Raw genomic sequence first — 55994 nt, forward strand, 5'->3', positions numbered from 1 at the left:
CGGCAAGTACCCCGACAGCCAGGTGTACTGGAGCTTCAACGGCCAGACGCACTCCATCGCCGAGCAGCCCTACCTCGACATGCCGGCCAACTCCGCGGGCCGCATGTACTTCTACCTCGGCTCGCCCACCGGCGCGTACTACGACTTCATCGAGTTCACCGTCGGGAACAACGTCTTCAACGGCAACACCACCCGGGTCGACGCCTTCGGCCTGAAACTGGCCATGCGGCTGCACTCCAAGGACGGTTACGACGTCGAGGTCGGCGAGAACCGGCAGACCTTCGCCGAGGACCGCGCCACCACGTTCCAGCGGTTCGTCGACGCGGTGCCGTCCCAGTTCGACGTGCTGGCCCAGACCCAGGCCCCGTACCGGATCATCGCGCCCGGCAGCGACCCGAGCTTCCGCGCGGGCGGCGCCAACGCGAACTACTTCACCTCGTACGCCCAGTCGGTGGGGGTGAACGCGGCCACCTCCGACATCTTCGGCTGCGCGGCCTCCCTGGCCTCCGACCCGAACACGTGCGCCGCCCTCAACCGGCACGTCGCGACCCTGCCGGCCTCCCAGCAGTCCGACCCGGCCCAGTTCTACACGGCGGCACCGGCGAACTACTACGCCAAGTTCTGGCACGACAACGCCATCAACCACCTCGCCTACGGCTTCCCCTACGACGACGTGGCGGGCCAGTCCTCCTTCATCTCCCACGCCAACCCGCAGTGGCTCCTGGTGGCCGTCGGCTGGTAGCCGATCCGGCCGGTCCCGACGAGCAGGGACAGACCGGTCCCGACGAGCAGGGCCGTGGCCCGGGGCAGCCGTCTCGGGCCTTGGCCTGAACTCGGCTGCTCTGGCCAGAACCAGTACCGTTTCCCCTGCGTCGTACGGCATGTGTGCCGATGGCCTGACCTGTGGGGGGACCACATGAGCGCCGAGATCTACTTCAGCAACAACTACCGGGACCTGTGCGAGCGGAACGGGACCGGTGCCGGGTTCCAGTTCGAGTTCTCCTGCTCGCGCTGCTACGACACCTGGCGCTCGCCGTTCGAGCCGTACACCGGGGAGCGGGCCGCCACCTGGGTCCGCAAGGGGGTCGACGTGGCGTGGGGGATGCTCGGCCGTACCGGGACCGGGCTGTCGTCGGCCGCCGAGGGGCTGGCGGGGGCCGGCTACGGGCGCGCCCGCGACGAGGCGTTCCAGCGGGCGATCGACAACGCGCAGGGGCACTTCAACCGCTGCGCGCGCTGCACCGACTACGTGTGCGGCCGCTGCTGGAACGCGGCCCAGGGCCTGTGTCTGCGGTGCGCCCCGGACACGGCCGCCGAGGCGATGGCGGCCCAGCAGCGCGGCCTCAACGACATGGCCTCGCAGCGGGCGTACGCGGCCGGGCAGCAGGCCGGGCAGGGCTACGACCCCAGCACGCCCCGCCAGTTGGTCTGCCCGCAGTGCCGGACCGAGACGCACGGCGCCGCCTTCTGCTCGGGCTGCGGCTACCACCTGGCCCAGTCGGAGCGGTGTTCCTCCTGTTCCGCGGTGGTGCCGGACGGGGCGGCCTTCTGCCCGGGGTGCGGTTCACGCAGGTAGCGGGGCGGCACCGGGGCAGCGGGTGAGCGGGGCGGTCACCGTGTGCCGGAGCCAGCGGGCGTCGACCTCACTGCCGTTCGGATGGGTGTGGCGTGGCGGTCCCTCGGCCGCCACGAAGCCGGCCTTCGCCAGGGCCCGGGCGCAGGCGGTGTTGGCGGGTTCGAGCCCCGCCAGCACCGTCGGCAGCCCCAGGTGGGCGTGGCCGAGGACCACGGCGGCCCGGAACATCTCCGTGCCGAGCCCGAGGCCGCGCGCCTCGGGTGCCGTCCATCCGTCGATCTCACCGGTGCCGGGGTGCATCATCACGACCCCGGCGTACGTGCCGGTGTCCGCGCGTACGCCGATCAGCAACACCGCCTCGTCCGGGTCGGGTTCATAGGGCCGGTTCAGCAGGTTCGTGAAGAGCCGGGACGCCCGCATGGTCTCCGCGTCACCGGGACGCAGCCGGAGCAGGCCCTCCCGGACGCCCGCGTCGGCGATGACCCTCTCGTCGTTCCAGGCGAGCCACCGCTGGGCCGCCGGGTCCGAGCCGGCGGCCACGGCGGCGGTGAGGTCCAGCCTCGTCTCCGGGGTGTACAGCAGGAGCCGCTCCGTGCGCAGGGTGTGCCGCCGGCGCCAGCACGGGCCCGGCAGCGGGAGCCTCGGAGCGGCCGTCCGCCCGCGGCGCAACCGTGACCAGACCATGCGGCTCCCCCCTCAGGACCCTCGTGACCGAGGCGGAGTCTACCGCCGCCGCGTCACCACCCGGATGCCGTGGCACCACTGGCCCGCATACCCTCCAGGGGTATATAAACGGAGCGTTCGGATGGTCGCGGTCAGCTCCGAAGGGCGGACACCATGCATGCGATCGGGCACGCGCTCTCCATCGCCGGGTCGATGACCTGGGAGATCACCTGGGCGCTGATCCTCGGCTTCACGCTCTCCGCGGTCGTGCAGGCCGTGGTGCGCCGGGAGACGGTCGTACGGCTGCTCGGCGACGACCGGCCCCGTACGCTCGCGCTGTCCGCGGGGTTCGGCGCCGCCTCCTCGTCCTGTTCCTATGCCGCCGTCGCGCTCGCCCGCTCCCTCTTCCGCAAGGGCGCGGACTTCACCGCGGCCATGGCGTTCGAGATCGCCTCCACCAACCTCGTGATCGAACTGGGCGTGATCCTGGCCCTGCTGATGGGGTGGCAGTTCACCGCCGCGGAGTTCGTCGGCGGCCCGATCATGATCGTCGTCCTCGCGGTGCTCTTCCGCGTGCTGCTGCGCGAGCGGCTGCTGCGCCGGGCGCGGGAGCAGGCCGACCGCGGGCTGGCGGGCTCCATGGAGGGGCATGCGGCGATGGACATGTCCGTGGGCGGCGAGGGCGGTTTCGCGCGCCGGCTGTTCTCCCGGAACGGGTTCACGTCCGTCTCCCACATCTTCGTCATGGAGTGGGCGGCGATCCTGCGCGACCTGGTGGCGGGGCTGCTGATCGCCGGGGCGATCGCCGCCTGGGTGCCGGACGACTTCTGGCAGAGCTTCTTCCTGGCCGGCCATCCGCTCGCGGCCAAGGTGACCGGGCCGCTGATCGGTCCTGTGGTGGCCATCGTGTCGTTCGTCTGCTCCATCGGCAACGTGCCGCTGGCCGTGGTGCTCTGGAAGGGCGGCATCAGTTTCGGCGGCGTCATCGCCTTCATCTACGCCGACCTGCTGATCCTGCCGATCCTCAACATCTACCGGAAGTACTACGGCCCGCGGATGGCCGCCTTCCTGCTGGGCACCTTCTACGTCTCGATGGTGGTGGCCGGCTATGCGGTGGAACTCGTCTTCGGGGGCCTCGGGCTGATCCCCGACCAGGCCGACGCGAAGATCCCCGACGAAGGGATCAGCTGGAACTACACCACGTACCTCAACATCGCCTTCCTGCTGCTGGCCGCCGCGCTGGTCGTACGGTTCCTGCGCACCGGCGGTCCGGCGATGCTGCGGATGATGGGGGGCTCGCCGGACGACGGCCATGAGCAGGAGGAGGAGCAGGGACACGGACACGAGCACGAGCACGGGCACGGGCACGGACACGGACATGAACACGGCTCCGGCTCCGGCTCCGGTCACGAGCACATGCACGGCGACCACCCTCGGTGAGGCGGACGCGGACTGCGGGGCCGGGGAAGTACGTCGTCACGGCGGACCACCCGGTGCTGCGCCCGCTCGGGTGGCTCTGGGGTATGTGCCGCGTGGCTGTGCGGGCGCGGCCGGGCCGACTTGATGATCATCGGTTCGTGACGACCTACGACGGCGCTCGCACCGCCGGCCGCCCACGCCGCACGGCGCCCGCCGTCGCCGCCGCCTCCCCGCGCCCCGCCCTCGCCCCCGCCCTCGCCGCGGCCCTGACCCTGCTCTGCTGCTGCCTGCTGACCGGCCTCTCGGCCGCACCACCCGCGACCGCGCTCCCCCAACCCCACGCCGCCCCACGCCCCTTGACGGACGCCGAGGCCCGCACGGACGCTTACCTGGCGGCCGCGGACCCCCGGGCCCTGCGCAGGTTCTTCGTGAGGCTGCCCAAGGGCGGTGACCTGCACAACCACCTCTTCGGTGCGGTCAGGACCGAGTACCTGATCGCGCTCGCCGCCGGGGACGGGCTGTGCATCGACACGGCGACCCTGACCGCCGTCGTACCGCCGTGCGGCCCCGGCACCCGGCCGGCCGCCGACGCCCGCGGCGACCGTGACTTCCGCGAGGCGATCCTGCGGGCCTGGTCGATGTACGGGTTCCCGCCGGACCGGATCGGCCACGACCACTTCTTCGCCACGTTCGACAAGTTCGGGCTGGTGCCGGCGCTGCACCCGGGCAAGGTGCTCGCCGAGGTCGCCGACTCGGTCGCGGCGCAGCACCAGTTCTATCTGGAGACCATGGTCAACCCGGCCTCCGACCGCGCCGAGCAGCTGGCCGACGAGGTCGGCTGGGACCCCGACCTCCCCGAGCTGTACGCGAAGCTGGTGGCGGGCGGCCGGCTCGACGCGGTGGTCGCCGAGGCGCGCAGGGCGACGGACGACGCCGAGGCCGGGTTCCGGGCCGCCGCGCGCTGCGGCACCGACCGGCCCCGCCCCGGCTGCCGGCTCACCGTGCGCTACGTCTACCAGGCCTTCCGCGGCGAGTCCCGCGCACGCGTCTTCACCGAGCTGGCCCTCGGCATGCGGCTCGCCGAGGCCGACCCCCGCTTCCTCGCCGTCAACCTCGTGCAGCCCGAGGACGGGCCCGTCGCGCTTGCCGACTACACCGTGCAGATGCGCATGGTGAGGTTCCTGCACACGGTCTACCCGGCCGCCCATGTCACCCTGCACGCGGGCGAATTGCGGCCCGGCCTGGTCGACCCCGAGGACCTGCGGTTCCACGTCCGGGAGGCCGTGGACATCGCCGGCGCCGAGCGCGTCGGCCACGGCGTCGACCTCCGCCACGAGGACGACTGGCAGCGGACGGCCCGGACGATGGCCGCCCGGCAGACCGCCGTCGAGGTGCCCTTCACCAGCAACGCCCAGATCCTCGGCGTGCGCGGCGCCGCCCATCCCTTCGACACCTACCGGGCGTACGGGGTGCCGGTCGTCCTCGCCACCGACGACCCCGGCGTCTCCCGCACCGACATCAGCCACGAGTACCAGTACGCCGCCGAGACCTACGGCCTGACGTACCCGGAGCTCAAGGACCTGGCGCGGGCCTCCCTCCAGTACGCCTTCCTGCCCGGCCAGAGCCTGTGGCTGGGCAACCCCACCCGGGACGGCTACCGTCCGGTCACCGCGTGCGCCGGGCAGCTGCCCGGGAGCGGGCGCCCGGAGGGCGCGGAGTGCCGGGCCCTGCTGGACGCGAGCCCGAAGGCCGCTGTCCAGTGGCGCGAGGAAGCGGCCTCCGTGTCCTTCGAGCGGACCTTCGGTCGGGCGGCCGCGCGGCCTTGAAAGCGGGCCGCGATGGGCCGTGTGTCGACTGCGGCACCGTCGTGGCCGGTCGCGCAGTTCCCCGCGCCCCTGACGGGGCGCTGCCGGGCCCCCTTAGTCTGCACGGGTGACCACCGACACCCCCGAGCTCACCCTCCTGCCCCGAGTCGCCTGTCGTGGGCGGGAGGTCACCGCGCCGCGGCTGCGCGGGCTGCTGGCGCTGCTCGCGGCGGAGCTGCGGACCGGCTGCAGTACCGGGCGGCTGGTGGAGGGGCTGTGGCCGGACGAGTTGCCGGAGCGGCCGGGCAAGGCGGTGCAGATCCTGGTGTCCCGGCTCAGGTCGCAGCTGGGCGCCGAGCTGATCCTGAGCACGCCGACGGGGTACCGGCTGGGGCTGGAGGAGATGGCGGTCGACAGTTCCGCCCTGCTGGTGCACGAGGCGGCGGCCGCCGAGCGGGCCCGGGCCGGGGACCACGAGGGCGCCCTGGCGCGGGCCGAGGCGGGGCTGGCGCTGTGGGACGGGAGCGTGGGCGCCGGCGCGGACGAGGAGCTGCACGACCCGGTGGCGGCGCTGCGGGCCGAGCGGCTGCGGGCGTACCGGGCGCTGGTGCGCTCGCACGCCCTCGCGCTCGCCCGGCTGGGACGGCGGGCGGAGGCCACCGCGCCGCTGGCCGGGCTGAACCGGGAGCTGCCCCGTGACGAGGAGGTGCTGGCGGAGCTGCTGCGCTGCGAGGCAGCCGGTGCCGGGCGGGCGGCGGCGCTGACCCGGTACGACGGCTACCGGCGCCGGCTGCGGGACGAGCTGGGCAGCGACCCGGGGCCGCAACTCAGGGCCGTACACCAGGAGTTGCTGAGCGCGGACGCGGCGCCGGTCCGGCACGGGGTGCCGCACGAGCCGAACCCGTTGCTGGGCCGGGACGCCGACGTCGCCGCGGTGGCCGGGCTGCTGCGCGGCGCCCGGGTGGTCACCGTCGTCGGCCCCGGCGGGCTCGGCAAGACCCGGCTCTCGCACGCGGTGAGCCGGGCGGCCGAACAGCCCGTGGTCCACTTCGTCGCCCTGGCCGGTGTCACCGACGAGGACGTGGCCGACGAGGTCGCCTCGGCCGTCGGCGGCGGCGACGGCCGCCAGCTGCCGGGCGGTGGGAAGGACGCGGTGAGCGGGATCGTCGCCGCGCTGGGGCCGGGCCCCGCGCTGCTGGTCCTCGACAACTGCGAGCACGTGATCGCCGGCGCCTCCGCTCTCGTACAGGCGCTGGTGTCCCGGTCGAAGGAGCTGCGGGTGCTGGCCACCAGCCGGGCTCCGCTCGGGCTGACCTCGGAGTCCGTGTACGCCCTGCCGGAGCTGTCCCTGGCGACCGCCGTCGAGCTCTTCGGGCAGCGGGCGCGGGCCGCCCGGCCCGGCGTGGAGCTGCCCGCGGACCGGGTCGCCGAGATCTGCCGGCACCTGGACGGGCTGCCGCTGGCCGTGGAGCTGGCGGCGGCCCGGGTCCGGGTGCTCTCCGTGGCCGACATCGCGCACCGGCTGCGGGACCGCTTCGCGCTGCTGCGCGGCGGCGCCCGGGACGCCCCCGAACGGCACCGCACGCTGCGGGCCGTGGTCGAGTGGAGCTGGAACCTGCTGGAGCCGGAGGGACGGGCGGCCCTGCGCGCGCTGTCGGTGTTCCCGGGAGGCTTCGACGCGGACGCGGCGGAGTACGTGCTCGGCGGACCCGGCGGCGACGGCGGCCCCGGTGGCGACGGCGGGGACGCGATGGAGCTGCTGGAGGCGCTGGCCGGGCAGTCCCTGGTCAAGGTGGGCGAGAGCGCCGCCGGGGTGCGTTTCCACATGCTGGAGACGCTGCGGGAGTTCGGCGCCGCCCGCCGCGCGGAGGCGGGCGAGGACGAGAACGTGACGGGCCGGTTCCTCGCCTGGGCCCGGGACTTCGGCCGGGCCCACCACGCCGGGATGTACGGCACCGACGCACCGGCCTGCTTCGAGCGCGTCCGCGCCGAGCAGGACAACCTGGTCCTCGCGCTGCGGTACGCCCTGGCCCGCGCCGACGGGCCGGCTGTCGCCGCCGTCACCGCCGTACTGGCCTCCCTGTGGTCGGTCGGCAACAGCTACACCCGGTTCGTCACCCTCGCCGCCGAGACCGGCGGCCCGCTGTCCCACTTCCGCCCGGGCCCCGGGCACCCCGAGGACGTGGAGACCGCCCGGAGCGCGGCGGCGGTGTGCGCGGCCGGCCTCTTCATGGGCTACGGCCCGCACGCCGTACGCCAGCTCGTCACGCTGCGCCGGCTGCCGCCCGCCCCGGCGGACACCGTGCCGCGGGCGCTGGCCGCCGTGCTGTGCGCCGTCCCGGACATGCGCCCGCCCGAGTACGCGCGGCTGGAGGAGCTGTGCGAGGCTCGCGAGCCGCTGCTGGCCGGCCTCGCGGCGGGCGTCGCCAGCTACCTGTGGGAGTCCGCGCACGAGACGGAACGCGCGCTGCGGTACGCCCGCCGGATGCTCGCCGCGGTGGGACCGCTCGGCAATCCGATCACGACGCTGCTCGCCCACGGGCGGATCGGCGAGCTGTGCCTCAAGACCGAGCGCGGCACGGAGGCGTACGACCATCTCCGGGCCGCCGACGCGCTCAGTGGGGCCGGTACCTGGTCGGACGCGATCGGCGTCCGCTACGGGCTGGTGTCCGCCTGTCTGCAGCGCGGGGAGATCGAGGAGGCGGAGTACTGGCTGGGCCGCGCCGCCCCGGACCGGCAGCCGGACTCCGCGCAGGCCTTCAGCCCCGAACTGCTGCAGGCCCGGGCGGAGATAGCGCTGGCCCGGGGGCTGACCGAGGTCGGCCTCGGCCTGTGGCGGCAGGCGGCGGCCGGGATCCGGGAGGCCGGTGCGCTGGCCCCGGACGACCCGTTCCTGGACTCCTGGTCGCTCCAGGTGCAGGCGGCCGCGCTCGCCGCGCACGCGCAGCACGGCCGGCTGGAGCCGGTGGCCGAGCTCGCCGGGCACCTGCGGGAACGGCTGCTCGGGATGGTGTCCGGCGCCGCTTCCGGTGCCGGGGACCTGCTGGAACTGCCGGTGTACGGCTCGGTGCTGCTGGCCCTCGGCCACGCCGGGCTGGCCCGGGGCGACACGGCGGCGGTCCGGCTGCTGGCGCTGGCGGAGGTGCTGCCGGTGATGCGGGACCTGCCCACGCTCTCCTCGGCCCGGTCCCGGGAGGCGGCCGAGAACGCGGACCGGGCCGCGTACGCCGACGCGAGGTCGGGGTACGCGGCCCTGGGGCGGGATCAGGTGCGGGCGGCGGCCCGGCAGGCGCTGCACGAGGTCACTGCCGGGGCTCACGGCTGAACCGGGCCTTGGACCACAGGTAGCCGAGCACGGTCAGCCCGAGGCCCCAGCCGAGGGCGAGCACCGCGTTCGTCGTGCCGATCCCGCTGCCCAGCAGCAGACCGCGCAGGGTCTCGATGAAGGGCGAGAAGGGCTGGTACTCGGCGAACCAGCGGAACCAGCCCGGCATGGCGTCCACCGGCACGAACGCGCTGGACAGGAAGGGCAGCATCACCAGCGGGGTGCCGATGTTGCTGGCGCCTTCGGGGTTGGGGCTGATCAGACCGATGCCGACCGCGAGCCAGGTGAGCGACAGGCTGACCAGGGCCAGCAGCCCGGCCGCCGCGATCCACTCCACCGGCGAGGCGTCGGTCCGGAACCCGATGGCGAATCCGATGCCCAGGACCACGACCAGAGCCATCATCGTCTGGATCACACTGCCGACCACGTGTCCGATCAGCACCGAGGCACGGGAGATCGCCATGGTGCGGAAGCGGGCCATGATGCCCTCGGTCATGTCGGTGCACACGGCCACCGCGGTGCCGAGCGAGGTCATGGCCACGGTCAGGAAGAGGATGCCGGGGACGAGGTAGGCGACGTACTCGGACCGGTCGGCGTGGCCGCCGGTGATGCCGGCGCTCATCACGTTGCCGAAGACGTAGACGAAGAGCAGCAGCAGGATGACCGGGGTGAGCAGGAGGTTCAGGGTGAGGGAGGGGTAGCGGCGGGCGTGCAGGAGGTTGCGCCGCAGCATGGTCAGGTTGTCGCGGAGGGCGTAGGAAGCGGTGCTCATCGGACGGTCTCCTTGGCGGTGTCGTCGGTCGGGGCTGCGGGGTTGCCGGTCGGGGCTGCGGGGTCGTCGGTCGAAGCCGCGGGGTTGCCGGTCAGGGCGAAGAACACGTCGTCCAGGTCCGGGGTGTGCACGGAGAGCTCGTCGGCCTCGATGCCGGCGGCGTCGAGCCAGTCGAGGATGGCGCGCAGCTCGCGCTGGCTGCCGCCGCTCGGGATCTGCAGGGTCAGGGCCTCGTCGTCGCGGGTGGCCTCGCGGAGCGCGGTCGCCGCCTGCTCGTACGCCACCGGGTCGGAGAACCGCAGCCGTACGTGACCGCCGGGCACCAGCCGCTTCAGCTCCTCGGCGCTGCCCTCGGCGACGATCCTGCCGCCGTCGAGCACCGCGATGCGGTCGGCGAGCTGGTCGGCCTCGTCCAGGTACTGGGTGGTGAGGAAGACGGTGGTGCCGCCGGAGACCAGCTCCCGGATGATCTGCCACATGGTGTGCCGGGAGCGCGGGTCGAGTCCGGTGGTCGGCTCGTCGAGGAAGATGATCCGCGGGCTGCCGACCAGGGTCATGGCGATGTCGAGGCGGCGCTTCATGCCGCCGGAGTAGGTGGAGGCGGGCTTCTGCGCGGCCTCGGTGAGGTCGAAGCGTTCCAGCAGTTCGGCGGTGACCCGCCGCCCCTCCTGCTTGGAGAGGTGGTGCAGGTCGGCCATGAGGAGCATGTTCTCCTCGCCGGTGATCAGTCCGTCCACGGCGGAGAACTGGCCGGTGACCCCGATGGCGGCCCGGACCCGCTGGGCCGCGGCGGTCAGGTCGTGCCCGGCGATCCGGGCCTCGCCGCCGTCGGCGGAGATCAGGGTGGACAGGATGTTGACCGCCGTGGTCTTGCCGGCGCCGTTCGGCCCGAGGAGGGAGAAGACCGTGCCGGCGGGCACCCGGATGTCGATGCCGTCGAGGACGGTCTTGTCCCCGTAGGCCTTGCGCAGCCCGGTGGCCGCGATCGCGAGTTCGCGTCCTTGCTCGTGTTCGTTCGTCGTCATGCCGCAGAGCGTGCGGCCGCGGCGGTTCAGCGCGGCTTCAGCCCGGTTTCAGCCGGGCCGAAACCGTGCGGGCCGGCCTCGGGGCACTGAAACCGGCGGCCTCCGCCGACCTTCCATACATTTCCCATAGGAATGGTGGTTAAGGTCCCCCACCATGGATTCCACCGTTCCGATCGTCATCGCGGGAGCCCTGGTCGGCTTCGCCGTAGGGCTCACCGGCATGGGCGGCGGAGCGCTCATGACGCCGATCATGGTGATGGTGTTCGGGGTGAATCCCACCGCGGCCATCGGCAGCGACCTGGCCGCGTCCGTGTTCATGAAGCCGTTCGGCGCGCTGGTCCACCAGCGGGCCGGGACCGTGCGCTGGGACATCGTGCGCTGGCTGCTGCCGACCGCCGTCCCGGCCGCCTTCGGCGGGGTGTTCCTGCTCCGGGCGCTCGGCGACGGCGACGACCTGGAGCAGCGCGTCAAGTACGTCGTCGGTACGGCGCTGATGCTCGCCGTCGTCGGCATGCTCGCCCGCATGTGGCTCGACCGCCGCCGCACCGCCGCGGCCGCCGCGGCCGGGGAGTCCGGGGCGTCCGGGGCGTCCGGGGCGTCCGGGGAGGACGCCCGGGTCCCCGTACGGCCGGTGGCCACGCTGCTCATCGGGCTGGTGGGCGGGGTGATCGTCGGGATGACCTCGGTCGGCTCGGGCTCCCTGATCATCGTGATGCTGATGCTGGCCCACCCGCGGCTCAGGGCGAACCACCTCGTCGGCACGGACCTGGTGCAGGCGATCCCCATGGTGGCCGCGGCCGCCCTGGGCCACCTGCTCGTCGGCGACGCCGACCTGGGGCTCGCGGCGACGCTGCTGATCGGTGCCGTCCCCGGCGTCGTCCTCGGCTCCCTCGTCTCCACCCGGGTCTCGGGCTCCGCGGTGCGCTGGGCGCTGGTCGTGCTGCTCACCGGCTCCGGGCTTTCGATGCTGAAGGCGTCGTCCACCGTCATCCTGTTCGGCTGCCTGGCCATGGCCCTGCTCGGCGCGGTCACCGCCGTACGCGACCGGCGCTCGGTACGCTCCGCCACGACGGACACGGCAAACGCGACAGACACGGCAGACGCGACAGACACGGCGGACGCGGCGGGCGCGGCGGAGATGGCGGGCGTCCCGGGCCGCAGGTGACCAGGGGCGGCTCCCGACTCGCGGGGGTCACCGCTCCCGCGCGACCATGGGCAGAAGTCGAGTCGCCCCCTTAAGGAGCGGGCATGAGACGGAACCGACTGCTCACCTCGGCCGCGGCACTGGGCGCGGCCGTCGCCCTGGGCCCGGCGCTGCCCCACACCGCGGCGGCCACCCCCGGCCAGAGCTGCTCGTACGTGACACCGGGCTACCAGCCGACGCTCGCGTACGGCGACACCGGAGCCGCGGTCAGCCAGGCGCAGTGCCTCAGCAACGCGTGGGGCGGGCAGCCGCCCAAAGTCACCCCGGACGGGGTCTACGGCACGGCCCTGCAGAGGAAGATCGAGTGGATCCAGACCTGCCACGGCCTGCCGGCGAGCGGCGTCGTCGAGGGCCGCACGTGGCACGTGCTCTACCACCCGGCCCTGGACTGCTACGTCCCCTACCCGACCTGAGCCGCCGCCCCCGCCCCCGCCCGCTCCCGCCACCGCCCCGCGTCTCTCCCCCTCTCCCGTAGGGTGTTGTTAAAGAACACGCAAAAAACCAGCGGGACGACACGACGAGACAGGGGAGACAGCCTTGGGGGCTCCACGCCTGAGCAGGACGCCGTTGCCGGGAATCGGGGTCCGTTACGACCTCACCACGCGGGAGCAGGACCGGGTGTCCGTGGTCGCGCACCGGGACGGTTCACGGATCCTGAGCGCCTACCACCGGGACGACCCCGACGCCTGCGCCCTGTCCCTGCGGCTGTCCTCGGGCGAGACCGCGGCGCTCATCGACGCGCTGATGCCGACGCACCACAGCCCGAACCTGCTGTCCACCACCGGCCTGGGGCTGGTGGCCGAGCGGATCGAGCTCTCCGCCACCTCGTACTGGAACGGCCGGCTGCTCGGCGAGACGCGGATGCGGACCGAGACGGGGGTGTCCATCGTCGCCGTGCTGCGCCGCGCCGAGGCGGTGCCCTCCCCCACGCCCGGTTTCCGCCTCGCGGGCGGCGACACGCTCATCGTCATCGGCACCCGTGAGGGCGTCGACGCGGCCGCCTCCATACTCGGGCGGGAGTGAGCCGTCGTGCACGACTCCTCCGTGTTCCTGATCGAGTTCGGTGCGATCATCCTCGGCCTCGGCCTGCTGGGCCGGCTCGCCGGACGCCTCCGCTTCTCGCCCATACCCCTCTACCTGCTGGCCGGGCTCGCCTTCGGCGAGGGCGGGCTCTACCCGCTCGGCACCAGCGAGGAGTTCGTCGCGATCGGCGCCGAGATCGGCGTCGTACTGCTGCTCCTCATGCTGGGCCTGGAGTACACCGCCAGCGACCTCGTCTCCAACCTCAAGACCCAGTACCCGGCGGGCCTGGTGGACGCCGCGCTGAACGCGCTGCCCGGCGCCGCGATGGCCCTGCTGCTGGGCTGGGGCCCGGTGGCGGCCGTGGTGCTGGCCGGCGTCACCTGGATCTCCTCCTCCGGGGTGATCGCGAAGGTCCTCGGCGACCTGGGGCGGCTCGGCAACCGGGAGACCCCGGTGATCCTGAGCATCCTGGTCCTCGAAGACCTCTCCATGGCCGTCTACCTGCCGATCATCACCGCGCTGCTGGCCGGCGTCGGCCTGGCGGCGGGCAGCCTCACCCTGGCGGTCGCCCTCGGGGTCGCCGGACTGGTCCTGCTGATCGCCGTCCGCTACGGCAGGCACATCTCCCGCTTCGTCTCCAGCGACGACTCGGAGAAGCTGCTCCTGGTGGTGCTGGGCCTGACCCTGCTGGTCGCGGGCATCGCGCAGAAACTCCAGGTCTCCGCGGCGGTGGGCGCGTTCCTGGTCGGCATAGCGCTCTCCGGCGAAGTGGCCGAGGGCGCCCACCACCTCCTCGCTCCCCTCCGGGACCTGTTCGCGGCCGTCTTCTTCGTCTTCTTCGGCCTGCACACCGACCCGTCGAGCATCCCGCCGGTGCTGCTGCCCGCGCTCGCCCTGGCGGTCGTCACCTCGTTCACGAAGATCGCCACCGGTTACTGGGCGGCGAAACGCGCCGGGATCTCCGCCAAGGGCCGCTGGCGGGCCGGCGGCACCCTGGTCGCCCGGGGCGAATTCTCCATCGTCATCGCGGGCCTCGCCGTCACGGCCGGCATCGAACCCTCCCTGGGCCCCCTGGCCACGGCCTACGTCCTGATCCTCGTCATCGTCGGCCCCCTCACCGCCCGCTACACCGAGCCACTGGCCCGCCGCCTCACCGCCCGCACCAGAACCGCACAGCCCCTCCCCATACCAGCCCCGGCCGCCCCGGTCGACGACCAGGACACGGTCGGCCGGACGTGACCCGGGACATGCGGTCTTCCGCCCCTGAACCGACTGAGACGACTAGGTCGACGCCCCGGCCACTACCCCCAGCAGGGTGAGCGTGAAGAAGGCCGTACCCCAGGCCAGCGCCAGGCGTATGCAGCGGTACTTGGTCCAGGTGATCCGGGACAGGGCCGCCAGTTGGGTCAGGTCCCGGGAGAGGGGGTCGGTGCGGCGGACGGTCAGTTCCAGGTGGGTCGCGGACCTCGCCAGCCGCACATCGCCGAAGTAGTGGGTACGGGCGTAGCGGGGACTTCCGAGCCGTGGGGCCACGGCCAGGCCCAGCAGCACGAGTGCCGGTACGCAGGCGGCGGAGCCCACCCAGATGAGCAGCTGGGGGACGACCGGGTAGAGGCGTGGGGCGATGATGCCGCTGCCGATCGCGCCCAGCAGAGCGGTCAGGGCCGCGCCCAGGGACGCCAGGAGCAGGCCTGCCTTGTTGTCGGCCCGTACGAGTTCCTCACGTGCCTCGGACAGCAGGACCCTGGCGAGTTGTGCCCCGCGGTCGGTGGTCACGGTGCCGGTGTCCGGGTCCGGGCCGGTGCTGCCGCCTGCGGATGTGGTCATGGTCCCCCTCCAGTTCAGTCTGTCCCGTTCTGTCTGTTCCACCGGCACCACGGCCACCCCGATGGGCGGGGCGGCCGTGGTGCCGGGTGCCTGATGCGGGTGCGTCAGACCGTCGACGAGCGGCGGATCTCGTCCTCCAGCGCGTTCACCGCCTGGCGGACCCTGATGTTCATCGCCGCCGTGTGTTCCCGGAGGGCCGCCTCCGACTCGGCGCGGTGACGACGGACCTCCTGTTCGATGGCGTCCTGGGCGATCTCCAGGTCCGCGAGTGCCCGGCGCTCGGCGAGCCGCACCTGTTCACCGTGGATCTTGACCGCGCTGTTGCTCTCGCCGGTGAGCATCCGGTCGTACGCGGTCTCGCCGGACAGGTACTTCACCAGCACGGGAAGCACGTCGAGGAGGACGAACAGCAGACGGACCAGCCAGATGCCCACGAACAGCACCGGGTTCCCGCTCGCGAGTTCGTCGAGCGCCCGGATGCGTTCGAGGACCCCGATCTCCTTCTGCTTGGCGCGCTCCTCGGCCAGCCGCTGCGCGATTGCGTCGGCCCGCGCCTTGAGGAATGCGCCCCGGGAAGAGGTCAGTTGGGTCTCGATCTTCGAGATGCGGGTGTTCATGCCGGCGAGCCGCTGTTCGTTCTGGGCAGTGCGGTGGGTGGTCCGGTAGTCCTGTGCTTTGGCGCGCAGCCGCAGGCATTCGGACGTCCGCTGGTACAAGCCGGTCGCGGCAATCCGGACCAGCCGTCGGCACTCGTCCCGTACCTCGGAGTCGATCGCCTCCAGCCTGGTGGTGTCCTGGTCCACCCGCTTCTGCAGGGTGGCGGCGTCCGAGCGCAGGGCGGTCAGTTCGTCGACCCGGTCGCCGGGCGTCGCCCGGAAGGAGAGGACGTACCTCGTGCCACAGCCCTCAGGAGCGCCCGTCCGCGTGGTGGACGGCACGGGGTTGCAGCGCACCAGGTTCGTACGCAACTCGTCGACGGTGTCGGTGCGTTCGTCCTGGACGCGTTCCTCAATGGCGGTCTGGAAGATGCGCAGCACCAGCGGCTCGGCGATCACCGCGCCGAGCATCAGCGCGACCAGCAGACGCATCAGGAGGGGGCCGAGCCGACGCCGTGCGTTCGGCTGCGGTGTGACCAGCCAGCGGTCCAGGTTGAGCACGAACAGCATCCAGATGACCGTCGGCAGCAGGGCCACTACGGAAATCCTGCCGAGCGCCTCCGTCGCGAAGTTCCACATGGAGAACGCCGCGATGACGGCGGTGCCGAGCACCACCCCGCCCAGTGCCGTGTACTTGCTCCGCTCGTACCGGACTCTGGACAGCAGTTCCTCGTCGACACCGGTCAGGGTACGCAGCCCGCGTGCGGCGTCGGAGCCGATGCGGTTCGTCGGAAAGTCAGTCAACGAGATCGTCCTCGTCCTTGACGAAACCCCCCTGCGGGTCGCGTTCCCGGCCCGCTGCCGGGCGGCCGGAGCGTGTCTGGCCCGACTCGACCATGCGGGTGGTGTCCGTGGCGGCTCCGACGCCGGGTGCGGCCTGGCCGCCCATCTCCCGCAGGACCTGGTCCAGCATCTGGTGGTAGTCGACGTACTCGCTGCCGGCCGACTGCCGCAGCAGGGTCAGCAGCATCTCGCGGCGGAGCTGCGCGTCCGTCGTCTCCAGCAACCGCGCGTGGGCCCGCTCCTCCGCCTCTGCCTGGTGACGGCGGGCCGACTCCTCCGCGGTGGCCCGGTGGATGCGGGCCGCCGCCTCCGTGACGTCGATCTCCTGACGAGCAATGCCGAAGGCGTCCACGTGGTCGGATCCCTGGGAGAGCAGTTCCGCGATCCGGCGGGCGTCCTGCGCCTCGAAGTCGCGCTGCCCCTTGCGTAGTTCCCAAGAACGCCGCTCGTCGCGGAGCTTCTGTTCCCAGTCCCGCAGCTCGTCCGAGGCGTACACCTCGGCGTTGACGAACTCGACGCTCATGCCCGCGACCCGCGGCGGCACGATGGCACTGTAGGCGGTCATCCGGTGGCCGGCCTCGGCGCGCACTGCGTTGATCTCCTCCACGCGGTGCCCGGCGCTCACTCTCGGGAGGTCGCTGTCCCCCATCAGATAGGCGCGCAGCGGGACGGTGACGTCGATGATGCCCTGCCGGGCGATGACGGTCGGGTCGGTCACCTGGCAGGTGAAGGAAGCCCGCATCGTGAAGTTGTCCGCCTCGCTGACCGAGGGCAGCGGGCGCTCAACGTCGACCAGGCGGGCCCGGGTGTCGACGATGCTGACGGAGGAGGCGTCGAGCACGTCCGGGTGGGACGGGTCGAAAACCATGCCCTCGGGGAAAGTGCGGTAGTTCCCGCCGACCCTGAAGACGTGAACCGCGCCCGGCGGCAGCGGTGGCACGTTGTCGCGGCGGCGGCGCCGAGACCACCAGGTGCCCTGGACCGTGGCCAGGATGTGCTCGGCTATGACCGGGTAGTTCACTTGCTTCGGCCTCCTTGAGCGTAAGAAAGGGGATCGGTTGACGTGAGGGGCGCGGTGGCGCGCCGGGAATCACCCGGGGTCCGGCCGCGCAGTGAGCCGATGAGCACCTGCGCCAGTTGGTGGGCACCCGGGATCGCATAGTCGGGGTGGCGCAACGCGATGGACAGGTGGCGGCCGAGTGCCGCCCACTGGCGCGCGGTCATGGTGTTGCGCATGGCTTCGCCGAGTTCGCGTACGGCACCGGTGACGGACGGGTCGTCCCTCAGCTGCACCAGAGTCCGGCACAGCGCGGTGACCGCCCGGCTCCGGTTGCTGCTGTGCAGAACGTCCGCCCACAGCGATCCGAGATGCCGGACGCTGTCCGGGACGGTACGCAGCAGTGCGGCGGTGACGGGCTCGGCAGCCTCCAGCCGACTCGCCTCCAGGAGCTGGACGGCGGCCCTGAGGGCGATCGAACGCTCCCGGGAGCCCGGCGCGGACCTCGCGATGACAGTGCGTACGAACCGGAGGATCAGCAGGGCCCGCTCGGGGTCGGCTTCCGCGGTCTGCAGCAGCAGGACCAGGGAGCGGCGGGCCGAGAACGCGACCCGTTCGCCGCGATTGGTGAGGAACCACAGCCAGTTGAGCGTCTCCAGGCGGTAGAGCGAGCCCAGCCTGCCGGTCAGCGCCATGGCCGCCGTCACCGCGCGCCCGGCACCCCGGTTGTCCACCCAGCTGACGACGGTGCTGAGGGCCTGCGGGGCGAGATGCTCGACGTCGCACATGAACTGGAGGGTCAACGCGGCGGTCACCCGTTGGCTGGTGATGCCGTCGGACCACACCGTCAGCAGGTTCTCGTCGACCTCGACCAGCGCGTACCGGGCCAGGAGCGCGACGCCCCGGGCGACCTCGGTCCGGGTGTCCAGGTCGCCCCGCAGCGCCAGGTCGCCCAGCCACTGACGTAGCGGGTACCAGAGTTCGTAGCCGTAGAGGTCGTACAGCTCCGCGATGACGAGCTCGCGGATCCGTGGCGAGGTGAAGACCAGGCATCGCTCGCTGCGACCGGCGCCCCGGCTCGGTCTGAGCCGGAACTCGGTCGTCACGAGCCCCACCGCGCGTTCCCGCCAGCGGGCCCGGGACTGCCGGGCCACCGCGCCGGTCGGCGGCGCCCCGGCCGGGCCGGCCGACTCTGCGGCCGGCGTCTCACCGCTCTGCTCCCAGTTGCGCACATGGCCGGCGAGCGCAGCGCACTCCTTCTCCAGCGTCCGCTCGGGGATGCCCTCCAGGAACGCCAGGGCCGCAAGCGCGAGCAGGTCGTCGGCGTCCGGCCGCCCGCGGAACCACTCCCGGACCTGCTCCCGGTGCCGGTCCCGCAGGATGTCCAGCGCCGCCTCGGCGCCCCCCTCGGACAGGGCCAGGGCGGCCGCGACGACGTCCGCCGGCCGGCGCTGTTCGCCGACCCGCTCCAGCAGTTCCTTCTCGGTGTCCGGCGCGAGGCCGACTTGCGGCAGCAGCGCCCTGCAGTGCTCGAACAGCTCCCCGGGGTCGGGGGCATGCCACGGCACGCAGTGGTCCCGTAGCGCCAGCCGCCGGCGGGCCGTGTCACCAGCCGTGATCACCAGGTACGACCCCTTGCGGGCGAGTTCCTCGCTCAGCCGCCCGATCTCGTACGTCTGCACGGCCTCGGGGCGCAGCTCGCCCACGTAGTCGAGGATGACGTACCCCTGCCCCGGCCTGAGTTCGCGTGAAGCGGCCAACTCGGCGAGGGCGTTTGCGGGCGACAGGCTGCGCAGCCCGGCCTCCGCGCCGAGGACCGTCCTGAGCAGGGCGAGGGCGCCCGCGCCGCGGCCGCAGTTGTCCTGACCGGTCAGCACCACGAGGGCGTTCTCGCGCAGTGTGCCGAGCGCGTCGTCGAAGCAGGGCTGCGGCGGGACGTAGAACCGCAGGGCGCGGTCCGTCTCCTCGGGCTCGACGGTGCCGGGTGCGAGGCCGGGGGCAGCTGCGGCACCGAAGCCGAACGCCGCCCCCGAGGCATCTACGACGCCGTAGAAGTTGTTGTTGACGAGCTGCTGGACGCGGCGCAGGTCGTCGTAACCGCGGTCATCCTCCTCCCGCTCGTCCTGCTCTCTGCGCCGCTCGGCAGCCGCGTCGTCCGCACCGGGGGCCGGGCGGAGCGGCTCCTGCGCCGCTTCCGGTGTACCGCCCGCGCCGTCATCGTCGACGGGCGGTCCGGCAAGAACGTCGTCCGGGTCGGACACGTCAGCCACCGGCGCTCCCGAAGCCGAAGACCGCGCCCCGGGCGTCCACGGAGCCGGCCACGTTGGTGACGTTGACCTGGTGCGCCCGGTATTCGTGCGTGATGCCCGCGCCTGCCGTGCCCGCGGCGGCCGGACGGGGCCGGTCCGCCGCGGGCTCCCCCGGCACCGGAGCCGCGGGCTTCCCCGTTCCCGCGGTTCCGGGTTCCTCCGAGGCACCGGCGGCCGTGGTGCCGAGCGTCGGCACGCGCAGCCAGGCCGAGGCCTCGTACTCCTTCACCCGGACGGTGACCTGGGTGAAGTCCTCGGTGGTCAGGGTGGTGTGGCCACCGGCCACCACGGACCGGTAGACGTCGTCGGACAGCAGCAGCGCGAGGTCCGCGTCCGGGTGCGCGACCAGGGCGTCGTAGAGCGGGCGCGCGGTCAGCAGACGGGCCGTGGCCACCACGGCCGAACCCGCGAAGCCGTTTTCGGCCAGTTCCACCAGCCCCTGGTGGATCACGGCGCGCAGCCGCATCCGGGCCTCAGGCACCCGCTGGGCGTTGTGGTGGCGCAGCTCGGCGGCGAGGTGGCGGACGTAGTCGTCGACCAGACGCGGCTCGCTGCCGTCCTGGGGGCGCACCGCGAGCTGTTCGTCACCGGTGCGCTGGATCTGCCACTCGGAGCGGTCCAGGCCCGCGCGCTGCCCGGCGCGGTCGAGCAGGCGCGGCAGGTCGTGCTGGAATTCGGACTGATTGCGATCGTTCTTGCTGCCGTAGGCCTGTGCGTCCACGGCTATGCATGTACAGGGATAGAACCCGGGCCACTCAGCCACCCGATCATTTCCTCTCTGGGCAGGACATGGGCGGACACTGCCCACGAAGTGCTGTCCGAGAGGCTAGGAGAGAGAGCGCGAGGTGATCCCGTACCACTACGGGTTGTCGGCAACGACTTTGGCGAATTCAAGCAGTTTCGGAACGTCACAGATGGTTATGTTGCGGTAACTGCGCTCCACCAATCCCATAGCCGTCAAAGTCGCCAGATTCTTTTCGGCCGTGGTGAGCCGGAGGCCGGCCAGTGACGCGAGTTCCGTCTGGGTGAGCGTCACCCCGAGATCGCACCGCTTTCCGTCGCCGTCCGGTGTGGGCTGCGCGTAGGCCCGGCTCAGCTCGGCCAGCACCCTGGCCAGCCGGGTCAGGGAGTCGTAGGCCTGGAAGTCGATCCGGCGCCCGTTGGCCCAGCGCAGCCGGGCGCAGAGCATGTGGAGGATCGCCCGCATGGCGTCAGGGTGCCGGCTGAGGAAGGTCTCCAGCGTGCGCACCTGGACGATGTGCGCGGTCACGTCACTGCAGGCGATGACGGTGCCGGAGCGGGGGCGCTCCTCGAAAGCCGCCATCTCACCGACCAGGTCACCCGCTATCCGGACGGCGAGCAGCATGTCGTAACCGCTCTCCGCGCTGGCCACGACCTTCACGACACCGCTCGTGATCAGCAGGACGTGGCGGCTCTCGTCGCCCTGTTGCAGCAGGACTCGGTGGGCCGGGTAGGTGATGGGAGTGCCCTGCGCGAGCAGTTCCGCACGTGTCGTGTCCCGTAACCGGCCGAGAAAAGTGGACGGCGCCCACGCGTGATTCACCAGCAACCCCCGACGATCCCACTCCGTGACGCGGCGCCCCGTTCAAGCGCCCGACCATGCTGCCGTCGAGGGGTGTTGCGGCCGACAGACATGACATCATGTGGCCTGTTTTTCTCGCTTCACAGCTGGAATTGACCGAATGGGCGTTACTTAAAGACGGGCCATGGCCGACCACTGGAGCAGGAAGCGCAAAGCCTCCTGGGACGCGGTGTCCGGGACCGGGGTGTAGGCGACGAGCTGCTGGTCGGGGTGGGTGTCGACCGAGAGCTGGTGGACGTCGAGGGTGAGCGGGCCGGCCAGGGGGTGGAGGTAGGTCTTGGTCAGCTGACGGGGGCCGCGCACCTGGTGGGTGGCCCACCAGGTGCGGAAGTCCCGGTCCCGGTCGGTCAGTTCGGCGATGAGGGCGGTCAGGGCCGGGTCGTCGGGGGCGCGGCCCGCCTCCATGCGCAGGACCGCCACGCATTCGCGGGCCGCCCGCGGCCAGTCCGCGTACCGGGCGCGGACGTCCGCGTCCAGGAAGGTGAGGCGGATGAGGTTGCGTTCGGGCTCGGGCAGCGCCGCGAAGTCGGTGAGGAGGGCGGCCGCGCCGGCGTTCCAGGCCAGTACGTCCATCCGGCGGTTCAGGATCATCGCCGGGACGTCGGGCATCGTCGCCAGCAGCTGCCGCAGGCCGGGGGCCACGTCGGTACGGCCTGGGCGGCGCTGGGGAGCGGCGGGGGCCACGTCGGCCAGGGTGAGGAGGTAGTCGCGTTCGTCCGGGGCGAGTTGGAGCGCGTCGGCCAGGGCGTCCAGGACCGGGCGGGAGACCCTGCGGGTGCGGCCCTGCTCCAGGCGGACCACGTAGTCGATGCTCACGTGGGCCAGCTGGGCCAGCTCCTCGCGGCGCAGGCCGGGTACGCGGCGCAGCCGGCCGTCGTCCGGCAGGCCCGCGCGCTCCGGGGTGAGGGCGGCGCGGCGGGCGCGCAGGAACTCGCCCAGTTCGTTGCCGGGGGCGGGAGCGGGAGTAGGACCGGGGGCGGGAGCGGGACCGGGACCGGGAGTGGGAGGGGCGGGGGTCATGGGTCCAGTGTCGGTCCCCTCGTCGTGCCGTGCCTGGTACTGGCTTGCACAGGCAAGGCCCTCCCTGGCACCCGGGTGCGGGCGGCGCGACGGTGGGGGCCATGAAGACTCACGTCACCTTCCCGAGCGCCGGAATGAAGATCGCCGGCCACCTGTACACGCCCGACGGCGACACCGCCGGACCGCTTCCCGCGGTCGTGGTCGGGCACCCCGGCTCCGGGGTGAAGGAGCAGGCCGCCGGCCTGTACGCGCGGCGCCTCGCCGAGCACGGGTTCGTCACCCTGGCCTTCGACGCCGCCCACCAGGGCGAGAGCGAGGGCGAGCCGCGGGGTCTGGAGGACCCGGCCCAGCGGGTCGAGGACCTCAAGGCCGCCGTCTCCTTCCTCACCACCCGGGAGGAGGCGGACCCCGGCCGGATCTCGGCGCTCGGGATCTGCGCCTCCGGCGGGTACGCCCTCGCCGCCGCCGCGACCGACCGGCGGATCGGGGCCGTCGCCACCGTCAGCGCCGTGGACATCGCCCGCCAGTTCCGGCACGGCGCCGACGGCGGCCAGGACCCCGCCGTCCTCCAGGGGATGCTGGCGGCGGCCGCGGCGGCGCGCACCGCGGAGGCCAACGGCGAAGGCGTCCGGACCTTCCCGCTCTTCCCCGCGACCGAGGACGAGGCACGCGCCGGCGGCCCGCACGCCCACGAGGGCTGGGAGTACTACCGCACGGCCCGCGCCCACCACCCGCGCGCGGCCGAGGAGTTCACCTGGGACAGCGTCGACCGCATCGCCGGCTTCGACGCCTTCCACGCCCTCGGACTGCTCGCCCCGCGACCGCTGTTGCTGATCGTCGGCCGGGAGGCGGTCACCTCGTGGATGAGCGTGGCCGCGTTCCAGCGGGTCACCGGCCCCAGGGAACTGTTCTGGATCGACGGCGCGAGCCACGTCGGCCTCTACGACCGGGACGAGTACGTCACCCCGGCCGTCACGAGACTGGCCGCGTTCTTCGGGGAGCGGTAGGCGATCAGCGGCGCACGGCGTAGTACTGCCAGGCGCCCCAGGTAGCGAGGTTCCCGGTGTCCGTGCTGCTCGGGACGTACTCGGCCCGGATCCGGAACCGCTGCCCCGCCGACCTGGTCAACGTCACGCTCGTGGCCGCGGTGCTCCCGGACGTCAGCACACGGCACGCGGAGGTGCTCTCGGTGTGCCAGGCGCCGGACGCGTAGCGCTGGACCTGGAAGCGGACGCACTGGCCCGGCTTGGCCGGGGCGACCGTGGCGGTCTGCTTCGCCTTGGCGGTGTGGTGGTAGACGCGGTAGAGCGTGCCGCCGTAGTGGGTCGTGGTGTAGGAGCCCGTCAGGGATTCCGTCACCCGGGCCCGCGCGGTCACCGCCCGGGCCGCCGTGGCGGGGGCCTGGCGGTCGTCGCCCGCGAACTCCGCCGTGAACGTGGTCCTGCGGGTGACCTTGTACGTCGCCGTCAGATCACCGTTGGCATCCACCTGCCCCGTCGTGACCAGCGACTTCTTCCCGTCGTACGGCTGGGCGTAGAGGGCGAGGGTACGGCTCCCGTCGGTCTGGCCGAGGTGCGCGGTGAGCTTCGCCGTCGCGCCGTAGTCGTACGAGGACGCGTTCGTGGCGAGGGTCAGGTCGGTGGCCGCGGGCGGGAGCTGGGACGGGACGGTCAGCTGGTACGCGGCGGGGGTGGAACGGTTGCCCACCGCGTCCACCGCTTCGACGTACAGAGTGTGGACACCCCAGGGCAGCGCGACTGTCAGGTCGGCCGTGCCCGCCGCGTCGGCCGGCAGTGCGGCGGCGGCGCTGCCGGGCTGCTGGTCAAGGCCGTAGACGAAGTGGTCCAGGCCGCTGGCCGCGCAGTCCGGGCCGCCCGCCGCCGCGCAGCCCGCGGGCAGGGACTCGGCGGCGGAGAGGCTGAACGTGGTGGGCTGGCCGGCCGCCTTCTTCGGGGCCCCGCCCGGCGGGAAGTCCGGGTTGGTCACGGTCGGGACGGTCGGCGCGCTGCCGTCAAGACGGAAATAGCAAGGGGCGGTCGGAACGGAAGAGGAGGTGCCGTCGTACGTCGAGGCCTGCCAGCCGTAGGTGTGACCGTCCGTCAGGGGCAGCGGCACGTAGACGGACTGGGAGGTCACCGGCAGGCCGTCGACGGAGCCGTCCGCCGACTGTGTGCCGTCCACGTCCCAGGCGTGCACGACACCCTGGTACGACACCCCGTTCACCGTCGGCCGCGGAATCCCGATCTGCACGGAGAAGCCCGTGGGCGGCGGGGTGGAGACGGTCTCCCAGACCGGGCTGTCCGCACTGCCGCAGCTCGTGCCGGCCGGCACGGTGGGCGCCGGGAGCGCCGGGTCGACCGGGGTGCCGTCGGCCGCCGCGACCGCCGGCAGCGCCGTCACCAGCGCGCCCGCCAGCAGCAGGGCAGCGGCGTTCCTGAGCCTGTTCACGTGTGTTCCTCCCCCTGAGCTGCGGTCCCCGGCCGCAGAGCAGGCGGAGCGTAACACGGGGTCAGTTGTTCCAGGTCTCGTCGTACGGGTCGGCCGGTGTCGGTATCGGCTTGGCGTCGGTGACCTGGAGGAACGGGATCGGGCCGTTGTTCACCGGGTCGCGGGTCTGCCTGGTGGTGTAGGTGCCGGTCACCTGGAGCCAGGCGTCCGGCTGCAGGACCGGGGGGATCTTGCCGGTCAGGCCCACCTTCACCGGCTGGGCGTCCGCCGCACAGCAGTTGAGGGCCATGCGGACGAGATAGGGGGTGCCGGCTGAGTCGACGGCCACGAAACCCTCGATCCGGACCTGGTGGCCGGCCAGCGAACGGCCGTGGTCGTAGACCGCGCGGCCCGCGTAGTCGACGAGGTTGAGCGGCATCGGGTCGGACTTGGGCAACTTCAGGTATCCGTACGGCTGTTGCAGGGCCGTGCCGGTGCGCAGCGCGCTGTAGGAGCCGAGCGCGGGCGGGGCGACGAGGATCAGGGCGAGGAGGGGGAGGACCAGCAGCCAGGAGATGCGGGGTTCGGGGTGGGCATGTGCCTCCGGATGCGTGTCCGGGTGCGTGTCCGGGTGCGTGTCCGGGTGCGTGTCCGGGTGCGTGTCCGGGTGCGCCTCGGTCTCGGGGTGTGCCCCGGGCACGGCCCCCTTCCGGGCCCGGGCGCGCTTCCACTCGTACCAGGCCGTCGCCAGCGCCGAGACGATCAGGACGGCGCCCGCGGCCAGCACCAGCGGCTGCAGGCCCGCCTTGACGTAGCGCAGGTAGAGGTTGGTCCCGCCCGCGTGCAGCAGGGCCGCGCCGACCAGGAACATCACGGCCGCCTGTGCCTGCCGGTTCACAGCAGCACCGCCCCGGTCAGGACCGCACCCGCGATCGCCGCCACGAAGGTGGCCGGCGCGAAACGCAGGGCGAAGCCGCGGCCGAAGGTGCCGGCCTGCATCGCGAAGAGCTTGAGGTCGATCATCGGGCCCACGATCAGGAACGCCAGCTTCGCGGTGAGCGAGAACTGGGTCAGGGAAGCCGCCACGAACGCGTCCGCCTCCGAGCAGATGGACAGCAGGACGGCCAGGACCGACAGGGCGAGGATCGCGACCACCGGGTTGGCGGCAGCCGTGCGCAGCCACTCCGCCGGGGCCACCGCCTTCAGGGTCGCCGCGGCCATCGCGCCGAGGACCAGGAAGCCGCCCGCCTGCATGGTGTCGTGCCGGACCGAGGACCAGAACGCCTCCCCCTTGGTCTCGCCCTCGTGGTGCGCGTGCGCCGGCAGGCGCAGCCAGTCGGTGCGGCCGAGCCGCTGCCACAGCCAGCCCATCGCACAGGCCACCAGCAGGCTGCCGGCGAACCGGCCCACCACCATCTCGGGGTTGCGCGGGAACGCCACCGCCGTCGCCGTCAGCACGATCGGGTTGATCGCGGGGGCGGAGAGCAGGAAGGCGATGGCCGCGGCGGGGGTGACGCCCCGGCGGACCAGGGCGCCGGCCACCGGGACCGACGCGCACTCGCAGCCCGGGAGGATCACCCCGGCCAGGCCCGCGACCGGTACCGCCAGGGCGGGGTGGCCGGGCAGGGCGCGGGCGAAGAAGGACGGCGGGACGAAGACCGCGATCGCCGCGGAGAGCAGCACGCCGAGGACGAGGAACGGGAGCGCCTGGACGACCACCGCCACGAACACCGTCATCCAGCTCTGCATCACCGGCTTCGACAGCGCGCCGCGCACCGGGCCCTGGAACACCACGACCAGGAGCAGGAGCAGAGTCAGGGCCAGCGGGGAGTTGAGGTGCCAGCCCTCCCGGTCGGGCGGGGTGCCGGTGCCGTCGGCGCCGGGGGTCCCGTCCCCGGGCGCGGCGCCGGGCGGGGCGGCTTTCTCGGTGATGGCCACGGGTCGGATACCTCCGGCACTTCGGTCAGATCCGGGATTATGCTCCCTTCCCTTCCCTACGGGCGGTCCGGGGCGGCTGTTCAGTTCGTTGCTGGAACCATGCGTCGCGTTGAGGCAGTCTTTTCCCTCGTGGCGAGCGTTCCGTATCAGGGTGGTGGGGCCCCGGCATCCATGGTGGTGTGCGGGGACGACGGGCTCGCGCACCGGCTGGCCGCCGAGTTGCGCACCGTGTACGGAGAACAGGTCACCCTTGTCGTACCGCCGAACGTGCGCATCGCCCGGCCGCCGGTCGTCGGACGCGCCCGGGCCGCCTCGGCCGCGCTGTTCGACCGGGTGGTCAGTGCGACCGTGGGGCGGACCGGCGGGAACGGGGGCGGTGCGGCCGGCAGTGGTGCCGGTGCGGTCTCCGGTGCCGGCGAAGGGCCGCGCGGGGAGCGGGTGCTGGAGGCCGACGAGGCCAGTGAGGCGGTGCTCGCCGAGGCGGGGGTGGAGCGGGCCGCCGCGCTCGCGCTCGTGTACGACGACGACGAGACCAACATCCGGGCCGCCCTCACCGCCCGCCGGCTCAATCCGCGGCTGCGGCTCGTGCTGCGGCTCTACAACCGGCGGCTGGGGCAGCACATCGAGGAACTCCTCGACCAGGCGGCCGCGTTGGCGATCGGGGACGCGGACGGAAGCGGCAGTGGTGGCGGGACGGTGGGGGACGCCTCCACGATCGTGCTGTCCGACGCCGACACCGCCGCGCCGGCGCTCGTCGCCACCGCGCTCGCCGGGCGCGGCAAGGTCATCCACACGGACGGCCTGGTGCTGCGGGCGGTGGACCTGCCGCCGGGTGGCGCCGAACGCGCGGACGCCGTCGAGCGGGGGCTGTTCCCGCTGGCGCTGCTCTCGCCGAACGGCACCGGGCCCGAGCCGGCTGAGGAGGGCCGGGAGCGGGGGCCGCGGCTGCTGCCGGACGACGAGCAGGTACGGGCCGCGGGTGAGCGTGGCGTGATGGTGCTGGAGCACGTGTCGTCGTCGGCGGGGGCGGCGGAGCCGGCCGGGCGCGGGGTCGGGGTCGTGCCGCCGCTGGCCTCGCTGTTCTCGCGGCGGCTCAGGTGGTCGCTGGCCGGGAGCGTGGCGTGCGTGGTCGCGCTCGCGGTCGCGCTGTCGGTGGTGACGCACATGCATCCGGTACGGGCCTTCTACTACACGCTCCTCGACCTGTTCGCCATCGACAATCCCGCGATCGGGGCGCCGGTCGGCAGGCAGATCCTGCAACTCCTTTCGGGGCTGGTCGGGTTGCTGCTGCTGCCGGTGCTGCTGGCGGCGGTGCTGGAGGCGCTCGGCACCTTCCGGACCGCCTCCGCGCTGCGCAAGCCGCCGCGGGGGCTGGGTGGGCATGTGGTGCTCCTCGGGCTGGGGAAGATCGGGACACGGGTGCTGACGCGGCTGCGGGAGCTGCACGTGCCCGTGGTGTGCGTCGAGGCCGATCCCGAGGCGCGCGGGCTGGCGGTGGCGCGGCGGCTGCGGGTGCCGGTGGTGCTCGGGGACGTGACCCAGGAGGGGGTCCTGGAGGCCGCCAAGATCCACCGTGCGCAGGCGCTGCTAGCGGTGACCAGCGCGGACACGACGAATCTGGAGGCCGTGCTGTACGCGCGGTCCGTGCGGCCCGATCTGACGGCGGTGCTGCGGCTGTACGACGACGACTTCGCGACCGCCGTGTACCGGACGCTGCGGGCGGCGCATCCGGATGCCGTCACCCGGAGCCGCAGCGTCTCGTACCTGGCGGCGCCGTCCTTCGCCGGGGCGATGCTGGGGCGGCAGATCCTCGGGGCGATCCCGGTGGAGCGGAAGGTGCTGCTGGTGGCGGTGGTGGCGGTGAGCGGGCATCCGCAGCTGGAGGGGCGGACGGTGGCGGGGGCGTTTCGGGCGGGGGCGTGGCGGGTGCTGGCGCTGGAGGGGCGGCAGGGGGTTGCGGCGGGAGATTACGTGTTGCGGGGTGGGGACCGGGTGGTGGTGGTCGCCACCCGGAGGGGGCTGGCGGAGCTGTCGGGCCGCCGCGCCTCGCCCACCCACCCACCCGACTCGCTCGGTTGAGGGGTGGGGGTGGGTGGGCTGGGGTGGCGGGGACACCTGCGGCCGAGTGGGGGTTGCGCGCGCAGTTCCCCGCGCCCCTGACGGGGCGCTGCAGTACCGCGTCCTCCACAGATGCCCAGCACGCGCGCCCGGGCCGCACCGCGCCGTGGCCCGGTGCCGCGCCGTCGTGGTTGGTCGCGCAGTTCCCCGCGCCCCTGGCGGGGCGCTTCACCTCACGGCGTTATTCACCTCACGGGGCACCTGAGTGTTTCCTCAGCAGTGCCCCGCGCTCGCAGTCGAGCCCCAGCACAGATGAGGGCCTCGCTTCTTGAGGAACCGAGTCGGGTGGGTGGGTGGGAAAGGGGGGTCAGTCTGTCGGGGCTGTCGCCGTAGGCGTGAGGTGGCGTTCGGCGAACTCCATTTCCAGGCGGAGTTGTTTGATGCGTTCGTCCACTACCAGGGAGCCGTGGCCCGCGTCGTAGCGGTAGACCTCGTGGGGGGCCGAGCGGGCCGCCAGGCGGTTGACGTAGTTGTCGATCTGGCGGATGGGGCAGCGGGGGTCGTTGAGGCCGGCCGAGATGTAGACGGGGGCCTTGACGTCGTCGACGTAGGTGAGGGGGGAGGAGGCGGCGAAGCGGTCGGGGACCTCCTCGGGGGTGCCGCCCAGCAGGGTGCGGTCCATCGCCTTCAGGGACTCCATCTCGTCGTGGTACGCCGTGACGTAGTCGGCGACCGGGACGACCGCGATGCCCACCGCCCAGGAGGCGGGCTGGGTGCCCAGGCCGAGGAGCGTGAGGTAGCCGCCCCAGGAGCCGCCGGTCAGGACGAGGCGGTCGGGGTCGGCGAGGCCGGAGGCGACCGCCCAGTCCCGGACCGCGGCCACGTCCTCCAGCTCGATCAGGCCCACCCGGTGCTTCAGCGCGTCGGTCCAGGCCCGGCCGTAGCCCGTGGAGCCGCGGTAGTTGATGCGGACCACCGCGTACCCGTGGTCCACCCAGGCCGCCGGGCCCGCCGCGAAGCTGTCGCTGTCGTGCCAGGTCGGGCCGCCGTGCAGGTCGAAGACGGTGGGGAGCGGGCCGGTGGCGCCGGCCGGTTTCTGGATCAGGGCGTGGATGGGGCCGCCGGGACCGTCCACCCACGCGTCCGAGACCGGGACGGAAGGGGGGCACTTCATGCCGGGCGGGTCCAGGACCACCTCGCCGGTCGTCGAGCGGACCACAGGCGGCTCGGCGGCCGACGACCACAGGTACTCGACGGTGCCGTCGGGGCGGGCAGTGGCCCCGGAGACGGAGCCCGGCGGGGTCGGGATGCGCGCCAGCTCGCGCGTGGCCAGGTCGTAGCGGAACAGGTCGCTGCGGGCCTTGTGGCTGTGCGCGATGAGCAGCGCACCGCCGTCCGGGTACCACTCCGCGCTCACGTCGCCCGGCAGGTCGAGGGTCAGGTCCGTCTGCGTGCCGGCGACGACGTCCCAGACCAGGGGCTCCCAGCGGCCCCGCCGCTGGTGGCCGATGAGCAGGCGCGGGTCGCCTTCGACGGGGGCGAAGCCCAGCACCTCCAGGCCCAGTTCCACGGTGCCGCCGTCGGTGTCGTCGAGCTCGGCGACCGTCGTGCCGTCCGGGCGGACCACGCGCAGCGCCGAGTGCATCGCGTCGCCGTGCTCGGTGTGCTCGATCGCGATCAGCGAACCGTCGTGGGAGAGGTCGCCGACCCCTGCCGACTCGGCGTGCCGGTAGATCTCCAGCGGCTCCTCGCCCGTTCTGGCCAGGAAGATCGTCGTACCCTCGTCGTCCGTCGAGCGGCCCACGACCGCCGTGCGGCCGTCCCGGCCCAGCGCCAGGCCCGAGGGGTACGACGGCTCCAGGCCCGGCGTCGCCTCCTCGTCCGCGCCGCCGCCGAAGGGCTGGCGGCGCCAGACGCCGAACTCGTCGCCGTCCTTGTCGTCGAACCACCAGATCCACGCGCCGTCCGGGGAGAGCAGCCCGTCCGTCGTGCCGTTCGGCCGGTTCGTCGCCTGGCGCTGCTCCCCGCTCGCGCGGTCCCAGGCGTACAGCTCGTACGTCCCCGTCGCGTTCGACACGAACAGGGAACGGTCGGGGGCGTCCTCCGCCCAGTCCGGCAGGGAGACCCGAGGGGCGCGGAAGCGCTTCTCCCAGTCCGGCATGTCGCTCTCACTCATGGCCGCAGTCATGGCCCCATAGTGCCTGTCCCCGCCCACAATGCGTCGAGGAGCGTCCACGGCCTGTGGATAACTTTGCGAACGTCCAGGTGGACACCCGGGCGGGCACGCGCCCACCCCGCCCGTAAACCGTCATGAACCGCCCCGTACCGTGGACGGCGTGTACCGCTTTCTGCTGACACCCCGCTGGTGGGGCATAAACGCCTTCGTGCTGCTCGCCATCCCGTTCTGCATCTTCATGGGGTCGTGGCAGCTGAGCCGCTTCGAGGCGCGGGTCGAGGCGCACCGCAGCGCCGACAAGCAGGTCGAGACGGCGAAGACGGAGGCGGCCCGGCCGCTGGCCGACCTGCTCCCCGTCGACCAGTCGACCTCCGGCAAGCGGGCCACCGCCACCGGCCGGTACGCCAAGCAGCTGCTCGTGCCCGACCGCCAGGTCGACGGCAGGAACGGCTTCTACGTCCTGACCCTGCTGCGCACCGACTCCGGCAAGGCCCTGCCCGTCGTACGGGGCTGGCTGCCCGGCAAGGCGGATGCTGCCAGGGTGCCGGCCCCGCCCGCCGGCGAGGTCACCGTCACCGGCGCGCTGCAGGCGTCCGAGACTCCCGGGGACAACGGCGTCAGCAACCAGGGCGGCCTGCCGTCGGGGCAGACGGCGGCGATCAGCGCGGCCTCGCTGGTGAACCTGGTGCCGTACCCGGTGTACGACGCGTGGGTCACCCTGGACAAGGCCGACTCGGGGATGACGGCCGTACCGGCGACCGCGCCGGACAACTCGGGGCTCGACCTGAAGGCGTTCCAGAACCTCGGCTACACCGGTGAGTGGTTCGTGTTCGCGGGGTTCGTGGTGTTCATGTGGTTCCGGCTGCTGCGCCGCGAGGTGGAGTTCGCCCGGGACGCGGAGCTCGGCCTGGTCCCGGACCCGGACTCCGACGGCGAAGCCCGGCGGCCGACCGCCGCCGTCTGACCGGAGTCCGGACGCGGCGCCGGCCGCCCGTCACACCCCCGGCAGGACCCCGGTCCAGTAGACCGTCCCGGCGCAGGCGTTCGGCACCGTCGCGGAACCGGTCGGGGACCCGGCCTGCGGGGTGTACGAGACCGCGACGCTCCCGTCGGCCGTGCCGTCCTCGGTGAACAGCTGGGTGGTGGTGCCGTCCGACGACCCGGAGGTGGTCGTACCTGCGCTGCTGCTCGCGCCCTCGGAGGGGCTCGGCGAGGCCGTGCCGCCGTCGGTGCCGCCGGTGTCGGTGGAGCCGCCGGTGCTGGAGCCGCTGGTCGGGCAGGTCTCCGAGGGGACGAAGCCGAACTTCTCCTGGTAGGCCGCGCCGGGCGCCAGGACCAGGCCGGTGAGCTCGGTGGTCGGGTCGGGCAGTCCGGCCGCCGCGTCGCCGGAGGTGTGCCGGACGACCTGGATCTTGGTGGAGTCGGCCGCGCCCTGGGCGAGGAAGGACACGCTGCCGGGGCCGCCGACGGTGCAGCTCGTCGTCGAGACGTTGACGACGCTGAAGGTGCCGTAGACGACGCCCGTCGAGTCGGCGGCGCTGACCGTGGAGGTCGGGGTGCCGAGCTGTGCGGAGGTGCAGACGGGGGCGCTGCTGGCGGCGCTGGCGGTCGGGACGACCTTGGTGCCGGAGGCGGCTCCGGTGCTCTCGCTCCTGCCGCCGCCCTTGCTGCCGCCGGGGCTCTGGTCGGCGGCCTGGCCGCCGCTGCCGCCCGAGGTGCCGGAGCCGCCGTCGGGGTTCTTGCCGCCGGTGGCGCCGCCCTGCGCCTGGGAGGCCTGGCCGGCCATGGAGGTGTTGGGGTCGGTGCCGCCGGAGTTGGAGACGTGCACGAGGGCGGGGATCGCGGTGCCGATGAACAGGGCCGCGGCCGCCATCCCGACGGCGGCCTGCCGCTTGCGGGCCCGGCGGGCGGGCACCGCGCGGCGCAGGTGGTCGAGGCTGCCGTCGCGGGGCGCGAGGTCGTCGACCGCGGAGTGCAGCAGCCGGCGCAGGGCCAGCTCGTCCGTGTCGAGCCCGTCCAGGGTCTCCGGGCCGTCGGTCCCGGCTCCGAAGCCGGGACCGAGCCCGCTCCGGAGCCCTTCAGAGCCCTGCTCCAGGCCCTCGGGGCCCTTTTCGTCGGGGCCGTGGTTCACAGTTCCGTTCCCAGCGTGCGATTGCGTGTGCTCTTGCTCGTGGTGCTGTTCCGGCATCGGCTCGTGCCAGGCGTAGGGCTCGTGGCGATCATGCGAGTCGCCTCCCTCGGGGCTGTCCGTCATGCGGCCGACTCCATCGCCACCCGTAGCGCCGCGATGCCGCGCGAACCGTACGCCTTCACCGAGCCCAGCGAGATGCCGAGCGTCTCGGCGACCTGGGCCTCGGTCATGTCGGCGAAGTAGCGCAGGACGAGGACCTCGCGCTGGCGGCGCTGCAGGCCCTTCATCGCCTGGATCAGGTCGCGCCGCTCCAGCTGGTCGTAGGCGCCTTCCTCGGCGCTGGCCGCGTCCGGCATCGGCTTGGAGAGGAGCTTGAGGCCGAGGATGCGGCGGCGCAGTGCGGAGCGGGAGAGGTTGACGACCGTCTGGCGCAGGTAGGCCAGGGTCTTCTCCGGGTCCCGGACGCGTTTGCGGGCGGAGTGGACGCGGATGAACGCCTCCTGGACGACGTCCTCGCAGGAGGCGGTGTCGTCGAGGAGGAGCGCGGCGAGGCCGAGGAGCGAGCGGTAGTGCGCCCGGTAGGTCTCGGTGAGGTGGTCGACGGTGGTACCGGCCGCGGCCGTCGTCTCCTCGGCGCCGTCGCGCTGGCTGGGTATGCGGGTGGGCCGCGCTGCGGGCATGGGCGCGATCACCGGCATGCCGCCGGGCGTGCCGGGCATGCGGGGGCGCAGACCGGCGCGGGGCGGCCGCAGGGCCGTCGCGCCGCGGGGCGCACTGAGTTCGAGTACCTCTGCCACGCAAGTTGGACACGTCTACCCCCGGTGGGGTTGTACGTGCCGGGCATCACTTTTACATCGGGCGTGCCGGACAGGCGCACGCCGGAGCCGCCCAACGGGCCGGCCTGCGCGGTCGGCACCGATCTGTGCGCGTCCGGCAGCACACCCGACGGTGCGTCAATTGCCGCCATGCGTCCCGCTCTTCCCTTATGTCCCATTATGAACGGGCGTCCCCACGCCCCGATCACGGCGTCCCCACGCCAGGATCATGCGTCCCCGCGCCCCCAAGGCCCGGTTGCGTAAGCGCCCGGTAAGTGGGCGTCCGCAAAGACGCTCCCCGCCGCCCGCATGGTTGCGGAGGACGGGGAGGAAAATCTTCGAACGAGGAGGGGCCCCGGTTCAAGTGGTTTGGACCATGCTCCGGGACACATTTCTTACGCGGATCCTACCCGTGGGCCCGCTCCCATCCAGGGTCCGTCCCGGGGCGTTTACCGTGGTCACCGGGTGTTCACACGGAATCCGCCGTACCTGAACGGCCGGTCAGTTCCGCCGCCACCAGCTCGGCGATCTGCGCGGTGTTCAGTGCGGCCCCTTTGCGAAGGTTGTCCCCGCACACGAAGAGTTCCAGCGCGGTCGGGTCGTCCAGCGCCCGCCGCACCCGCCCGACCCAGGTCGGGTCGGTGCCGACCACGTCGGCCGGGGTCGGGAACTCCCCGGCGGCCGGGTTGTCGAAGAGGACGACACCCGGGGCGGTGTCCAGGATCTCCCGGGCGCCCTCGACCGTGACCTCGCCCTGGAAGCGGGCGTGCACCGTCAGGGAGTGCGTGGTGACGACGGGCACCCGCACGCAGGTCACCGCGACCGGCAGCTTCGGCAGCCCGAGGATCTTGCGGGACTCGTCCCGCACCTTCATCTCCTCCGACGACCAGCCGTCCTCCCGCAGCGAACCGGCCCACGGTACGACGTTGAGCGCGACCGGCTCCGGGAACGGCCCGGTCAGGTCCCCGACCGCCCGCCGCACGTCACCGGGCTTGGTGCCCAGCTCCGTACCGGCGACCATCGACAGCTGGGCCCGCAGCGTCTCCACGCCGGCCCGCCCGGCCCCGCTCACCGCCTGGTACGACGACACCACCAGCTCGCGCAGCCCGAACTCGGCGTGCAGCGCGCCCAGGGCGACGATCATCGACAGGGTGGTGCAGTTGGGGTTGGCGATGATCCCGCGCGGCCGGTTGCGGGCGCAGTGCGGATTGACCTCGGGGACGACCAGCGGCACCTCCGGGTCCATCCGGAAGGCGCCGGAGTTGTCCACCACGACGACGCCCCTGGCGGCGGCGACGGGCGCCCAGCGCGCGGACACCTCGTCGGGCACGTCGAACATCGCGACGTCGATCCCGTCGAAGGCCTCCTCCGACAGCGCGACGACCTCGACCTCGGCCCCGCGCACGGTCAGCTTGCGGCCGGCCGAGCGCGGGGTGGCGATCAGGCGGATCTCGCCCCAGACGTCCGCCCGCTGGGACAGGATCTGGAGCATCACCGTGCCGACGGCCCCGGTCGCACCCACGACCGCGAGCGCCGGCTTCGCGGTCATCGGCCGGTGCCTCCGTAGACCACGGCCTCGTCGGTGTCGGAGTCGAGCCCGAAGGCGGTGTGCACGGCGCGCACGGCCTCCGGCACGTCGTCGGCACGGGTGACGACCGAGATGCGGATCTCGGAGGTCGAGATCAGCTCGATGTTCACACCGGCGTCGGACAGCGCCTCGAAGAAGGACGCGGTGACCCCGGGGTTGGTCTTCATGCCCGCGCCGACCAGCGAGATCTTGCCGATCTGGTCGTCGTAGCGCAGCGAGTCGAAGCCGATGCCCGACCGGTTGCGCTCCAGCGCGTCGATGGCCTTGCGGCCCTCGGTCTTCGGGAGCGTGAAGGAGATGTCCGTCAGGCCGGTGGCCGCGGCGGACACGTTCTGCACGACCATGTCGATGTTGATCTCGGCATCGGCGATGGTCCGGAAGATGGCGGCGGCCTCGCCCGGCTTGTCCGGCACACCGACGACCGTGACCTTGGCCTCGGAGGTGTCGTGCGCGACACCGGAGATGATGGCCTGTTCCACCTTCTTGTCCCCAATCGGCTTGCTGCTGACCCACGTGCCCTGCAGTCCGCTGAAGCTGGACCGGACGTGGATCGGGATGTTGTAGCGGCGGGCGTACTCCACACAGCGGTGGAGCAGCACCTTGGAACCGGAGGCGGCGAGCTCCAGCATGTCCTCGAAGGAGATCCAGTCGATCTTCCGCGCCTTCGTCACCACGCGCGGGTCGGCGGTGAACACACCGTCGACGTCGGTGTAGATCTCGCAGACCTCGGCGTCGAGCGCGGCGGCAAGCGCCACGGCGGTCGTGTCGGACCCGCCGCGCCCCAGCGTGGTGATGTCCTTCTTGTCCGCGCTGACGCCCTGGAACCCGGCCACGATCGCGATGTTGCCCTCGTCGAGCGCCGTCCGGATCCGCCCCGGCGTGACGTCGATGATCCGGGCTTTGTTGTGGACCGAGTCGGTGATGACGCCTGCCTGGCTGCCGGTGAACGACTGGGCCTCGTGGCCCAGGTTTTTGATCGCCATGGCCAGCAGGGCCATGGAGATACGCTCTCCGGCGGTCAGCAGCATGTCGAACTCACGCCCGGCCGGCATCGGGGATACCTGCTCGGCGAGATCGATCAGCTCGTCCGTCGTGTCGCCCATCGCGGAAACGACGACAACCACCTGGTTGCCGTTCTTCTTCGCTTCCACGATCCGCTTGGCGACGCGCTTGATGCCCTCGGCATCGGCAACGGAGGAGCCTCCGTACTTCTGCACGACAAGGCCCACGTACGCTCCTCGCTCGGTTTGTTGTGTCGGCTCAGTTTAACGAGCGTCCGAATTCCACCAGCCTGCTCCCGCATGGTGAGACCGGCGGGACCGCGCCGCTCGCGACCGGAACCTGCCCAGCGGACGGCGGACCACGCGGAAAGTGCCCTGCCTCACACGGCAGCCCTTCGGAACCCCTGACCGACGTTTCCGGAGCTAGCCACGGGGCGCGCGGGTGCTGCCGCGCCGCAGCAGGCTCACTCCGGCGCCGGCCGAGACGGCCCCCATCCCGACCGCGGTCAGCACCCCCTGCGTGCCGTCGACGGCGAACGGCGCGACGGCGGCGACCACGAGGTTGAAGAGGAAGAGGAACCACAGGACGGGACGGGAGGAGAGCAGCGGCTGCACGGCGGGATCCTTCTCTCTGGAGCTGGCTGACCTGGCGGGATCAACGATCCCGTCTCCCGGGATCCGCAACGAGGACGCGCACTCCCGACCCGCTGGTGTAGGCAGGTACACCATGACGGCGCTGATCCTTCTCTCCGGCATCGTGCTGCTGGGCGCGAGCGTGCAGTGGCTGACCGGCATGGGCTTCGCCCTGGTCGCCGTACCGGCCCTGATCCTCCTTCTCGGCCCCGCCGAGGGCGTCGCGCTCGCCAACTGCGCGGCCGGCGCGATCAGCGTGGTGGGCCTGGCGCGCGGCTGGCGCCAGGTCCGCCCGGCGGCGATGGTCCCGCTGTGCGCGGCGGCCGCCTGCACGGTCCCGGCGGGCACCTGGCTGACCCACCGGCTCCCGCCGCCGTCGCTCCTCCTGACGATGGGCGCCCTGGTGACCGCGGCCGTGCTCCTGGTGATGCGGGGCGCCCGCCTCCCCCGCCTCGGCGGCCGGGGCGGCGCGCTGACGGCCGGCGCGGTCGGCGGCTTCATGAACTCGGCGGCCGGCGTGGGCGGCCCGCCGGTCTCCCTCTACGCCCTCAACGCGGGCTGGACGGTACGGGAGTTCGTCCCGAACGCCCAGTTCTACGGCGTGGTCGTGAACGCCTTCTCGGTGACGGCGAACGGGGTACCGGGCCTGACCGGCGCGGAGTGGGCCGCGGTGGCCGCGGCGATGGCGGCGGGCGGGGTCATCGGCACGGCGGTGGCCGGCCGCATGCCGGAGCAGCACGCCCGCCGCCTGGTCCTCCTCCTGGCCCTGACGGGCGGGATCACCGCGCTGCTGAAGGGCGCGTGGACCCTGTGACCCGGACGGGAGCACCGCCGCGACCGTGACGACGACCGCCGGGTTCGGCGTCGAAGGGCCGAGTGCGGTGCGGCCGGCCGCTGTCCTGTTACCTCTTTGGATTAGCTCTTTGGATGACCTACTTGGAGGAGGACCGCACTCCCAGCGAGTCGCCGATCTCCTGCTGCATGACCTGGCCCGCCTCGAACTCCAGGGTCTCGTCGCCCATGGTGGCCTGGTCGGTGTCCAGGCCGTCCAGTTCCTCCAGGGGCTGGTTGAGGCGGACGTGGATCAGGACGGACTGGAGGGCGCGCAGGACCGCGGAGGCGGTGGGGCCCCAGTTGGAGAAGTAGGAGAACTGCCACCACCACAGGGCCTCCGTGGTGCGGCCCGACCGGTAGTGGGCCATGCCGTGGCGGAGGTCGGTGATGATGTCGGCCAGGTCGTCCGAGATGCGGGCCGGGACGGGCGCCTTGCGGGGCTCGTAGGGGTCGAAGACCTCGGAGTAGACGTCGATGGGGTCGAGGAGCCGCCCGAAGTTCTCGCGGAGCTGGTCGACGTCCGGCTCCGGGCCCAGGTCCGGCTCGTAGCGCTCGTCGGGGACGATGTCCTCGTGCGCGCCGAGGCGGCCGCCGGCCAGCAGCAGCTGGGAGACCTCCAGGAGGAGGAAGGGGACCGCCGAGTCCGGCTCGTCGCCCTTCGACACCTCCGTGACGGCCACCAGGAAGCTCTCCACCTGGTCGGCGATCTGGACCGCGAAGTCGTCGGGGTTCTGCGCGGTCGCGTGCAGCGTGGCGTCAGACATCTAGGAGTCGTCTCCCCTCGAAGGCGCGGCCGAGCGTGACCTCGTCCGCGTATTCCAGGTCGCCGCCCACCGGGAGGCCGCTGGCCAGGCGGGTGACCTTCAGGCCCATGGGTTTGATCATGCGGGCGAGGTAGGTGGCCGTCGCCTCGCCCTCCAGGTTCGGGTCCGTGGCCAGGATCAGCTCGGTGACCGTGCCGTCGGCGAGGCGGGCGAGCAGCTCCCTTATCCGCAGGTCGTCCGGGCCGACCCCCTCGATCGGGCTGATCGCGCCGCCGAGGACGTGGTAACGGCCGCGGAACTCACGCGTGCGCTCGATCGCGACGACGTCCTTCGGCTCCTCCACGACACAGATCACCGTCACGTCGCGGCGGGCGTCGCGGCAGATGTTGCACAGTTCCTCCTGTGCCACGTTGCCGCAGGTCGCGCAGAAGCGGACCTTCGCCTTCACCTCAAGGAGGGCCTGCGCGAGACGCCGTACGTCCGTCGGCTCCGCCTGCAGGATGTGGAAGGCGATCCGCTGCGCGCTCTTGGGACCGACGCCGGGCAGCCGCCCCAGCTCGTCGATGAGGTCCTGGACCACGCCTTCGTACAACGGACTGCCCTTCCTGGAGTCTTTCGGTACGTACGGTAGTTGGCTGCCGCCTGTCCTAGGAAGGCGGTGCGGGTGTCGTGCGGGCGACGAACATCAGAACGGCAGGCCGGGGATGCCGCTGCCGCCGCCCAGGCCCTGCGCCAGCGGGCCGAGCTTCTGCTGCTGGAGCGCCTGGGCGTTCTCGTTGGCCGCCTGGACCGCCGCGATGATCAGGTCGGCGAGGGTCTCGGTGTCCTCCGGGTCCACCGCCTTCGGGTCGATCTTCAGCGCGCGCAGCTCGCCGGAACCGGTCACGGTGGCTCGCACCAGGCCGCCGCCCGCCTGTCCGTCGACCTCCGTGCTCGCCAGCTCCTCCTGGGCCCGTGCCAGGTCCTGCTGCATCTTCTGGGCCTGCTGGAGCAGCTGCTGCATGTTGGGCTGGCCACCACCGGGGATCACGATCAGCTCCTGGGTCGGGTCCGGACTTTCTCTGTTGTGCATGAGCCTACGTGGTTGACGCAGCCATCGCCCCGCCACTCTTTCGAGTGAGAATCCCGGCCGCCCTATACCTGATCAAGACCCACTTCCGGGCGGAAAAGAGACGAAAGCACAGCCTTCGCCACCCATTGGGCGGTAGGAAGGGTTCCCGTCGTCAGCATCCATTGTCAGGTCCAGTGCCGGGACCGATGTCGGGTCCGGTGTCACGGAACGTGACCGGTCGGGATCAGTTAGGGAGTGCCGGGTGGGTCAGCCGGAGATGCAGCCCGAGGGACCGCCTCAGGACGGGCGGGGCGGCGAGGGTGCGGCCGGACTGCGGCCGGGCGATCTGACCGGGCGGGCGTTCCCGCTCGGGGACTGGGGTGAGCCGGCCGAGCGGCTCGACGAGCTGTACCGGTGGGTGGAGCGCGGGGCGCTGCAGACCGCCGGGTGGTATCTGGCGGACCGGGTCTGGAAGCGGCGCGGGGCGCGGGCGCTGCGGTGCGGGGCGGCGGTGGGGGCGATGCTCGGGGCGGCGCTGCCGCTCCTCGACCTCACCGGGGTGGTGGGCGGGGTCGCGCCCTGGGGGTATCTCGCGCTGCTGCTGGCGGTGTCCTGTGTCGGCATCGACCGGTTCTTCGGGGTGACGTCCGGCTGGATAAGGGACATGGCCACCGCGCAGGCGGTGCAGCGGCGGTTGCAGGTGCTGCAGTTCGACTGGGCGTCGGAGAGCGTGCGGGAGGTGCTGGGGCCGGCGGAGGGGACGGCGAGCGAGGCGGCCGAGCGGTGTCTGGGGGTGCTGCGGAGGTTCTCGGAGGACGTGACCGAGCTGGTCCGTACGGAGACGGCCGACTGGATGGTGGAGTTCCGGACGGGGCCGGCGCCGCTGGGCATGCAGGCGACGGTGACGGCGGGGCCGCGGGCGGATGCGGGGCATCTGAACGGGCGGTTCCCCCTGCCGCCGGGCCCTAACGGGGCCCGGCCCAACATGCCGAGACAGCGGCCGCCGGAGCCGCGGTGAGGTGAGAGGGGGTGCGCGCGTGGTTGGTTCGGTGCGGCGCCGCGGGGGTCTTCGCGCAGTTCCCCGCGCCCCTGGCGGGGCGCTGTAGTGGACGGCGCCACAGAGGCGCCCCCAAAGGGGCGCGGGGAACTGCGCGGGCAACCACGACGGCGGTGCAGGTGACCTTGTCCAGACGCCCGAATGTCTTGACATCTTCGGAAGCGGCGCCGCATCGTGAGCACGCAGGCTCTGGACGGTCCAAGGAGGGGCAGCCCCATGGTGCACACGCTCGGCGTCGCCGTCGTCGGATTCGGGTGGATGGGGCGGGTGCACTCGCAGGCCTACCAGCGGGTGGGCCACCACTTCCCGCAGCTGGGCGTGCGGCCCGAGCTGGTGACCGTGGCCGAGGAGGTGCCGGGCCGGGCCGAGGAGGCCGCCGCGCAGTTCGGGTTCCTGGGCACCAGCCGGGACTGGCGGGACGTCGCGGCCGACCCGCGGGTGCACGCCGTGAGCATCACCGCACCGAACTTCCTGCACCGCGAGATCGGCGTCGCCATGGCGGAGGCCGGCAAGCACATATGGATCGAGAAGCCGGTCGGGCTGACCGCGGAGGACGCCCGCGCCGTGGCGGACGCGGTGGCGAAGGCCGGGGTGCGCGGGACGGTCGGGTTCAACTACCGCAACGCGCCCGCCGTCGCCCACGCCCGTGAGCTGATCGCCTCCGGTGAGCTGGGGACCGTCACGCATGTCCGCGTCCGGCTGTTCAGCGACTATGCCGCGCACCCTGACGGCGCCCTGACCTGGCGGTACGAGCGCGCCCGGGGCGGTGGCGGGGTGCTGGGCGACCTCGCCTCGCACGGCGTGGACCTGGCCCGCTTCCTGCTCGGTGACATCGAGGCGCTGGCCGCCGACACGGCCGTGTTCATCCCGGAACGCGCCCGGCCCACCGGCGCCACCGCCGGCCACACCCTCGCCACCGGCGGCGAACTCGGCCAGGTCGAGAACGAGGACTACGTCAACTGCCTGCTGCGCTTCGCCTCGGGCGCCCGCGGTGTGCTGGAGGCCTGCCGGGTCTCGGTCGGCGAGCAGAACAACTACGGCTTCGAGGTGCACGGCACCAGGGGCGCCGTCTTCTGGGACTACCGGCGGATGGGCGAGCTGGGCGTCAGCCTCGGCACCTCCTACCAGGACCAGCCCGTCTCCACGGTCTTCGTCGGCCCCGGCCACGGCGAGTACGGCGCGTTCCAGCCGGGCGCCGCCAACGCCATGGGCTACGACGACCTCAAGGTGATCGAGGCCCGCAACTTCCTGCGGTCCGTCGCCGAGGGCACCTCCTACGGCCCGACGCTGGAGGACGCCGTGCACAGCGCCACCGCGCTCGACGCGATGAGCCGCTCGGCCGCGCAGGGGACGTGGGTCACCCTCGGCTGAGCCCCGCCGAGGCGCGCTCAGGCGCAGAGCTTCATGCCCACCGGCGTGTAGCAGGCCACGTGCCCGTACGAGCGGATCACGTCCTGGCCGTTCCCCTTCTCGACGTACGTCAGGAAGCTCGACGCCAGGGAGGTGGCCGCCGGCTGGCCGTAGGTGTACGCGTACTCGATCTCGCGGTACGGGTACGGGCTGACGCCGCGCTCGATCGCGTCCACCGACGGGGCGTTGTCGTCCAGGGACAGAATGTGCAGGCCCTTCGCGCCCTCCGCCACGTTCAGCTCGGCATAGCCGACCGCGCCCTGCTGCTCGGCCACCTGCGACAGCACCTGGTCGGTGGAGTCCAGCTCGCAGCGGACCACCTTCGCCGTCGGGTCGTCCTTGTGCACGCAGTCCACGGAGGAGTTGGCGATCTCGCCGCGCTTCAGCACCCGGCGCTGGAAGACCTGCCGGGTCCCGGAGTCGGCGTCCCGGCTAACCAGCACCACCGGCAGGTCGGGGCCGCCCAGCTGCTTCCAGTTGGCGATCTCGCCCCGGTACAGCCGGCGTACGTCGGCCGTGGCAAGGTTCCGCAGCGGCACGTCGTCGTTCACGACCAGCGCGAACACCACCAGGGCGACCCGGTTCTCCTTCAGCTGGGGCAGGTCGGCGGGCTTGGGGCCGTCGGAGAGGGCCAGGACCGCCGGGGAGCCCTTCTCCGTCTCCTTCCCGGCATCCTTCAGGTCCCTGATCCCGGCGGTCGAACCGCGCGCGTCCACCGTGATCGACGCGCCCTGGCACTCCTTCTCGTACTTCTTCGCCGCGTCCCGCATCACGGGGGCGAAGGCGGTCGAGCCGATGACCCGCAGCGAGCCCTTGGCGCAGCCGATCGGCGGCGGGGCGTCGTCGCGGGCCACGACGATCGTGGCGAGGGTGAGGACACTGAGCGTCAGCATGATGGTGATCAGCCGGGAGGCGCGGCTGAACAGGGGCATGGCGTCGTCCGGGGTGGCGCTGCGGTTGGGGTGCACCTCGCCGTCGTGGAGCCCGCCGACGATCCTGATCTCCCGGCCGACGTCACCGCCGGACAGCAGCACGAGGAGCTTGAAGTGCTCGCCGTGGTTGAGCGGGACCCGCGGGATGCGCAGGGTGTTGCCCGCGTAGCCGAAGCCGCGGTCCGGGGTGAAGTGCGGCATGAGGTGGTCGCTGTCGGTCGGCTGGGTGACCGAGACGCCGCGGATGATGCGGTCGGTGAACACCGCGGTGAGACCGTGCAGTTCGGGACTGGTGTAGTCGTCGCGGCCGATGCCCTGGGAGCCGTCGTTCTCGATGCGCAGCAGGACCAGGGTGGCGTCGGCCATGTCCGGGGCCTCGTCGAAGAGGCCCAGCCGTCTGCCGAGACGGCCGGAGCGGACGTCGTCGCCGATCGGGTTGTCCATCTGGACGCGGTAGCCGATCCGTTTGCGGCGCGGGACGCGGCGCTCGTACCAGAAGATGCCCGCGGACGCGACGATGCCGAGCACCGCGGTGCCCACGGCGACGACGTTCTCCGCGCTCAGCCACTCCATGTGGGTGCCCCCGCCACTCCCCGGAGCCGGATGGTGGGGTCACCGTAAGGGGCGGGCCGAGGCCGTGAAGGGACATATCGGTCGCCCGCACTGTTGTTCGCCGAACGTTCAACTGCCTCGTACGGAGCGTGAGTTCACTGCTTGCTGTAGGTCAGGCTCTCGTCGCCGCCCTTCGTCACGCGCTTCAGCTTGCCGCCCTGGAGCAGGGTCACCTCGGTGGCCTCTCCGGCGGTGCACGACGAACGGGGCTTGCCCGCCGTGACCGTGGAGGGGCCGATCTCCAACGGGCCGTCCGAGCCGGGCTTTCCGGCGAGCTTCGCCGCGAACTCGCAGTGGTAGCCGGGGCCGTCCGCGACCAGGGTGAGGACCGTGTCGCCCACGGCGCCCTGGCGGATGGTCAGTTCGCGGGTGTTGTGGCCGGTGTCGTTGTCTATCGACGTGTCCCAGGTGCCGAGGAAGCCGCTCGGGACGGAGCCGTCGGGGGCGGTCGAGGAGGAGGGCGACCCGGTGGGCGTCGGCTCCGCGGCGGTGGTCGGGGCGGTGGCCGAGGGGGCGGTGGTGGTCCTGTCGCCCGCCTTGGCGTCCGTGTCGTCGCCGCCGCTGTTCATGAGCCCGTAGACCGAGCCGCCCGCGGCCAGCAGCACGACCAGCGCGATGGTGACGAGGAGCGCGGTGGAGCGGGCGCGGCGGGGCTCTTCGGCGGGGAGGGGTTCGTACAGCGGGGGCGGGGGGACGGGCGGGTAGATCTGGGTGGGGTCGGGGGCGGGAGTGGGAGCGGTGGCGGTGTACGGGTTGTACGGGGACGGCTGCGGGTGCTGCTGGGGTTGGTTCGGGTAGCCGTAGGCCGGGTGGGCGGGGGCGTGTTCGGGGGACGGCGGGCCGAGTGTCGGGTGCGGCTGAGTGGGGGCCGGTCGCGCCCCCGCGGCGGCAGCCGCAGATTCAACACCGCCCCGCGCCCCTGGGTCTGCCGCACCTCGCGCCTCTTGACCTGTCACCCCCTGCAACGCCCCGTGGACCGTCGGGTCCTCCACCTCCAGCAGCTCGACGGCATGGCGGCCGAGCTGGGCCACCAGGCCGCCCGGCAGCCACGGGTCCCTCGACCGGCCCTCCCAGACCGTGGTGCCCGCGCCCGTCCGGGACAGGATCGCGTCCAGGGTCGGACGGGCCGCCGGGTCCTTGCGCAGGCAGTCGCGGACCACGTCGGCGATGTCCTCGGGGAGACCCGACAGGTCGGGGTCCTCCTGGGCGATCCGGAACATCAGGGCGTGCGCGCCGCCCTCCGTGGAGCCGAAGGGAAGCCGGCCGGTGGCCGCGTAGGCGAGCACCGAGCCGAGGCAGAAGACGTCGCACGCCGGGGTGATCCGGTCGCCGCGCACCTGCTCGGGGGCCATGAAGCCGGGCGAGCCGAGGAGCGAGCCGGTCTGGGTGAGCCGTTCGCCGGGCAGTGTCTCCAGCGCCCGGGCGATGCCGAAGTCGATGACCCGGGGTCCCTCTATGGTGAGCATCACGTTGGACGGCTTGAGGTCCCGGTGGACGATCCCGGCCGCGTGGATGTTGCCCAGGGCGTGCGCCAGCCCGGCGGCGAGGATGCGCACCGACCGCTCGGGCAGTGGCCCGTGGTCGTGCTCGACGACCCGCTGGAGGCTCGGCCCGGCCACATACCCGGTGGCCACCCAGGGCACGGCGGCCTCGGTGTCGGCGTCCAGCACGGGCGCCGTCCAGAACCCGCCGACCCGCTGCGCGTTGCGGACCTCCTGGCGGAAACGCTCCCGGAACTCCTCGTGCTCGGCGAGCTCCGCCCGCACCAGCTTCACGGCGACGGTACGGCCGCGCTCCGAGCGGGCGAGGTAGACATGCCCCATCCCGCCCGCGCCCAGCCGTGCCAGCAGCCGATAGCTCCCGATGTGCTGCGGATCCCCCGGCCCCAGCTTCTCCATGGCAGATCCGCCCCTCGCTCACACTTGTGATCGAGCCGAGAATAATGCGGCCGTTCCCGGGATCGCGCAGTGCCATGTCTACGGTTACGTAACAGGGACCGGCCGCGGACCGTGTCCCCAGGCTGTGGACAACCTGTCGCGGAATCCCCGTGACCACGGAACATGTCGCCGATACCGCTCCCGCACCGGTCGCTCCTACGCTCCCCCGCATGACCCCTCAGCCCAGTCCCCAGGCCGGCGCCGCCGTGAAGGCGGCCGATCGTGCGCATGTCTTCCACTCCTGGTCCGCACAGGACCTCATCGACCCGCTTGCCGTGGCCGGCGCCGAGGGGTCGTACTTCTGGGACTACGACGGCCGGCGCTACCTGGACTTCACCAGCGGGCTCGTCTTCACCAACGTCGGGTACCAGCACCCGAAGGTCGTCGCGGCCATCCAGGAGCAGGCCGCGAAGATGACGACCTTCGCGCCCGCCTTCGCCGTGGAGGCGCGGTCGGAGGCGGCCCGGCTGATCGCCGAGCGCACGCCCGGGGACCTCGACAAGATCTTCTTCACCAACGGGGGCGCGGACGCCGTCGAGCACGCCGTGCGGATGGCCCGGCTGCACACCGGGCGCCCGAAGGTGCTCTCCGCCTACCGCTCGTACCACGGCGGCACCCAGCAGGCGATCAACATCACCGGCGACCCGCGCCGCTGGGCCTCCGACGGTGCCGCCGCCGGGGTCGTGCACTTCTGGGCGCCCTTCCTCTACCGCTCCCGTTTCTACGCGGAGACCGAGGAGCAGGAGACCGCGCGGGCGCTGGAGCACCTGGAGACGACCATCGCCTTCGAGGGGCCGGGCACGGTCGCGGCCATCGTGCTGGAGACCATCCCCGGGACCGCCGGGATCATGGTGCCGCCCGCCGGGTACCTGGCCGGGGTCCGGGAGATCTGCGACAAGTACGGGATCGTCTTCGTCCTGGACGAGGTCATGGCCGGGTTCGGGCGGACCGGTGAGTGGTTCGCCGCCGACCTGTTCGGGGTCGTACCCGACCTGATGACCTTCGCCAAGGGCGTGAACAGCGGGTACGTGCCGCTCGGTGGTGTCGCCATCGGCGAGAAGATCGCCGAGACCTTCGCCAGGCGCCCCTACCCGGGCGGGCTGACGTACTCCGGGCACCCGCTGGCCTGTGCCGCCGCCGTCGCGACGATCAACGTGATGGCGGAGGAAGGGGTCGTCGAGAACGCGAAGCGGCTGGGTGCGGAGGTCGTGGGGCCGGCGCTCGCGGCGCTCGCCGAGCGGCACCCGAGCGTCGGCGAGGTCCGCGGGGTCGGCATGTTCTGGGCGCTCGACCTCGTGAAGAACCGGGAGACCCGGGAGCCGCTGGTGCCGTACAACGCGGCCGGGGAGGCCAACGCGGCGATGGCCGCGTTCGGTGCGGAGGCGAAGAAGCAGGGGCTGTGGCCGTTCGTGAACATGAACCGGACGCATGTCGTGCCGCCGTGCAACGTGAGTGAGGCCGAGCTGAAGGAAGGGTTCGCGGCGCTGGACGCTGCGCTGAGCTTGGCCGACGAGTTCACGGTGGCTTGAGGCTGCGTTCTGACCGCGGGCCGGTGGGGGCTGGTCGCGCAGTTCCCCGCGCCCCCAAAGGGGGCGCTGCACCGGCGCCTCTCACAGGATCCGCAGAGGAGACCCACGGGTAGCTTCGCGGGCTCGGAAGGAGTACACGCGGAACCCGAACGCGTAAGGTGGCGTGCTCGTACATGTACGTGTAAGCGAGCACGTCACCCGAACGCGTGAGGAGAGGCACCCCACGATGCCCGGCAACGGCACTGTGACCCGCAGTACCCTGCGCCAGCAGATCGCGGACGCGCTCCGTGACGAGGTGCTCGCCGGGCGGCTCCAGCCGGGCCGGGAGTTCACGGTCAAGGAGATCGCGGAGCAGTACGGGGTCTCCGCCACGCCGGTCCGCGAGGCGCTGGTCGACCTGTCCGCGCAGGGCATCCTCGACGCCGACCAGCACCGCGGCTTCCGGGTGCCGGAGTACACGATCGCCGACTACCGGGGCATGATCGAGGCCCGCAGCCTGGTCACCGACGGCATGTTCCACGCCCTCGCCGACGGCCTCCACCCCGCCTTCAAGGACCCCGAGGAGCCCCGGGTCGCGGCCGCCCTCGCCGCGGTCCGGCGGCGCGGCGAGGAGGCGCAGCGCGCCGCGACCGCCGGTGACCTGACCGTCCTCATCGGCTACGACCTCCGGTTCTGGCGGGAGCTGTCCGCCCTCTTCGGCAACCCCTACCTCGCCGACTTCCTGCACCGGCTGCGCGTGCAGTCCTGGGTGTGCGCGGTACGGCACCTGCGGCGGCTGCCCGATCTACGCGGGTATCTGTGGTCCCGGCACACCGAGTTGGTCGACGCGCTGTCCCGCCGGGACACCGAGGCCGCCCGGGGGATCGTCGCCGCGTACAACACGCACTCCCTCGCCCTGATCGAGCGACTGGCGGAGAACGACGGATGACCGCGTCCCCGGAGAACACGGAGCAGAGGGAGGCCGTCGAGCTTTCCGTCGTGATCCCGGCGTACAACGAGGAGGAGCGGCTCGGGCCGACGCTCGACGCCGTCACCCGCTACCTCGCCGACAACGAGAGCCGCTTCGGCTCCTGGGAAGTGATCGTCTCCGACGACGGCTCCACGGACCGGACGCGCGAGGTCGCCGCCTTACAGCACCCGCACGTCCGGCTGGTCGCCGCCGACCGCAACCGGGGCAAGGGCAACGCCCTGCGCCTCGGCGTGGCCGCGACCGCCGGCAGCCGCGTGCTGGTCACCGACGCCGACCTCGCGGCGCCGATCGAGGAGCTGGAGCGGCTGGACAAGGCGCTCAGCGAGGGCGGCGCGGCCGCGATCGGCTCGCGTGCGGTGCCGGGCGCGGAGATAGCCGACCACCAGCACCGGCTGCGCGAGCTGCTCGGCCGTGCCGGGAACCTGCTGATACGCGCCACCGCCGTGCCGGGTCTCAAGGACACCCAGTGCGGGTTCAAGCTCTTCGACGGCGACCTGGCCCGCGAGGCCTTCGCCGACTCCCGGCTCGACGGCTGGGGCATCGACGTCGAGGTCCTCCAGTACCTGCACCGCGGCGGCCACCCGGTCACCGAGGTCCCGGTCCGCTGGAGCCACCGGCCCGGCTCGAAGGTGGGCCCGCTGGACTACCCGCGGGTCCTCGCCGACCTGGCGCGGCTGCGGCTGCGCCGGCTGCGTCCGGCGGACCTCCTGGTCCCGGTCCTCTTCCTCGTCCTGTCCGTCGCCCTGTACTCGGGCCGCTTCTTCGACCCGGGCCACCGCTATCTCACCGACTCCCTCCAGGACCAGAACCAGTGGGAGTGGTTCTTCGCGGTCACCGCGGACAACCTGGCGCACCTGCGCAACCCGCTCTTCTCCGACTTCCAGAACTTCCCCGACGGCGTCAACCTCATGGCCAACACGGTCATGCTGGGCCTGTCGGTGCCCTTCGCCCCGCTGACCCTGGCAGCCGGTCCGGCCGTCTCGCTCTCCGTCTGCATGGCGCTGGGGCTCGCCGCGACCGCCGTCGCCTGGTACTGGCTGATCGTGAAGCGGGTGGTGCGCAACCGGTGTGCCGCCTTCGTCGGCGCGGCCCTCGCGGCCTTCGCGCCGCCGATGGTCAGCCACGCCAACGCGCACCCCAACTTCGTGATCCTGTTCATGATCCCGCTCATCGTCGACCGTGCCCTGCGCCTCGCCACCGGCGCCCGGGTCCGGCGGGACGGGATCGTGCTCGGCCTGATGGCGGCGTACCAGGTCTTCCTGGGCGAGGAGCCGTTCCTGCTGGCGGCGCTGGGCATGACGCTGTTCGCCCTCGCCTACGCGGTGGTGCGGCCGGAGGTGGCGAGGGAGGCGTGGCGCCCGCTCGGCAAGGGCCTGCTGATCGCCGGCGCGGTCTGCCTGCCGTTCGTCGCCTTCCCGCTCTACTGGCAGTTCACGGGCCCGCAGAGCTACCACAGCGTCCTGCACGGCGACAACGCCGGAAACAGCCCCCTCTCCCTCCTCGCCTTCTCCGAGCGCTCACTGCTCTTCGGCGACGCGGGCCGGGCCAACGAGCTGTCCCTCAACCCCACCGAGCAGAACGCCTTCTACGGCTGGCCGCTGGTCCTGGTCGCCTTCGGGATCGTCGTACGGCTGTGGGAGCGGCCGCTGGTCAAGGCGCTGGCGTTCACGTCGGTGGCCGCGGCCGTCCTCTCCATGGGCCCGGAGATCCGCATCCCGCTGACGGAGACGGTGTATCCGGGGCCCTGGGCGCTGGTGCGGAAGTTCCCGCTCTTCGAGTCCGTCATCGAGGGCCGGGTCGCGATGATCTGCGCACCCGTGCTGGGCGTCCTGCTCGCGGTCGCGGTCGAGAAGGTGCTGGCCACCCGCCGCGTCGGCGCCCAGTACTTCGGCCTGCTGGCCGTCGCCCTGGCCCTGCTCCCGATCGTCCCCGCCCCGCTCAAGTCCGAACAGCGGGCGGCGGTCCCGTCGTTCATCAGCAGCGGGACGTGGAAGTCGTACGTGGGCAAGGGCGAGTCCCTCGTCCCCCTCCCGCTCCCGGACCCCGGCTCCGCGGAGGCCCTGCACTGGCAGACCAGCACCGGTCTCGGCTTCAAGCTGCCCGGCGGCTACTTCAACGGCCCCTACGGCGCCGACCGCATCGGCATCTACGGCGCCGTCCCGCGCTTCACCTCCAGCATGCTGCGGGACGTCCGCTACAGCGGGAAGGTGCCGGTGATCGGCAAGAACTGGCGCGCGCAGGCGAAGAAGGACTTCGCGTACTGGAAGGCGGGGGCCCTGGTGGTCGCCCCGCAACCCAATGACGAGAAACTACGACAGGCGGTGGAGGCCCTGACCGGAAAACCCGGTAAGTGGACCGGTGGGGTCTGGGTATGGGACCTGCACGAGGGGAGCTGACCGGCGCCGCACGGATTACTCTTCCCTGACCACCTAGCTGAGCACTTGCTGTGAACGCCCTGATATGAGGAGCCCTCTTTGGCCTGTGACCTCTGGCTGGTACCGCTCGTCGACGTGTTGTGCCACACCCCCGACAATCCGTTCGCCGAGGAGCTCGCGCAGTACAACAAGGTGCTCGCCGAGGCCGGGCTGCCCCCGGTACCGGTGTACCAGTACATGCCGGGCCTGTCCGGCGAGGTCGCCCCGGTGGCCGGCTTCGACTACGACGCACTCCATTTCCTCCGCCGTGCCTACCTCCTCCAGGTCTGCGGTCTGCCCGTCTCCCCCGTGGACGACCTCGGCGGCGACTACGAGCAGCTCCTGGAGATGTTCGAGTCGACGGCCCAGCAGTCGCACCTGGTCTGGCACTACGACCACGCGGGCGCCTACGTCCCGGTCGACTTCCCGAGCCCGCTCTCCAGCGACGAACTCCTCGCCAGCGGCGGCCCGCTGGGCTCCTCGCACGCCCTGCTGCGCGAGCTGGAGTACGTCGCCCCGTCGATCGGCATCGACCCGGCCAACCCCCCGGCCCCGCCGCAACCCCCTGCCGCCCCCACCGACTTGGAGGAACCGGCGGTCCCGGCCCCCTACGACCCGAGCCCCTTCTCCCGGGAACGGCACGTGTGGCTGGGCCTGCACGCGGCGGCGACCCGCAGCCTGGCCCAGGGTTCGATGATCGTCTTCAGCTGACAGAAAGGTCTCGCTGACGACAGGTCACACTGACGCCGGGTCACGCTGACGGCCAATCACCCGGATGCCGGTGCCCCCGTATGGCTCCTCCGAAGAGCGCGGCAAGCGATGTCGATCTAGCCTCCGAATTGAGCGCTTATCAGTTCATATGACCGCGCGCTCTCATCAGCTCAAGGAGGAACATGCGCAAGCTCCACAAGGCAGCTGTCGCGATCGCCATCGTCGGTGGCGTCGGCTTCATGGGCACCGTCCCGGCCACCGCCCTTACGGCGCAGCAGCACGCGTACGGCGGTCACGGCGGTGGCTGCCGGTCCCACGACTTCAACCTCGACATCCTCGGCAACGTGGGCATCGCCAACGGGCTCGCCGGCAACCTCATCAACGGCGAGGGCAGCCCGGGCGCGCAGTTCACCGACCTCGGTTCCGACTGCGATCGCGGCGGCTGGTAGGCCGCACGCACCACTGAAGCGGCCGTAAGCCGCGTATTCATCTCCGTGTGAGTGAAAAAGGCTCCGGACCGTCTCCCGGTCCGGAGCCTTGGGGTGTCCTCAGCCGGCCGAGGTCACCTCTGCTTCGGAAGCCTGATGGTGCGCACCAGCGGCATGTCGGCGTAGCGGTCCGGGTCGGCGGTCACGACATGCCGGCCGTCGGGCCAGTCGAGCGTGGGCCGGGACAGGTGGACCGCGTGCCCGAGCCGCCACTCCACACCGTCGCGCAGCAGCGCGCCGACCGTGGAGGCACCCGCGAAGTCCAACTCCACGATCTCGACGGCCGGAAGGGCGCCGACATGCTCCGCGAGCCCCTTGCGCATGCCGTCGGCCGCGGCCAGGCAGAGCGCGGGAACGTAGACGTGCCGGGTCGGCCCATGCTCCGTGTTCGCCACGAACTGGGAGGCCAGCGAGTTCCCCGAGCCCAGCGCCAGCAGGGCGGACTCGTCGAAGACGACACCGGTGGAACCGGTCTTCATCGCACTCACAGGCTGTCCACCGACCGACCGGCCTCAAGCTCCTGCCAGACCTTTTCCACCCGGTCGTGGTCCTCGTCCGTGAGCGTCACGCCGAAGTGCGTCTCGCAGTACGCCTTCGTCTCCTCGTAGCGCTTGTGCAGCTCCTCCTGCGTGGGGGTGGCCCCCGCGAGTTCGGCGATCAGGTCGCGCATGGTCATCCCACGCTCCCTCGCGAGCACCATGAGGCGGTCACGAACAGCGGGGTCGACCTTGACGGTGGTGTCAGCCATGATGCAAGTATACCTCCGGTATACCGTCTCGGGCCGTTCAAGCAAGGCAGTCATCGCGTTCCTCTCTCCTTGGGACTACGCCGCCATGAGGCGAACTTTTTGCGTTTCACCCGCCGGTGTCGCGGATTCGTACGGCCTCTCGAACACCTCGCAGACCGTCGAGTACTGCCGAGTCACCGGGTCCCGCGACACCACCCGCCGCAGATACCGCCGTTCCTCCAGCTCACGCAGGGAAGCGACGACCGACATGCACCCTTCCCGCCGTCGCTCGGCGAGGATGCGCTCGGTGATCCAGGAGCCGTCCGGCATCGCCAGGAGGTACGCCAGTACGCCTGCCGCTCCCCAGGAGAGGCGTCCGTCCCGGAAAAGGGAGTTGGCGAGGGCTGCGAAGGCGCGCACGGGCGCCATACGATGAACGCGCATCAGGAGTTGCTCTCTCCCGGTGTCGAGCCCCCGGGTGTTGGCGCACCGCGGGGGCAATCTGTTGATCGTGACTTTAGGGCTCCGCAAAGCGGCGAACGCAAGCCGCAATCCCTTTTTCCCGGCCCTGTGTTGACGATTTTCACTCCGCCGAGTGAAGCGCGGACCGCAGCAGCCGCGTGTGCACGAAACGCCCGTGCGCGGTGGGCCGGTAGCGCCACGACAGCGGCCAGGTCATGTCGTCCAGCGCGGGGATCGGGATGTACGACACCCGGGCGGGAACGGCGGTCAGTCTCGTCACCTCCGCAGGCCAGGGCAGGTGGTCCGTGCTCCCGGCCGGCACCAGGAAGTACACGCACCGCCGCCCACTGGCGACCTCGATGACGGGCCCGGGGTCACCCCCGGTCATCTCCGCGAGCCGATCGGCGAGCCGCCGCCCCCACTCCCCGTCGTCCACGCGGACCGCGTCGAACTGGACACCGGCTTTACGGAGTTGAACGCCGGTGGCGGGCAGCCAGGCGAGGTTTAACTGGTCACTTTGCGTATTCATGGGACCAGTCTGGGCAGGTGCGGCTACCTTCACCATAACTCTGAGTCGACCACTGAATACGGTCGGAAATCAGGACGGGTTGGTTGTGACCGGTTGAGTTCGGTTGAGTTCGGAGGTGACCGCAATGGCGCGGGCTGAGAACAAAGAGGAAGCGAGCGGCACGGCACAGATGGTGGCCGCTCTGGCGAAGGCCTTGCGTGAACAACAGGGGCTCACACAGGAGGAGTTGGGGAAGCGGACCGGCTACACGGCGTCCGCGATCAGCGCGATGGAGACATGCGCGCAGCCCGCCAGCGACAAGATGCTGGTGGCGCTGGAGGAGGCCATCGGCAACGGGATGGGGGTCTTCGAGAAGGCCCGCAAGTACATGCTGCTGGAGAAGTACCCACCCCGGTTCCGGGGCTTCTCGGAACTGGAGGCCGGGGCGGTCTCGATCTCGTCGTACGGGACGCATGTGGTCGATGGGCTGTTCCAGACCGAGGACTACGCGCGGGCGCTGATCGGAGGCGGCTTTCCAAAGGCCTCCGATCAGAAGCGGGAGGAGTTGGTCGAGGCGCGGCTGGCCCGCCGGGCGCTGTTCAAGCGGGAGCCGACTCCGATGATCGAGCTGATCCTCGAAGAGAGCGTGCTGCGGCGGCCGTTCGGATCCTGGGAGGTACTGCGCGGACAACTGCTCTCGCTCGTCGAGGACGCGCGGCGGGACAATGTGTTCCTGCAAGTACTGCCGATGGAGCGGGGGTTGCGGGGCACGTATGCCGGTGATCGCGGCCCCATGAAGATGGTGGTGACCGCGGAGCACGAGCACGTCGTCTACATGGAGATCGAGGACCAGGGGATTCTGGTCAGCGAACCGGAGGAAGTGTCCCAACTCGCCCACCGCTATGCGAAGATCCGCGCACAGGCTCTGAGTACCGACGACTCGGTGAGCCTCATCGAACGGTTGGCAGGAGAGAAGCGATGACCCGCACCAGCACCCTTCGGTGGTTCAAGTCCAGCCACAGCGACAGCGGGGGCGGCGACTGCGTCGAAACCGCCTACACCTGGCGCAAGTCCTCCTACAGCGACGACGGCGGCGGGAACTGCCTCGAAATATCCCCCTGCCCCCAAGCCATCCACATCCGCGACTCCAAGACCGCCCCCGACGGCCCCCACCTCACCCTCTCCCCGGCCGCCTGGACCGCCTTCCTGGGAGGCGACGCCTCGGCAGCGCCCTGAAGGGGCGCGGGGCCGTATCGATATGCGGCTCCGCCGCGTGGGCGCGACCAGCCCCCACGCCGCCGCACTCGACAACGCTCGGCCGAAGACGGTGAACAGGGCAAGCGCGGGCCCGGCCGCGTAAACGACCGTGACCACCACGGCGGCCGGCGCGACCCACGGTGGGGGCACTCCACATCAGCCGGTTCGAGCCGGTTTGCCCCGTACTGCGAAGAACACCACCGCGAGCGGAACCACGATCCAGAGCTGGAGGATCCCGAACCGGGCCAGCTCGCGTCGGACGTCGACGCCGACCAGTTCCGCGTCCAGTACCCCCGGTGCGCTGAGCCGCATCACGTGACCGGCCAGCGGGATGTAGTTCACCCCGACAGCGATCAGCCAAGCGCCGAACACGCGGCCGCCGGTGCCCGAGGAGTTCAGCAGTACCCAGAGGCCGAAGCCTGACGCGACGATCACGCCGGCGATGTACTCGACGAGGACGATCCGCCGACGGCGCTTGGTGCCGCGGGTGCCGTACATGTCGAGGGCGGCGAGCCGCTTCACGTCCATGGCGGCAACGTACCTCCGTGCGGACGGCTCCGGAAAGTGACCGTGGGGCCCGGCTGGGACTCCGGGCGAGCCCACGGCCACTGTCCGCCGGAGGCTGGTCGCGACGGGCCGCAACGCCGCAGTCAGCGTGAAGACGGCCACCGGACCGGTGGTGCCGGCCTGCGGAGCGCCGGGTGAGTCACCAGGGCACCTCCCCGTCGTCGTCGAAGAAGCGGCCGGTGGGGCCGTCGTCGGGCAGGGTGGCGAGGCGGATCGCGGTCGCCGCGCCCTGTTGCGGGGTGCGGTGGCCCTGGAAGCCGTTGAGGTCGGTGGCGCAGTAGCCGGGGCAGGCGAGGTTGATCAGGATGTTCGTGCCCTGGAGCTCCCTGGCGTACTGGACGGTGACGCCGTTGAGGAACGTCTTGGACGGCGAGTAGGCGACGGCGATCGGGCCCATTTCCGCGCCGGGCACGGTCTGTCGGGTGAGGGAACCGACGCTGCTGGAGACGTTGACGATCCGCGGGGACGGCGAGCGGCGCAGCAGGGGCAGCATCGCGTTGGTGACGCGGATGACGCCGATGACGTTGGTCTCGACGGCCTCCCGTACCGTCGCGAGGTCGGCGGTGGTCGGTGTCTGTGCCATGCCGCCGGTGACACCGGCGTTGTTGACGAGCGCGTCGAGGTGTCCGGCGAGGTCCTCGACCAGCGCGACGGCCGCCGTCACACTCGCGTCGTCGGTGACGTCGAGCGGTACCCCGAACGCGTCGATGCCCGCCGCCCGCAGCTTCGCCACGGCGGTCTCCCGGCGCTCCGCGTCGCGCGCGCCGACGCCGACGCGCCAGCCGAGGGCGCCGAGGCCGGCCGCGATCTCGTAGCCGATGCCCTTGTTCGCGCCGGTCACCAGCGCGGTCTTCTGCTGTTCGGTCATGCCTCGATCCTGTCCGCGGACGGGCCGGGGCGGCCAACACCGATCGGGTGGGGATCGATACCGCAGGGGTATCGGTCCCGGCCGGATCGGTAGCATGAGCGGTGTGGAGACGCGGGAGTTGC

Annotated in this window: 53 protein-coding genes (2 of these 53 running past the window's edge); 23 read left to right on the forward strand and 30 right to left on the reverse strand. The window is 72.1% G+C overall.

The window, feature by feature from the left end:
* Positions 1-742: the 3' portion of a beta-1,3-glucanase family protein gene (locus ACFZB3_RS26555; RefSeq protein WP_391379227.1), read on the forward strand. The gene continues 614 nt to the left of window position 1, outside the view; only the last 742 of its 1356 coding nucleotides appear in the window; its start codon lies beyond the left edge, outside the window; the stop codon is at positions 740-742.
* A gap of 174 nt (positions 743-916) precedes the next feature.
* Positions 917-1576, forward strand: coding sequence for a zinc ribbon domain-containing protein (locus tag ACFZB3_RS26560; protein ID WP_391379228.1), 660 nt, complete (start codon positions 917-919; stop codon positions 1574-1576).
* Here ACFZB3_RS26560 and ACFZB3_RS26565 read toward each other — a convergent pair.
* A complete protein-coding gene (locus tag ACFZB3_RS26565) occupies positions 1565-2260 on the reverse strand; it encodes a GNAT family N-acetyltransferase (RefSeq protein ID WP_391379229.1) in 696 nt (231 codons plus the stop codon). The two genes, ACFZB3_RS26560 and ACFZB3_RS26565, sit on opposite strands and share 12 nt — an antisense overlap.
* Positions 2261-2413: 153 nt before the next feature.
* Between ACFZB3_RS26565 and ACFZB3_RS26570 the strand changes: the two genes are divergently transcribed.
* The 3 genes from ACFZB3_RS26570 to ACFZB3_RS26580 all read left to right on the forward strand — a co-directional run bounded on the left by ACFZB3_RS26570 (position 2414) and on the right by ACFZB3_RS26580 (position 8788).
* On the forward strand, positions 2414-3679 hold the full coding sequence (locus ACFZB3_RS26570; RefSeq protein ID WP_391379230.1) for a permease: 1266 nt from the start codon (positions 2414-2416) through the stop codon (positions 3677-3679).
* A gap of 137 nt (positions 3680-3816) precedes the next feature.
* The gene (locus ACFZB3_RS26575; RefSeq protein ID WP_391379232.1) at positions 3817-5484 is read left to right on the forward strand and encodes an adenosine deaminase; all 1668 of its coding nucleotides are present in this window, start codon (positions 3817-3819) and stop codon (positions 5482-5484) included.
* Between the two features lie 106 nt (positions 5485-5590).
* Positions 5591-8788 (forward strand): BTAD domain-containing putative transcriptional regulator, encoded by a 3198-nt coding sequence (locus tag ACFZB3_RS26580; protein ID WP_391379234.1) that lies wholly within the window; start codon positions 5591-5593, stop codon positions 8786-8788.
* On the opposite strand, the gene ACFZB3_RS26585 is transcribed toward ACFZB3_RS26580, so the two are convergent.
* Both ACFZB3_RS26585 and ACFZB3_RS26590 read right to left on the reverse strand, forming a co-directional pair.
* Entirely contained in the window at positions 8766-9560 is a 795-nt protein-coding gene (locus ACFZB3_RS26585) for an ABC transporter permease (RefSeq protein WP_391379235.1), read from the reverse strand. The two genes, ACFZB3_RS26580 and ACFZB3_RS26585, sit on opposite strands and share 23 nt — an antisense overlap.
* Positions 9557-10585, reverse strand: coding sequence for an ATP-binding cassette domain-containing protein (locus ACFZB3_RS26590; protein ID WP_391379238.1), 1029 nt, complete (start codon positions 10583-10585; stop codon positions 9557-9559). Before ACFZB3_RS26590 ends, ACFZB3_RS26585 begins: the two co-directional genes overlap by 4 nt.
* Before the next feature lie 154 nt (positions 10586-10739).
* Between ACFZB3_RS26590 and ACFZB3_RS26595 the strand changes: the two genes are divergently transcribed.
* The 4 genes from ACFZB3_RS26595 (at position 10740) to ACFZB3_RS26610 (ending at position 14051) form a co-directional block, all read left to right on the forward strand.
* The gene (locus ACFZB3_RS26595) at positions 10740-11750 is read left to right on the forward strand and encodes a TSUP family transporter (protein ID WP_391379240.1); all 1011 of its coding nucleotides are present in this window, start codon (positions 10740-10742) and stop codon (positions 11748-11750) included.
* 83 nt (positions 11751-11833) lie between these two features.
* Positions 11834-12202, forward strand: coding sequence for a peptidoglycan-binding protein (locus tag ACFZB3_RS26600; RefSeq protein ID WP_391379241.1), 369 nt, complete (start codon positions 11834-11836; stop codon positions 12200-12202).
* Positions 12203-12326: 124 nt separating this feature from the next.
* A complete protein-coding gene (locus tag ACFZB3_RS26605; protein WP_391379243.1) occupies positions 12327-12812 on the forward strand; it encodes a TrkA C-terminal domain-containing protein in 486 nt (161 codons plus the stop codon).
* 6 nt (positions 12813-12818) lie between these two features.
* Positions 12819-14051 carry a cation:proton antiporter gene (locus ACFZB3_RS26610; protein WP_391379246.1) on the forward strand — a complete coding sequence of 411 codons (1233 nt, stop codon included), beginning with the start codon at positions 12819-12821 and terminating at the stop codon, positions 14049-14051.
* Between the two features lie 42 nt (positions 14052-14093).
* Here ACFZB3_RS26610 and ACFZB3_RS26615 read toward each other — a convergent pair whose 3' ends face one another.
* The 7 genes from ACFZB3_RS26615 to ACFZB3_RS26645 form a co-directional block, all read right to left on the reverse strand.
* The gene (locus ACFZB3_RS26615) at positions 14094-14639 is read right to left on the reverse strand and encodes a Pycsar system effector family protein (protein WP_391379249.1); all 546 of its coding nucleotides are present in this window, start codon (positions 14637-14639) and stop codon (positions 14094-14096) included.
* Positions 14640-14743: 104 nt separating this feature from the next.
* Positions 14744-16039, reverse strand: coding sequence for a DUF4407 domain-containing protein (locus ACFZB3_RS26620; RefSeq protein WP_391379252.1), 1296 nt, complete (start codon positions 16037-16039; stop codon positions 14744-14746).
* The gene (locus tag ACFZB3_RS26625; protein ID WP_391379255.1) at positions 16032-17099 is read right to left on the reverse strand and encodes a hypothetical protein; all 1068 of its coding nucleotides are present in this window, start codon (positions 17097-17099) and stop codon (positions 16032-16034) included. Before ACFZB3_RS26625 ends, ACFZB3_RS26620 begins: the two co-directional genes overlap by 8 nt.
* Positions 17096-19345, reverse strand: coding sequence for a hypothetical protein (locus tag ACFZB3_RS26630; protein ID WP_391379257.1), 2250 nt, complete (start codon positions 19343-19345; stop codon positions 17096-17098). Before ACFZB3_RS26630 ends, ACFZB3_RS26625 begins: the two co-directional genes overlap by 4 nt.
* On the reverse strand, positions 19338-20105 hold the full coding sequence (locus ACFZB3_RS26635) for a hypothetical protein (protein WP_391379259.1): 768 nt from the start codon (positions 20103-20105) through the stop codon (positions 19338-19340). The genes ACFZB3_RS26630 and ACFZB3_RS26635 overlap by 8 nt, the downstream gene beginning before the upstream one ends.
* 138 nt (positions 20106-20243) lie before the next feature.
* On the reverse strand, positions 20244-20948 hold the full coding sequence (locus ACFZB3_RS26640; RefSeq protein ID WP_391379261.1) for a cyclic nucleotide-binding domain-containing protein: 705 nt from the start codon (positions 20946-20948) through the stop codon (positions 20244-20246).
* 150 nt (positions 20949-21098) lie between these two features.
* Positions 21099-22007, reverse strand: coding sequence for a helix-turn-helix domain-containing protein (locus ACFZB3_RS26645; protein WP_391379263.1), 909 nt, complete (start codon positions 22005-22007; stop codon positions 21099-21101).
* Between the two features lie 101 nt (positions 22008-22108).
* Between ACFZB3_RS26645 and ACFZB3_RS26650 the strand changes: the two genes are divergently transcribed.
* Positions 22109-23014, forward strand: a complete 906-nt coding sequence (locus tag ACFZB3_RS26650; RefSeq protein WP_391379265.1) for an alpha/beta fold hydrolase — start codon at positions 22109-22111, stop codon at positions 23012-23014.
* Between the two features lie 4 nt (positions 23015-23018).
* Here the strand turns inward: ACFZB3_RS26650 and ACFZB3_RS26655 are convergent, their stop codons facing one another.
* From ACFZB3_RS26655 to ACFZB3_RS26665, 3 genes are all read right to left on the reverse strand, one after another.
* Positions 23019-24455: a hypothetical protein gene (locus tag ACFZB3_RS26655; RefSeq protein WP_391379266.1), complete on the reverse strand. Its 1437-nt coding sequence runs from the start codon at positions 24453-24455 to the stop codon at positions 23019-23021.
* A 61-nt stretch (positions 24456-24516) separates the two neighbouring features.
* Positions 24517-25332 (reverse strand): TIGR03943 family putative permease subunit, encoded by an 816-nt coding sequence (locus ACFZB3_RS26660; protein WP_391379268.1) that lies wholly within the window; start codon positions 25330-25332, stop codon positions 24517-24519.
* Positions 25329-26372, reverse strand: coding sequence for a permease (locus ACFZB3_RS26665; RefSeq protein ID WP_391379270.1), 1044 nt, complete (start codon positions 26370-26372; stop codon positions 25329-25331). Before ACFZB3_RS26665 ends, ACFZB3_RS26660 begins: the two co-directional genes overlap by 4 nt.
* A 171-nt stretch (positions 26373-26543) precedes the next feature.
* Between ACFZB3_RS26665 and ACFZB3_RS26670 the strand changes: the two genes are divergently transcribed.
* Complete coding sequence (locus ACFZB3_RS26670) at positions 26544-28451, forward strand: NAD-binding protein (RefSeq protein ID WP_391379796.1); 1908 nt, start codon at positions 26544-26546, stop codon at positions 28449-28451.
* A gap of 346 nt (positions 28452-28797) precedes the next feature.
* Here the strand turns inward: ACFZB3_RS26670 and ACFZB3_RS26675 are convergent, their stop codons facing one another.
* On the reverse strand, positions 28798-30606 hold the full coding sequence (locus ACFZB3_RS26675; RefSeq protein WP_391379272.1) for a prolyl oligopeptidase family serine peptidase: 1809 nt from the start codon (positions 30604-30606) through the stop codon (positions 28798-28800).
* A gap of 160 nt (positions 30607-30766) precedes the next feature.
* Here ACFZB3_RS26675 and ACFZB3_RS26680 point away from each other — a divergent pair, with 160 nt between their 5' ends.
* Positions 30767-31570: an SURF1 family cytochrome oxidase biogenesis protein gene (locus tag ACFZB3_RS26680; RefSeq protein WP_391379275.1), complete on the forward strand. Its 804-nt coding sequence runs from the start codon at positions 30767-30769 to the stop codon at positions 31568-31570.
* A 30-nt stretch (positions 31571-31600) separates the two neighbouring features.
* Here ACFZB3_RS26680 and ACFZB3_RS26685 read toward each other — a convergent pair whose 3' ends face one another.
* From ACFZB3_RS26685 to ACFZB3_RS26705, 5 genes are all read right to left on the reverse strand, one after another.
* A complete protein-coding gene (locus tag ACFZB3_RS26685; RefSeq protein ID WP_391379277.1) occupies positions 31601-32737 on the reverse strand; it encodes a hypothetical protein in 1137 nt (378 codons plus the stop codon).
* Positions 32738-32856: 119 nt separating this feature from the next.
* Positions 32857-33534 (reverse strand): SigE family RNA polymerase sigma factor, encoded by a 678-nt coding sequence (locus ACFZB3_RS26690; RefSeq protein WP_391379279.1) that lies wholly within the window; start codon positions 33532-33534, stop codon positions 32857-32859.
* A gap of 487 nt (positions 33535-34021) precedes the next feature.
* Positions 34022-35101 (reverse strand): aspartate-semialdehyde dehydrogenase, encoded by a 1080-nt coding sequence (locus ACFZB3_RS26695; RefSeq protein ID WP_391379281.1) that lies wholly within the window; start codon positions 35099-35101, stop codon positions 34022-34024.
* The gene (locus ACFZB3_RS26700) at positions 35098-36369 is read right to left on the reverse strand and encodes an aspartate kinase (protein ID WP_391379283.1); all 1272 of its coding nucleotides are present in this window, start codon (positions 36367-36369) and stop codon (positions 35098-35100) included. Before ACFZB3_RS26700 ends, ACFZB3_RS26695 begins: the two co-directional genes overlap by 4 nt.
* 195 nt (positions 36370-36564) lie before the next feature.
* The gene (locus ACFZB3_RS26705) at positions 36565-36756 is read right to left on the reverse strand and encodes a hypothetical protein (protein ID WP_391379285.1); all 192 of its coding nucleotides are present in this window, start codon (positions 36754-36756) and stop codon (positions 36565-36567) included.
* Positions 36757-36868: 112 nt separating this feature from the next.
* Here ACFZB3_RS26705 and ACFZB3_RS26710 point away from each other — a divergent pair, with 112 nt between their 5' ends.
* Positions 36869-37588 carry a TSUP family transporter gene (locus ACFZB3_RS26710; RefSeq protein ID WP_391379288.1) on the forward strand — a complete coding sequence of 240 codons (720 nt, stop codon included), beginning with the start codon at positions 36869-36871 and terminating at the stop codon, positions 37586-37588.
* Positions 37589-37706: 118 nt separating this feature from the next.
* Here the strand turns inward: ACFZB3_RS26710 and ACFZB3_RS26715 are convergent, their stop codons facing one another.
* The 3 genes from ACFZB3_RS26715 to ACFZB3_RS26725 all read right to left on the reverse strand — a co-directional run bounded on the left by ACFZB3_RS26715 (position 37707) and on the right by ACFZB3_RS26725 (position 39402).
* Positions 37707-38372: a DUF5063 domain-containing protein gene (locus ACFZB3_RS26715; protein ID WP_391379290.1), complete on the reverse strand. Its 666-nt coding sequence runs from the start codon at positions 38370-38372 to the stop codon at positions 37707-37709.
* A complete protein-coding gene (recR, locus tag ACFZB3_RS26720; protein ID WP_391379292.1) occupies positions 38365-38964 on the reverse strand; it encodes a recombination mediator RecR in 600 nt (199 codons plus the stop codon). The genes ACFZB3_RS26715 and recR overlap by 8 nt, the downstream gene beginning before the upstream one ends.
* 93 nt (positions 38965-39057) lie before the next feature.
* The gene (locus tag ACFZB3_RS26725; protein WP_351713508.1) at positions 39058-39402 is read right to left on the reverse strand and encodes a YbaB/EbfC family nucleoid-associated protein; all 345 of its coding nucleotides are present in this window, start codon (positions 39400-39402) and stop codon (positions 39058-39060) included.
* Positions 39403-39685: 283 nt separating this feature from the next.
* Here ACFZB3_RS26725 and ACFZB3_RS26730 point away from each other — a divergent pair, with 283 nt between their 5' ends.
* Both ACFZB3_RS26730 and ACFZB3_RS26735 read left to right on the forward strand, forming a co-directional pair.
* Complete coding sequence (locus ACFZB3_RS26730; protein ID WP_391379294.1) at positions 39686-40441, forward strand: SLATT domain-containing protein; 756 nt, start codon at positions 39686-39688, stop codon at positions 40439-40441.
* Between the two features lie 255 nt (positions 40442-40696).
* The gene (locus ACFZB3_RS26735; protein WP_391379296.1) at positions 40697-41851 is read left to right on the forward strand and encodes a Gfo/Idh/MocA family oxidoreductase; all 1155 of its coding nucleotides are present in this window, start codon (positions 40697-40699) and stop codon (positions 41849-41851) included.
* Between the two features lie 17 nt (positions 41852-41868).
* Here the strand turns inward: ACFZB3_RS26735 and ACFZB3_RS26740 are convergent, their stop codons facing one another.
* Positions 41869-43395, reverse strand: coding sequence for a substrate-binding domain-containing protein (locus ACFZB3_RS26740; protein ID WP_391379298.1), 1527 nt, complete (start codon positions 43393-43395; stop codon positions 41869-41871).
* A gap of 134 nt (positions 43396-43529) precedes the next feature.
* Entirely contained in the window at positions 43530-45332 is a 1803-nt protein-coding gene (locus tag ACFZB3_RS26745; RefSeq protein ID WP_391379300.1) for a protein kinase, read from the reverse strand.
* A 209-nt stretch (positions 45333-45541) separates the two neighbouring features.
* Here ACFZB3_RS26745 and ACFZB3_RS26750 point away from each other — a divergent pair, with 209 nt between their 5' ends.
* The 5 genes from ACFZB3_RS26750 (at position 45542) to ACFZB3_RS26770 (ending at position 51444) form a co-directional block, all read left to right on the forward strand.
* A complete protein-coding gene (locus ACFZB3_RS26750; protein WP_391379302.1) occupies positions 45542-46900 on the forward strand; it encodes an aminotransferase class III-fold pyridoxal phosphate-dependent enzyme in 1359 nt (452 codons plus the stop codon).
* Between the two features lie 226 nt (positions 46901-47126).
* Entirely contained in the window at positions 47127-47828 is a 702-nt protein-coding gene (locus ACFZB3_RS26755; RefSeq protein WP_391379304.1) for a GntR family transcriptional regulator, read from the forward strand.
* Positions 47825-50266 carry a glycosyltransferase gene (locus ACFZB3_RS26760; RefSeq protein WP_391379306.1) on the forward strand — a complete coding sequence of 814 codons (2442 nt, stop codon included), beginning with the start codon at positions 47825-47827 and terminating at the stop codon, positions 50264-50266. Before ACFZB3_RS26755 ends, ACFZB3_RS26760 begins: the two co-directional genes overlap by 4 nt.
* A gap of 78 nt (positions 50267-50344) precedes the next feature.
* Entirely contained in the window at positions 50345-50995 is a 651-nt protein-coding gene (locus ACFZB3_RS26765; RefSeq protein ID WP_391379308.1) for a hypothetical protein, read from the forward strand.
* 182 nt (positions 50996-51177) lie between these two features.
* Positions 51178-51444, forward strand: coding sequence for a hypothetical protein (locus ACFZB3_RS26770; protein ID WP_391379311.1), 267 nt, complete (start codon positions 51178-51180; stop codon positions 51442-51444).
* Positions 51445-51557: 113 nt separating this feature from the next.
* On the opposite strand, the gene ACFZB3_RS26775 is transcribed toward ACFZB3_RS26770, so the two are convergent.
* The 4 genes from ACFZB3_RS26775 to ACFZB3_RS26790 form a co-directional block, all read right to left on the reverse strand.
* Positions 51558-51962 (reverse strand): hypothetical protein, encoded by a 405-nt coding sequence (locus ACFZB3_RS26775; RefSeq protein ID WP_391379798.1) that lies wholly within the window; start codon positions 51960-51962, stop codon positions 51558-51560.
* 5 nt (positions 51963-51967) lie between these two features.
* Positions 51968-52231 (reverse strand): hypothetical protein, encoded by a 264-nt coding sequence (locus tag ACFZB3_RS26780; protein ID WP_391379312.1) that lies wholly within the window; start codon positions 52229-52231, stop codon positions 51968-51970.
* A 75-nt stretch (positions 52232-52306) separates the two neighbouring features.
* On the reverse strand, positions 52307-52630 hold the full coding sequence (locus tag ACFZB3_RS26785; RefSeq protein WP_391379314.1) for a hypothetical protein: 324 nt from the start codon (positions 52628-52630) through the stop codon (positions 52307-52309).
* A 163-nt stretch (positions 52631-52793) separates the two neighbouring features.
* Positions 52794-53201, reverse strand: coding sequence for a hypothetical protein (locus ACFZB3_RS26790; protein WP_391379316.1), 408 nt, complete (start codon positions 53199-53201; stop codon positions 52794-52796).
* Positions 53202-53325: 124 nt separating this feature from the next.
* Here ACFZB3_RS26790 and ACFZB3_RS26795 point away from each other — a divergent pair, with 124 nt between their 5' ends.
* On the forward strand, positions 53326-54162 hold the full coding sequence (locus ACFZB3_RS26795; protein WP_391379800.1) for a Scr1 family TA system antitoxin-like transcriptional regulator: 837 nt from the start codon (positions 53326-53328) through the stop codon (positions 54160-54162).
* Positions 54159-54416: a DUF397 domain-containing protein gene (locus tag ACFZB3_RS26800; RefSeq protein WP_391379318.1), complete on the forward strand. Its 258-nt coding sequence runs from the start codon at positions 54159-54161 to the stop codon at positions 54414-54416. Before ACFZB3_RS26795 ends, ACFZB3_RS26800 begins: the two co-directional genes overlap by 4 nt.
* Before the next feature lie 177 nt (positions 54417-54593).
* Here ACFZB3_RS26800 and ACFZB3_RS26805 read toward each other — a convergent pair whose 3' ends face one another.
* Together ACFZB3_RS26805 and ACFZB3_RS26810 are read right to left on the reverse strand one after the other, a co-directional pair.
* Positions 54594-54965 carry a hypothetical protein gene (locus ACFZB3_RS26805; RefSeq protein WP_391379320.1) on the reverse strand — a complete coding sequence of 124 codons (372 nt, stop codon included), beginning with the start codon at positions 54963-54965 and terminating at the stop codon, positions 54594-54596.
* Between the two features lie 178 nt (positions 54966-55143).
* Positions 55144-55872, reverse strand: a complete 729-nt coding sequence (locus ACFZB3_RS26810) for an SDR family NAD(P)-dependent oxidoreductase (protein WP_391379322.1) — start codon at positions 55870-55872, stop codon at positions 55144-55146.
* A 103-nt stretch (positions 55873-55975) separates the two neighbouring features.
* Here ACFZB3_RS26810 and ACFZB3_RS26815 point away from each other — a divergent pair, with 103 nt between their 5' ends.
* Positions 55976-55994 carry the beginning of a LysR family transcriptional regulator gene (locus ACFZB3_RS26815; protein ID WP_391379803.1) on the forward strand. The gene runs 830 nt beyond the window's last position, so the window shows 19 of its 849 coding nt (coding positions 1-19); its start codon is at positions 55976-55978; its stop codon lies off the right edge, out of view.

The sequence above is a fragment of the Streptomyces sp. NPDC008092 genome, from assembly GCF_042957285.1.
Lineage (GTDB): Bacteria > Actinomycetota > Actinomycetes > Streptomycetales > Streptomycetaceae > Streptomyces.

Excerpts from the sequence above, each read along its gene's own strand:
- ACFZB3_RS26560 (WP_391379228.1), top strand. The coding sequence starts at position 917 with ATGAGCGCCGAGATCTACTTCAGCAACAACTACCGGGACCTGTGCGAG.
- ACFZB3_RS26565 (WP_391379229.1), bottom strand. The coding sequence starts at position 2,260 with ATGGTCTGGTCACGGTTGCGCCGCGGGCGGACGGCCGCTCCGAGGCTC.
- ACFZB3_RS26570 (WP_391379230.1), top strand. The coding sequence starts at position 2,414 with ATGCATGCGATCGGGCACGCGCTCTCCATCGCCGGGTCGATGACCTGG.
- ACFZB3_RS26585 (WP_391379235.1), bottom strand. The coding sequence starts at position 9,560 with ATGAGCACCGCTTCCTACGCCCTCCGCGACAACCTGACCATGCTGCGG.
- ACFZB3_RS26590 (WP_391379238.1), bottom strand. The coding sequence starts at position 10,585 with ATGACGACGAACGAACACGAGCAAGGACGCGAACTCGCGATCGCGGCC.
- ACFZB3_RS26595 (WP_391379240.1), top strand. The coding sequence starts at position 10,740 with ATGGATTCCACCGTTCCGATCGTCATCGCGGGAGCCCTGGTCGGCTTC.
- ACFZB3_RS26600 (WP_391379241.1), top strand. The coding sequence starts at position 11,834 with ATGAGACGGAACCGACTGCTCACCTCGGCCGCGGCACTGGGCGCGGCC.
- ACFZB3_RS26615 (WP_391379249.1), bottom strand. The coding sequence starts at position 14,639 with ATGACCACATCCGCAGGCGGCAGCACCGGCCCGGACCCGGACACCGGC.
- ACFZB3_RS26645 (WP_391379263.1), bottom strand. The coding sequence starts at position 22,007 with ATGACCCCCGCCCCTCCCACTCCCGGTCCCGGTCCCGCTCCCGCCCCC.
- ACFZB3_RS26650 (WP_391379265.1), top strand. The coding sequence starts at position 22,109 with ATGAAGACTCACGTCACCTTCCCGAGCGCCGGAATGAAGATCGCCGGC.
- ACFZB3_RS26670 (WP_391379796.1), top strand. The coding sequence starts at position 26,544 with ATGGTGGTGTGCGGGGACGACGGGCTCGCGCACCGGCTGGCCGCCGAG.
- ACFZB3_RS26675 (WP_391379272.1), bottom strand. The coding sequence starts at position 30,606 with ATGAGTGAGAGCGACATGCCGGACTGGGAGAAGCGCTTCCGCGCCCCT.
- ACFZB3_RS26695 (WP_391379281.1), bottom strand. The coding sequence starts at position 35,101 with ATGACCGCGAAGCCGGCGCTCGCGGTCGTGGGTGCGACCGGGGCCGTC.
- ACFZB3_RS26710 (WP_391379288.1), top strand. The coding sequence starts at position 36,869 with ATGACGGCGCTGATCCTTCTCTCCGGCATCGTGCTGCTGGGCGCGAGC.
- ACFZB3_RS26715 (WP_391379290.1), bottom strand. The coding sequence starts at position 38,372 with ATGTCTGACGCCACGCTGCACGCGACCGCGCAGAACCCCGACGACTTC.
- ACFZB3_RS26735 (WP_391379296.1), top strand. The coding sequence starts at position 40,697 with ATGGTGCACACGCTCGGCGTCGCCGTCGTCGGATTCGGGTGGATGGGG.
- ACFZB3_RS26740 (WP_391379298.1), bottom strand. The coding sequence starts at position 43,395 with ATGGAGTGGCTGAGCGCGGAGAACGTCGTCGCCGTGGGCACCGCGGTG.
- ACFZB3_RS26745 (WP_391379300.1), bottom strand. The coding sequence starts at position 45,332 with ATGGAGAAGCTGGGGCCGGGGGATCCGCAGCACATCGGGAGCTATCGG.
- ACFZB3_RS26750 (WP_391379302.1), top strand. The coding sequence starts at position 45,542 with ATGACCCCTCAGCCCAGTCCCCAGGCCGGCGCCGCCGTGAAGGCGGCC.
- ACFZB3_RS26755 (WP_391379304.1), top strand. The coding sequence starts at position 47,127 with ATGCCCGGCAACGGCACTGTGACCCGCAGTACCCTGCGCCAGCAGATC.
- ACFZB3_RS26760 (WP_391379306.1), top strand. The coding sequence starts at position 47,825 with ATGACCGCGTCCCCGGAGAACACGGAGCAGAGGGAGGCCGTCGAGCTT.
- ACFZB3_RS26770 (WP_391379311.1), top strand. The coding sequence starts at position 51,178 with ATGCGCAAGCTCCACAAGGCAGCTGTCGCGATCGCCATCGTCGGTGGC.
- ACFZB3_RS26775 (WP_391379798.1), bottom strand. The coding sequence starts at position 51,962 with ATGAAGACCGGTTCCACCGGTGTCGTCTTCGACGAGTCCGCCCTGCTG.
- ACFZB3_RS26780 (WP_391379312.1), bottom strand. The coding sequence starts at position 52,231 with ATGGCTGACACCACCGTCAAGGTCGACCCCGCTGTTCGTGACCGCCTC.
- ACFZB3_RS26790 (WP_391379316.1), bottom strand. The coding sequence starts at position 53,201 with ATGAATACGCAAAGTGACCAGTTAAACCTCGCCTGGCTGCCCGCCACC.
- ACFZB3_RS26795 (WP_391379800.1), top strand. The coding sequence starts at position 53,326 with ATGGCGCGGGCTGAGAACAAAGAGGAAGCGAGCGGCACGGCACAGATG.
- ACFZB3_RS26800 (WP_391379318.1), top strand. The coding sequence starts at position 54,159 with ATGACCCGCACCAGCACCCTTCGGTGGTTCAAGTCCAGCCACAGCGAC.
- ACFZB3_RS26805 (WP_391379320.1), bottom strand. The coding sequence starts at position 54,965 with ATGGACGTGAAGCGGCTCGCCGCCCTCGACATGTACGGCACCCGCGGC.
- ACFZB3_RS26810 (WP_391379322.1), bottom strand. The coding sequence starts at position 55,872 with ATGACCGAACAGCAGAAGACCGCGCTGGTGACCGGCGCGAACAAGGGC.